Raw genomic sequence first — 46,057 nt, forward strand, 5'->3', positions numbered from 1 at the left:
TGGTGGGGAGCGTCGGCGCGGACTCGGTGATCGGGGTGGTCTCCGGCTCGCCGTACGTCGCCGCCGTGGAGGAGAAGACCAGCTTGCGCACGCCCGTCTCGCGCATGGCGCCGAGCAGGGCCATCGTGCCGCCGACGTTGTTGTCCCAGTACTTCTCGGGCTTCACGACCGACTCGCCGACCTGCGAGAACGCGGCGAAGTGCAGGACCGCGTCGTACGAGGGGTCCAGCCACTTGGCGGCGTCGCGGATGTCGCCCTCGACGAAGGCGGCCCCGGCCGGGACGCCCTCGCGGAAGCCGGTGGAGAGGTTGTCGAGGACGGTCACCTCGTGGCCCGCCTCCAGCAGGTGCCGGGCGACCACGCTTCCCACATAGCCCGCACCGCCGGTGACCAGGTACTTCCCACTCATGAACTCGCTACCTCTCGCAGTCGCTGGGCCGCGGTCTCCGGCGGCACGTCGTTGATGAACACGTTCATGCCGGACTCGGAACCCGCGAGAAACTTCAGCTTGCCGGAAGTGCGGCGGATGGTGAAAAGCTCGAGGTGGAGCGCGAAGTCCTCACGCACCACACCGTCGAACTCCTCCAGCGTGCCGAACGGCGCCTGGTGCCAGGCCGAGATGTACGGCGTCGGAGGCTCACCTTCGCCGAAGATCCGGTCGAAGCGCCTCAACAGTTCCAGATAGACCTGGGGGAACTCTGTGCGCGCGCCCTCGTCCAGGCCCAGCAGATCGGGCACGCGGCGGCGCGGATACAGGTGCACCTCGTAGGGCCAGTGCGCCGAGAACGGCACGAAGGCCACCCAGTGCTCGGTCTCCAGGACGACCCGCTCGTCGGCGAGCTCCCGCTCCAGCACGGCGTCGAAGAGGTTCTCCCCGCCGGTCGCCTCCTTGTGCGCCGCCAGCGAGCGGAGCATCAGGGCCGTGCGAGGGGTCGTGAAGGGGTACGCGTAGATCTGCCCGTGCGGGTGTCCGAGCGTCACGCCGATCTCGGCGCCGCGGTTCTCGAAACAGAACACCTGTTCCACGGCGGGGAGATGGGACAGCTCCGCCGTGCGGTCGGTCCACGCCTCCAGGACCAGGGCCGCCTGCTCCTCGGTCAGGTCGGCGAAGGACGCGTCGTGGTTCGAGGTGAAGCAGACGACCTCGCACCGCCCGGAGTCCCCGGCCAGCGAGGGGAAGCGGTTCTCGAACACCGCGACGTCGTACGACGAGTCCGGGATCTCGCTCAGCCGGTCGCCCTCGGACGGGCACAGCGGGCACTCGTCGGCCGGCGGGTGGTAGATGCGGCCCTGGCGGTGCGAGGCGATGGCCACCGCGTCACCGAGCAGCGGGTCGCGCCGTACCTCCGAAGTGGTGACCGTCCGGTCGAGCGGGCGCCGGTCCACCGCGTCGCGCACGGTGTCGTCGCGCGAGTCGTAGTAGATGAGCTCACGACCGTCGGCCAGCCGGGTCGAGGTCTTCTTCACGCCGGACTCCCCATCCCTAACCCGATCAAACCAATAAACAGAATCAAACACATCAAACCACAAACCCCCACGTAAGTCAGCACCACAACCGAACAAAGAACACCAAGACGAAGTGAGAGCAGGATGCAGACCCCCACATCCCCGGCCACGGGCCCGGTCACAGACCTGGCCCCGCCCCTGGGCCCGGACCTGGCCGCACCCCTGGCCGCGGAGCTGCGGCTCCCGACCAACTGGCTCGACTACACGATCCTGGCGATCTACTTCGTCGTCGTGCTCGGCATCGGCTTCGCCGCCCGCCGCTCGGTGAAGACCAGCCTCGACTTCTTCCTCTCCGGGCGTTCGCTGCCCGCCTGGGTCACCGGACTCGCCTTCGTCGCCGCCAACCTCGGCGCGACCGAGATCCTCGGCATGGCCGCCAACAGCGCCCAGTACGGCGTCTACACCGTGCACTGGTACTGGATCGGCGCCATCCCCGCCATGGTCTTCCTGGGCCTGGTGATGATGCCCTTCTACTACGGCTCGAAGGTCAGGTCCGTCCCTGAGTTCCTGCTGCTGCGCTTCGACCGGGGCGCGCATCTGCTCAGCTCCGTGCTGTTCGCGTTCGCCGCGGTCCTCATCGCGGGCGTCAACCTCTACGCGCTCGCCATCGTCGTCGAGGCGCTGCTCGGCTGGCCGGAGTGGGTGTCGATCGTCGTCGCGGGCGCCTTCGTGCTCGCGTACATCACCCTCGGCGGTCTGTCGTCGGCGATCTACAACGAGGTGCTCCAGTTCTTCGTCATCCTCGCCGCGCTCATCCCGCTCACTCTGCTCGGCCTGAAGAAGGTAGGCGGCTGGGACGGTCTGACCGACTCCCTGACGGCGAGCCACGGCGGTGACTTCACCACCGCGTGGGGCGGCACCGGCATCGGCAGCGACAACCCGCTCGGAGCGAACTGGCTGACCATCGTGCTCGGCCTCGGCTTCGTGCTGTCCTTCGGCTACTGGACGACCAACTTCGCCGAGGTGCAGCGCGCCCTGTCCGCGAAGAACCTGTCCGCGGCCCAGCGGACCCCGCTCATCGCCGCGTTCCCGAAGATCTTCATCGTGTTCCTGGTGATGATCCCCGGGCTCGTCGCGGCCGTGCTCGTACCGAAGATCGGGACGTCCGGTTCCGACCTCCAGTACAACGACGCGATCCCGTACCTGATGGAGGACCTGCTCCCCAACGGCGTCCTCGGTATCGCGGTGACGGGCCTGCTCGCGGCGTTCATGGCGGGCATGGCGGCCAACATCTCGTCCTTCAACACCGTCTTCACGAACGACATCTGGGGCACGTACGTGAAGCGGGACGAGGAGGACGCGTACTACGTGCGCTTCGGCCGTCTCATCACGGCGGTCGGGGTGCTGGCGTCGATCGGCACGGCGTTCCTCGCCTCGTCCTTCTCGAACATCATGAGCTACCTCCAGACGCTGTTCTCCTTCTTCAACGTGCCGATGTTCGTCGTCTTCATCGTCGGCATGTTCTGGAAGCGCGCGTCCATGAAATCCGGCTTCTGGGGGCTGCTGGCCGGTACGACGGCCGCGATGGTCAACTACTTCGTCCTCTACAAGCAGGACATCATCGGCATCCCCTCCGACCAGGGCGCCAACTTCGTCTCCGCGATCGCCGGGTTCGTGGCGGGGGCGGTCGTGATGTTCGCCGTCTCCCTCTTCACCGCGCCGAAGCCGGAGGAGGAGCTGCGGGGGCTCGTGTACGGGACCAGCTCCCCCGGTATGGAGGAGCCGGCCGGGTCGGGCGACGACGCCTGGTACCGCAGGCCGGCGCTGCTCGGCTGGGGGGCCGTCGTCCTGGCCGCCGCCTGCTACATCCCGTTCTCGTTCTGATCACCGTCACCGTCACCGTCACCGAAGGATCGACAGCCCATGAGCGAGCACTCCGAGCGTGACGTCCATCGCGAAGTCACCGAACTGCAGGGAAAGTCGGCCACCGCGGCCCGGCTCTTCGACATCCGCCGCATCATCGGCGGCCTCTTCGTGGTCTACGGGATCATCGTGACGATCGCCGGGATCACCGCGTCCGATGCGGACATCGACAAGGCGGAGGGGGTCAATATCAACCTCTGGACGGGGTTGGGGATGCTGGCCCTGGGCCTGTTCTTCCTGGGCTGGCTGTGGGTGCGGCCTGCGGCTCCGCCTGTGCCGGGCGAATCCTCTGCGGAGGGGCCCTCGAAGGTGTGACGGCCGACGGGCCCGAGCCGACCTCCCCCCTCCGGGAGTTCGTTCACCGCGGGCCGGTGGGGGCTGGTGGCGCAGTTCCCCGCGCCCCCAAAAACGCTCGTCGCCTGCCAGCCGGTGGGGGCTGGGCGCGCCGTTCCCCTGACGGGGCTTGCCCCACCGGGGTCTCAGATGTCCGGGGTCTGGCCCGCTGGTGTGTGGTGGGTCAGTGAGCCCGCTCGGTCCAGTAGGCCCGTGCGGGCCGCCAGGGCTGCGGCTTCCAGGCGGGAGCCCACGCCCAGCTTCATCAGGACCCGCTGTACGTGCGTGCGGGCGGTGCTCGGCGCTATGCCCATGCCGGCCGCGATGAGCCGCGTGTCCTCGCCGTCGGCCACCCGCACCAGCACCTCCACCTCGCGGGGCGTCAGCATCTGGAGCAGCCGCTGCCCCTCGTCGTCGGGCTGCGCGGCCGGGTTGAGCAGCTCGCTGAAGGCGCCCTGGAGGAGCTGCGGCGCCACCGCCGCCTCCCCCGCGCGGGCCTTCATGATGGCGCGTTCGACACCCTCTATGCGCTCGTCGTGCCGTACGTAGCCGGAGGCGCCGGCGGCGAACGCGGCGGCGATGCCGCGCGGGTTGGGCACCGGCCCGAGGACCAGCACCGCGACCTGCGGCCGCTCCCGTTTGATCTTCACCACCGGGTCGAAGATGCCCGGTTCGGCAGGCGTGGCCGTACCGATCAGGCACACCTCGGGCGCCCTGGTGATCACCAGCTCCGCCGCTCCCGCGGCGGGCGCGGCCGCGGCCAGCACACGGTGCCCGCGCAGTTTCAAGGCCGAGGCGAGCGCCTCGGCGAGCAGTCGGTGGTCGTCGACCACCATGAGCCGCACTCCCATCGAGCCCAACCCCCCAGTCCCCCCAGGATCCCTACTGGTACCCCATGGATAGGAGCCCCCCGGCTCTCCATCCCCCGGAAGCTACACGCTTGTTCGACGTTGCGCTTCCCCCAGTGGAGAGAAGTGCCCCGCAATGTCAAGATTCATCTCATTCGCGGAACGGCGCGCGGGAGACAACTTCCCCGCCCCGACACACGGGTATACACCCGGAAGTCTCCTTTGATCATGGGTCTCCGTCGAGCGCAGGGGGGCAACTTGCCACACTCCGCAGCGAACAAGCCTGACCCGGACCACTGTTTGACCACCCTGTATCGCCCTTGGACCATTTCCCGGCCGTCTCGCTGTCTTTCTGCCCCCGTGCCCTCATGCCCCCTGCCACTGCCTCCTGTCCCGCTGTCCTTTCGGCAGTACAGCGCGACGCCCCCGCCGCCCGGGAAACGGGCGGCGGGGGCGTCGCGTGGAGCGCGGGGGCGTCGCACGGGCTACTCGGCGCCGAACCCGATCGCCGTGTAGTCCTTCTCGTCCTTCGAGTACGGGGCGCTGACCAGGTCCTCGGCCATGAAGAGCCGGCCGGCCGTGTACAGCATCTCCGAGGACTTGGGCACCATTCCGCTGATCGCGCTGCGGACCTGGTCGGTGGCCGGGGTCTCCAGGAGCTTGGTCTCCTTGAAGGACTTGCCGTCGATGGAGACGACCTGGGAACCCTTGTCGTAGGGGCCGTTCTTGTACGCGATGATGTCGGTGCCGTCCATCCTGACCGGCCAGATCTCGTAGCCGTCGCCCGCGTCGGCCCGGTCGCTCGTGGACTTGCCGGTGGCCAGCGAGAACGACACGATCTCGTTGACACGGCTGTACTTCTCGTCGCCCTCGTGCTGCTTGGTGGGCACGTACAGCTTGTCGTTGCCGACCGCGATCGCCTTGCAGCTGTGGACCTTGTTCACACCGCAGTCGTGCCCGTACTTGCCGTCCTCCAGCGTGATCTTCGTCCGCAGCTTGCCGCTGTCGTCCAGCGAGAAGATGTCGGTCGCGCCGGACGCGGTGATCTCGCCGGAGTCCACACCGAAGACGACCGGCTTGGTGGAGATGACCTTGGCGTTGTCGATGCCCGAGGGGAGCTTGTAGCTCCACTTGACGGTGCCCGTCTTCGGGTCGAGGCGCTGGACCTCGTACTTCTCGTTGCCGTAGTCACCGCACTTGCGGACCGCGACCAGCTGCTCGCCGCCCGCGTAGCCGACGTCCTCGCACGAGCTGACCTTCGGCTGCCACAGGACCTTGCCGTCGGCGATGTCGAAGGCGGCGCCGCCGTCGAGGCCGGAGCCCGCCGCGACCGTGGTGCCGGTGATGCTGACCTCCTTGAACTTGGCCTTCTCACCGCCGCCCGGGGCCACGGACTTCGTCCAGAGCGCCTTGCCGGTGTTCATGTCGAAGGCCGTGACCTCGGTGCACGACGGGTACGGGTCGGCCTTGGTGCGCGGGGCGTCCTCCGCGACCACCACGGCGACCCCGTCCTTGGTCACCTCGGGCGAGCCGGCGCAGGTCAGGCCCGTCAACGGCAGGGTCCAGGTCTCCTTGCCGGTGTCCGGGTCGTGGCCGACGACCTTGCGTACGCCCGCCTTGGCGTACACCTTGTCCGTCAGCCAGGAACCCTCCACGCTCCAGACCTCCTTCTTGGGGACCTCGGGCGCGGGCAGCTGGAAGAGGACCTTCGCACCGGTGCTGGACGGCACCTTCTCCGAGCCGCCGCCACCGCCGCCCGTGCTGCCGCCATCGTTGTCGCCGTCCTTGCCCTCGGTCCCGCCGGGGCCCGCGGAGGTGTCCTTGTCGTCCTTGCCGGACGAACTCGCGTACCAGACACCGGCGCCGACGATCAGCCCGATCGCCACCACGGCCGCGACGATGATCGCCGCCTGGGCGCCGAACTTCTTCCCGCCCTTGGGGGCCTGCGGCTGCATCGGCATGGTGTGGGGCTGCGGATAGCCGTACTGGGGCTGCTGCCCCGGGTAGCCGTACCCCTGCGGCGGCTGCTGGCCCGGGTAGCCGTAACCGGGCACGGTCGGCGGCTGCGGGGGTCCCTGCGGGTAGCCGTACGGCTGCTGCGGCGGGCCCTGCGGCGCGGCGGGCGGGCCGGCCGGGGGCGGGGTCTGCGGAGGCCCCTGGGGCGGGGGCGCCTGCGGGTAGCCGTAGCCCGGCTGGGGCTGCTGCGGGGGCCCGGCGGGCGGCGTGGGCGGACCGAACCCGCCCGGGGGCGGGTCCTGCGGGGCGCCGAAACCGCCACCCTGGGGCGGCTGGTTCGGCGGCGGGGGCGGCGGCTGGCTCATGACGTGTGTACCTCGGGTGCGAAGGGGACGGAGGGGACGCGGAGGGCGCGGAAGGCGCGTGTGACGCTGGAGACGCGCGTGACGCCGGAGGCGCGGGTGGGGCCGTCGCGCCCGCCGAGGGCGCGAGCGACGGAACCGGCGGAGGCGGAGACCGGCCGGGTCACTTGCCGTAGGCCAGCATCAGCTTCTCCTTCGACTGGTCGTTGCCGGTCAGCCGGGTGGTGGAGAGGTAGAAGCGCCCGTCCACCCAGTCGACGGCCTTCGAGAAGAAACCGTTCTCCACGTCCGCCGCGCCCTGCGGGTTCTGCAGCAGCGTCTTCGGGGTGTGCGCACCGCCGCCGGTCGGGATCGAGACGATCCGGCCGCCCGCGTCGTACGAGGGCCCCACGTACGCGACGAGGTCCGTGCCGTCCATCTTCAGGGGCACCATCGAATCGTCCACCGGGGACTTGGCGCGCCACTTCTCCTTGCCGCTCTCCAGGCTGATCGCGACGATCTCGTTGGCGCCGCTCTTCGCCTCGGTCGGCAGATAGAGGGTGTTGGCGTCGGCCGTCACGCCCTCGCAGCCCTGGAGGTCACGCGAGAGGATCGCCCAGCCGCACTCCGGCGCGAACGATTCGTCGACGTCGACCTGCGAACGGGCCGTGCCGTCGTTCTTCAGCGCGGTGACGTTCCACTGCTTCTTGTCCGCGTTGGTGAGGTAGAGGACGACCGGATCGACGGAGTACGCGCGCTCCACGCGCCAGCCCTTGGGGATCTTCTTGGTCCACTTGGCCTTGCCGGTCGCCGGGTCGAGCTCCTGCACCTCGTCGTGCTCGTCGTCGCCGCCCGCGCCGCAGGAGGAGACGGAGAGCAGCTTGGCGCCACCCGCGAACGCCGACGGGAAGCAGGAGTTGCCGTACTTCTTCTTGTCGAAGAGCTTGTCGCCGCTGCCCGTGTCGTAGCCGACGCCGGACATGGAACGGCCGACCAGCAGCGTGTTCCCGGAGATGTTCAGGCTGAGGCTGAGGGAGCTGTCGAACAGGTCGCCCTTCGGGATCTTCTGGGTCCAGCCCTTCTTGCCCGTGGCGAGGTCGACCTCCACGACCTGGTTGCACTCGGCGGAGGACTTGGTGCCCTCCTTGTACGCCACGAAGACCTTGTCGTCGGACGTCTTCTGGGCGGACGCGGCACAGATCGGCTGCGGGAACGTGATCGCGGGCCAGCTGACCTTGCCGTCACCGACGTCGTAGGCGAAGAGCTGCTTGTACGCGGCCTTCACGGCGACCTTGTCCGTGATCCACATGCCGGGGGCGTCGGCGCCCGAACCGGGGGCGTCGGGCGCCTCCTTGTACCAGAGCACCTTCGCCTCACCGGCCTGGCGGCCCTCGTTGAGGTCCTCGGAACCCGCGTTGCCGTCGCCGTTGCCGTCACCGGGGTTGACGGGCGCGTCGGACCCGGAGGGCTTGGCGTCCTGGCTCTTGTCGGCGAGGGGCTTCTTCTTGCCGTCACCGTCGTCGTCGCCACTGGTGACGACGAGCACGGTGGCGCCGACGACGAGCACGGCGGCCAGCGCCGCCCCGATGATCGCGGCGGGCTTGCCCTTGAAGGGACCGCGGGAGCCGCCGCCGGGCGGGGTGCCGGGCCCGCCCGGGAACTGCGGCTGCGTCGGGTAGCCGTACCCGGGCTGCTGCTGGCCGTAAGGCCCCTGTTGCTGCGGCTGACCGTAGGGACCGGGCTGGCCGTACGGGCCCGGCTGCTGCGGATAGCCGTATGGACCGGGCTGCTGGGGCTGCCCGTACGGGCCGGGCTGCTGCGGGTAGCCGTAACCGGGCGCGGGCGGCGGCGGGGTGCCCGGCGCGCCCTGCGGAGGCGGCGGGGGCGTCTGCGGGGGGCCTTGTGGAGCGCCCTGCGGGGGCGGCGGGGCCGCCGGCGGCTGGGCGGGCGGTGGCGGCGTGGCGCCCCGCGGGTCCTGCGGAGGTCCGAAGCCGCCCTGCGGCGGCTGGTCCTGCGGCGCTCCGAACCCGCCCTGCTGCGACGGCTTTTCAGGCGGCTGAGTCATCAGCGCGTTCCCCCTCTTCACTGATTTTTAGCCATGCCCTGCAGTACGCACCGCAGCAGGCGATGCACTCACAGTGGTTGTCATAGGGCCTGAGAGTGTTCCCAGACGGCTCTTTCTATCACCCTGGAGCGCTCGAACACCGGGCCGGTTCTTCCCTGTTTCCAAGGGAGAACCGGCCCGTGATGCCCTCGTTACGCTTGTTCACGCGCTCTTCACGCGTCGTCGGCGAGCTCCAGCCAGCGCATTTCCAACTCCTCGCGCTCGGTGGCCAGTTCGCGTAGCTCGCCGTCCAGTTTGGCCACCTTCCCGAAGTCCGTGGCGTTATCGGCGATTTGCGTGTGCAGCTTGCTCTCCTTCTCGGAGATCTTGTCCAGCTGCCGCTCGATCTTCTGGAGTTCCTTCTTCGCCGCGCGGTCCTCCTTGGCCGATACCGCGGCGGGGGAAGCACCCTTGTCCGCGGCCGGAGCCGAGGCCGCGGCGGCCTCCTCCATCTTGTGGCGCCGCTCCAGGTACTCGTCGATACCGCGCGGGAGCATCCGCAGGGTCGCGTCGCCGAGGAGCGCGAAGACCCGGTCGGTCGTGCGCTCGATGAAGAACCGGTCGTGGGAGATCACGATCAGGGAGCCGGGCCAGCCGTCGAGGAGGTCCTCCAGCTGGGTGAGGGTCTCGATGTCGAGGTCGTTCGTCGGCTCGTCGAGGAAGAGGACGTTCGGCTCGTCCATCAGCAGCCGCAGGATCTGCAGCCGGCGGCGCTCACCGCCGCTGAGGTCGCCGACGGGCGTCCACTGCTTCTCCTTGTTGAACCCGAAGGTCTCGCAGAGCTGGCCCGCGGTCATCTCACGGCCCTTGCCGAGGTCGACCCGGTCGCGGACCGCCTGGACGGCCTGCAGCACCCGCAGGTTCGGGTCGAGTTCGCCGACCTCCTGGGAGAGGTAGGCGAGCTTGACGGTCCGGCCGGTGACGACCCGGCCCGCGGCGGGCTGCGTCTCGCCGTCGGAACGGGCGGCCTCCGCCATGGCCCGCAGGAGGGACGTCTTGCCCGCGCCGTTCACACCGACCAGACCGATCCGGTCGCCCGGACCGAGCTGCCAGGTCAGATGCTTGAGGAGCACCTTGGGTCCGGCCTGCACGGTGACGTCCTTCAGCTCGAAGACCGTCTTGCCGAGCCGGGACGAGGCGAACTTCATCAGCTCGCTGCTGTCGCGGGGCGGCGGCACGTCCGCGATCAGCTCGTTGGCGGCCTCGACGCGGAAGCGCGGCTTCGACGTACGGGCCGGGGCGCCCCTCCGCAGCCAGGCCAGCTCCTTACGGACCAGGTTCTGCCGCTTGACCTCCTCGGTGGCGGCGATGCGCTCCCGCTCGGCGCGCGCGAAGACGTAGTCGGTGTAACCGCCCTCGTAGTCGTAGACGTCACCCTTCTGCACGTCCCACATGCGGGTGCAGACCTGGTCCAGGAACCACCGGTCGTGGGTGACGCAGACGAGGGCGGACCGGCGCTCGCGCAGATGCTGCGCCAGCCAGGCGATGCCTTCCACGTCGAGGTGGTTGGTGGGCTCGTCGAGGATGATCAGGTCCTGCTCGTCGATGAGCAGTTTGGCCAGCGCGATGCGCCGCCGCTCACCGCCGGAGAGCGGTCCGATCACGGTGTCGAGGCCCTGCGGGAAGCCGGGCAGGTCGAGCCCGCCGAACAGGCCCGTCAGTACGTCCCTGATCTTGGCGTTGCCCGCCCACTCGTGGTCGGCCATGTCCCGGATCACCTCGTGCCGGACGGTGGCCGCGGGGTCCAGGGAGTCGTGCTGGGTGAGCACGCCGACATGCAGGCCGCCCGAGTGCGTGACGCGCCCGGAGTCGGCCTCCTCCAGCTTCGCGAGCATGCGGATCAGCGTGGTCTTGCCATCACCGTTACGGCCGACCACCCCGATCCGGTCCCCTTCGGACACGCCGAGGGAGACTCCGTCGAGCAGCGCACGGGTTCCGTACACCTTGCTGACTGCCTCGACATTGACCAGATTGACGGCCATCGCACTCCTGACAAGGGGGATCGATCGACCTTCCAGGGTAGTCGCCCACAAGGATGATCCTTCCGGGCGCCCAGGAAGGGTGGGCGGGAACGTTCAGGCGCGCGGGGAACGCCGCAGTCTTTTTCGGGGGCGCAGCCCCCAGGGGCGCGGGGAACTGCGCAGTCTTGTCGCTTTTAGGGGCGCGGGGAACTGCGCAATCTTTTGGGCCCGCCCCCACACACCCGCACGCGCAAGCGCCCTCGGCACACAACCGCGCAGGTCACACAAGAACAGCCCCGCTCACCGGCCCCACAGCCACACGCGCGGCACGACAGACCCCCGCCGCCACCAGCGCGTCGACAACCTTCGCACCGGCCTCCGCGTCGGCGACAAGGAACGCCGTCGTGGGCCCGGACCCCGACACGATCGCGGCCGACGCCCCACCGTCGACCCCGACGGCCAGCGTCGAGGCCAGCGACGGCCGCAAGGACAACGCCGCACCCTGGAGGTCATTGGTCACGGCCGAGGCCAGCGCGGAGACGTCCCCCGAGGCCAGCGCATCGAGCAGCACCCCGGAGGCAACCGGCTCGGGCACCGCGACGCCGTCGTTGAGCCGGTCGAACTCCCCGTACACCGCCGGCGTCGACAGCCCCCCGTCGGCGACGGCGAACACCCAGTGGAAGCTCCCCCCGACCGGAAGGACCCGCAGCTTCTCCCCGCGCCCGGTCCCGAGCGCGGCCCCGCCGACCAGGCTGAACGGCACATCGCTGCCGAGTTCGGCGCAGATCTCCAGGAGCTCGTCCCGCGAGGCCCCCGTACCCCAGAGGGCGTCGCAGGCGACCAGCGCGCCCGCGCCGTCGGCGGAGCCGCCCGCCATGCCCCCGGCGACCGGGATGTCCTTCGCGATGTGGATGTGCACATCGGCCCGGCGTCCGTACCGCGCGGCCAGCTTCTCCGCCGCCCGCGCCGCCAGGTTCGTACGGTCCAGGGGTACCTGGGCCGCGTCGGGCCCCTCGCAGGTGATCCGGAGGGTGTCCGCGGGGGTCACCGTCACCTCGTCGTACAGCCCGACGGCGAGGAACACGTTGGCGAGGTCGTGGAACCCGTCGGCCCGGGCCGCGCCCACGGCCAGCTGGACATTGACCTTGGCGGGAACCCGTACCGTCACGCTTCCCGTCGTGCTCTCCGTCACGCCGTCCGCCCCGCTCACTGCTTGTTCTCCGCGATCCGTGCGAACTCCTCCACCGTCAGGGACTCACCGCGCGCCTGCGGCGAGACACCCGCGGCGACCAGCGCGGCCTCGGCGGCCGGCGCCGAACCGGCCCAGCCGGCCAGCGCGGCCCGCAGGGTCTTGCGCCGCTGGGCGAAGGCGGCGTCCACGACGGCGAAGACCTCACGCTTCGTGGCGGTCGTCTTCACCGGCTCCGCGCGGCGGACCAGCGAGACGAGCCCGCTGTCCACGTTCGGGGCGGGCCAGAAGACATTGCGGCCGATCGATCCGGCGCGCTTCACGTCGGCGTGCCAGTTCGCCTTCACGGAGGGCACGCCGTAGACCTTCGAGCCGGGCGGCGCGGCCAGCCGGTCGGCGACCTCCGCCTGCACCATCACGAGCGTGCGCTCGATGGTGGGGAAGGTGTCGAGCATGTGCAGCAGCACGGGCACGGCGACGTTGTACGGGAGGTTCGCGACCAGGGCCGTCGGGGCGGGGCCCGGCAGCTCGGACACCTGCATGGCGTCCTCGTGGACGAGCGAGAACCGCTCGGCGCGGTCCGGCATGCGGGCGGCGATCGTGGCGGGCAGCGCGCCCGCGAGGGCGTCGTCGATCTCGACGGCGACGACCCGGTCGGCCGCCTCCAGGAGGCCCAGGGTCAGCGACCCGAGGCCCGGCCCGACCTCGACGACCACGTCCTCGGGACGGACGCCGGCGGTCCGGACGATGCGCCGCACGGTGTTGGCGTCGATGACGAAGTTCTGACCGCGCTGCTTGGTGGGCCGTACGCCGAGGGCTGCCGCGAGTTCGCGGATGTCGGCGGGGCCCAGGAGGGCGTCGGAGGCGGGGCTGGTCACGCCCCAAGGGTAAGGGTGACCACGGCCGACTCCCGTCCGCGGGGGCTGCGCCCCCACACCCCCATCGCGCTGACGCGCTCGTCCTCAAACGCCGGACAGGCTGAAAGAAGAAAGGCAGGGCGCAGCCCCGCCTTCCAGGGGCGCGAGGAACTGCGCGACAAGCCCCCACCGAACCCGCAGACAAAACCCCACAAGGCCAGGGGCGCAGCCCCGCCCTGAGGGGCGCGGGGAACTGCGCGACCGGCCCCCACCGGGCCCGCGGACGAAACCCCACGAGGCCAGGGGCGCAGCCCCGCCTTTCAGGGGCGCGGGGAACTGCGCGACCGGCCCCCACCGGGCCCGCGGACGAAATCCCACGGGGCCCGGGGCGCAGCCCCGGTGGGACGACCCCTACAACCGCCCCCCACAGTGCGGCCAGGGACTGGCCCCCCGCCGCACATACAACTTCTTCGCCCGGAACGTCTGCTCCGCCGCGGAAGCGTCCTGCGGACGCCCCGCCCCGCCCAGCGCCTGCCAGGTCCGCGTGTCGAACTGGTACAGCCCGCCGTACGTCCCGGACGGATCGACCGCCCCCGGCCGCCCCCCGGACTCACAGTGCGCGAGCCCCTGCCAGTTCAGCCGGTCGGCCCCCTGCACGGATGTGGGAAGCGGCTTCGTCCCCACCTTCACGACCTGCGCCCGAGGCTCCCGCACCACCTCGGACCGCAGCCGCCGCGGCTTCTGCCGGACGCCGTTGACGGTCCGCAGCGCGTAGGTGACGCGCCGCAGCCCGGGCCGCCCCGCCTGCTCGACGACCTCGGTGCCCCGGAACAGCCCGGCGTCCTGGGTCCGGTGCACCTCGAAGGGCAGCGGTTCCTCGCGGACCTCTTTCGTGCCGGTGATCCGCATGATCGTCACCGTCTGCCCGTCGCGCGGGAAGCTGTCGGCCGGCACGGAGGTGGTGTCCTGGCCGTGCAGCGTGATCCCGGCCTCGTCCACGGTCTCGCGGACCGTCGCCGCGTTCGTACGGACCGTGCGCGCCTGGCCGTCCGCCATGACCGTCACGGTCCGCTCGGTACGGACGTCGAGCGCGAGCCCGGCCCGTCCGATCTGCCGGGCGCGCGGCACCGACAGGTACGCGCCCTCCGCGCGCACGCCCAGTTCGCGCAGTGCCTCGTCCACGGTGTGGGCGGTGGTCCACACGTGGCTCGACCGCCCGTCCAGGGTGAGCCGCAGGGGCCGCCCGTACTCCACGGCGATCTCCGCGCCGCTGGTCAGGGCTGCTCCGGGGGCGGGGGTCACCACGTCGTGGGCGCCCACCCGGACCCCTTCGTCGGCGAGCAGTTCGCCGACGTCGTCCGCGAAGGTGTGCAGGGTGCGGGGCTTGCCGTCGACGGTCAGTTCGATCGCCTTGTCGTCGGCGACGAAGGCGGTGGTGCCGCCCGCGAGGAAGGCGACGACCAGCGCCTGCGGGATCAGCTTGCGTACGTCGGGCCGCTCCGCGCTCCTGCGGCGCCGCTTGGCCCGCCGGGCTGCGGCCCGTCCACCGGACCGGGCGGCCGGGCCGTTGAAGAGTTCGGTGGTCAGTTCGGAGGTCGGGGCGAGGGGGACCGCCTGCCGCGGAAGCGTCGGCGCGTCCGGGAACCAGGCTTCGCCGGGGTGCACGTATCCGTGCCCGTACTCGTGTCGGTACGCGGGCTCGTGCTCAAGCCCGTACGCGTACACGGGCCCGTGCCTGTTGCCGTACTCGTGGGCGGGCACGTGCTCGTACGCGGGCCGATACGTGTCCGGATGGCCGTGGCCGTGGCCGTACGGCTCCGGATCGCCGTGACCGCCGTGGTCCGCGTGCCCGTGTGCCGGGCTCGGGTTCACGTTCGGGCCATGGTTCGGGCCATACGTCTCGTACTGCGGACTGCTCACGACGGCACGCTCCAGAAGAACCGGTGGAGAGAGGTACGCCCGCGGGGCTCCTTCGGGTTGAGGGAAGGCGGGTGGGCGGACAGAACCTAGCGGAGCGTTCGTCACTCTCCAAAGCAGCGCGACCACGCAGTGTCGCGAAGCGCCCGGGCCGGGCCCCGGGAGCGCGCTGTCCGTGAGGGGTCAGTAATCGAACGCGCGGGCGGTGTTCGCCGAGAGCGCCGTCGCCAGCACGTCCTCGTCGAGCCCCCGTACGGCGGCCATGGCGCGGACCGTGACCGGAATGAGATAGGGGGCGTTGGGCCGTCCGCGGTACGGGACGGGCGTCAGGAAGGGCGCGTCGGTCTCGACGAGGACGAGTTCGAGCGGCGCCACGGCGAGGGCGTCGCGCAGCGGCTGCGCGTTCTTGAAGGTCATGTTCCCGGCGAACGACATGTAGTAGCCGGCGCGGGCGCAGACCGCGGCCATCTCCGCGTCCCCGGAGTAGCAGTGGAAGACGGTCCGCTCGGGCGCGCCCTCCTCCTTCAGGATGCGCAGCACGTCGGCGTGGGCGTCCCGGTCGTGGATGACGAGCGCCTTGCCGTGCCGCTTGGCGATCTCGATGTGCGCGCGGAAGGACAGCTCCTGGGCGGCGATGCCCTCGGGGCCGGTGCGGAAGTGGTCGAGGCCGGTCTCGCCGACGCCCTTGACCTGGGCGAGCGCGGCGAGCCGGTCGATCTCGGCGAGCGCCTCGTCGAGCGCGCCCGCGCCACCGCCCTCCCTGGCGCCCTGCCGCGACCATCCTCCCCCAGCCCCAGGGGGCTGGGAGGTGCCCCCAGGGTCCCCGTGCACGATCCGGGGCGCCTCGTTCGGGTGGAGGGCGACGGTCGCGTGGACGGCGTCGTACGCGGCGGCCGTCTCGGCCGCCCAGCGCGAGCCCTTGAGGTCGCAGCCCACCTGCACGACCGTCGTCACGCCCACCGACGCGGCCTTGGCGAGGCCCTCCTCGACCGTGCCGGACTGCATGTCGAGATGGGTGTGCGAGTCGGCCACCGGTACCCGCAGGGTGTCCGGCAGGGGCGGTGCTTCGGCGTTGGAAGGCATACCCCGATCCTACGAAGAGGGCCTCGCGGCAGCGGAACGCCGGGTCCCGTCCCGCGGGGAAGCTGTCCGCGGGAGGTGGACCCGGCGCCCTGGGGTGCCCGGGAGTCACCCCGCCTTGCGGTGGTGGAACGGGTGCAGCAGGTCGGACAGATGCCAGTGGTGGACGGGCTTGGCCGCCGTCGCCGTCTCCGGCAGCTGCGCCACCTCGGGCGGCTGCGCCCCCTCCGCCGGCACCACGGTGACCGTGGCCCGCTTCATCGGAGGTACGGACAGCGCGCGGCGCATCGAGTTCTGCGCCGAGGACACCTGGCCGGCCCGCATGATGCGCACGATGTGCCCGTCGCAGTTCACGCAGCTCGGCCGGCTCAGCGGCGACGGCACGATCAGGCCGTCCGCCACGTACGTCACGAACTCGGCTCCTTCGGTGTCGAAGTGGTGCTCGATCTCGTACGACTGCTCCCAGCCGTGCCCGCAGCGCATGCAGGCGAAGGAATACGACTCGTGGACGGTGTCGGCGGCCGTGACGGCGTCGACGCGGTGTGCGGGCCCGCCGGTGATCCGACCGGGCTGCCCTGCGATCTCACTCATGCCAGCTCCTCTTGTCCGCTGGACGAGGACGGGTCTGTCCTTCCTCCAGTGGACGCCTCCGCCGACGCGAATGCACCGCCCCTGTCGAGTGTTGGAGCCGTCTTGGCCGTTCCTTGTCGGAGGGCCCTCGATACCCGGTCGGGGCTTTGCTTTCGACGGCGGTCCTTTGCGAGCGCATGGGCCGGTGCGCTCCCCTGTGAAATCGTGCGCTCCCCTGAGGACCCGCGCGCTCCCCGGGCGGGGTCGGCCGCACTCTCTTTCAGCAGGTCACGTGCTCGTTCACCCGCTCGTCGCGGGGGTCGCTCAGGGGTCTCACGGGGGCCTCGCCGGGGGTTCCTCGGGGGGCGCTCCGAAGATCGTTCAGGGGCCCGCGCGCTCGGCGTTCTTCGCCGCGACGACCGCGTCGAAGACCTCCCGCTTGGGTACGCCCGCGTCCGCGGCGACGGCGGCGATGGCCTCCTTGCGCCGCTCCCCCGCCTCCTCGCGCACCCGCACCCTGCGCACCAGTTCCTCGGGGCCGAGCACCTCGGTCTTCTCGGGGGCGCCCTCGACGACGACGGTGATCTCACCGCGTACGCCCTCCGCGGCCCAGACGGCGAGGTCCCCGAGCGGGCCCCGCTTGACCTCCTCGTACGTCTTGGTCAGCTCGCGGCAGACGGCGGCCCGCCGCTCGGCGCCGAACACCTCGGCCATCGCCGCAAGGGTGTCGTCGAGCCGGTGCGGGGCCTCGAAGAAGACGAGCGTGCGCCGCTCGTCCCCGACCTCGCGCAGCCGCGAGAGCCGTTCGCCGGCCTTGCGCGGCAGGAATCCCTCGAAGCAGAACCGGTCGACGGGCAGCCCGGACAGCGCGAGCGCGGTGAGCACCGCGGACGGGCCGGGCACGGCCGTGACCTTGATGTCCTTCTCGACGGCGGCGGCGACGAGCCGGTAGCCGGGGTCGGACACGGACGGCATCCCGGCGTCGGTCACGAGCAGCACGCGCGCGCCGCCGACCAGCGCCTCGACCAGTTCGGGCGTACGCGCGGACTCGTTGCCCTCGAAGTAGGAGACGACCCGTCCGGTCGGCTGGACGTCGAGGCCCTGGGTCAGCCGCCGCAGCCGCCGGGTGTCCTCGGCGGCGATGACGTCGGCCCCCGCCAGCTCCGCCGCGAGACGGGGCGGTGCGTCCGCGATGTCCCCGATGGGCGTGCCTGCGAGTACGAGGATTCCTGCCGCGGTTCCACCGGTTCCTGTCACGGTTCCATCCTCGCAGGGGCGGCCCGCGGGACTCACACAGACCTGTTCCCTACGATGGCGCGGTGACAAGTACCGCGTCCTCCACGGACACCCGGCAGGGACAGGGCGTCGAAGAGCAGCGGCCGTCGTGGCAGCAGCGGCTGCGCAGGTTCGGCTACGCGGCCGGATCCAGAGACGACGTCCGCGACCGCCTCGTGCCCGCGTACACCGAGCCCGGCCCACGTCTGTGGGCGGCGATCGGGCTCCGCCAGGAGGCCGCCGAACGCATCGTCCGCTGGTCGGCGTGGGGCGGCCCGCTGCTCATCACGCTGCTGGCGGGCCTGATGCGGTTCTGGAACCTGGGCAGCCCGAAGGCGGTGATATTCGACGAGACGTACTACGCCAAGGACGCCTGGGCGCTCATCCACCGCGGATTCGAGGTCAACTGGGCCAAGGACGCCAACGACCTGATCCTGCAGAGCGGCGCGAACGTCAAGATCCCGACGGACGCCGCCTACGTGGTGCACCCGCCGGTCGGCAAGTACGTCATCGGGCTCGGCGAGTGGATGTTCGGGTTCACGCCGTTCGGCTGGCGGTTCATGACGGCCCTGCTCGGCACGCTGTCCGTGCTGATGCTGTGCCGGATCGGCCGCCGCCTGTTCCGTTCGACGTTCCTCGGGTGCCTGGCGGGCGCGCTGATGGCGGTGGACGGCCTGCACTTCGTGATGAGCCGCACCGCGCTGCTCGACCAGGTGCTGATGTTCTTCGTCCTCGCGGCCTTCGGCTGCCTGGTCGTCGACCGCGACAAGACCCGCGAACGCCTGGCCGCCGCGCTTCCGCCGGACGCCGACGGGGTCGTACGCCCGGACTCGCACCTCGCCATGACCACCCGCCTCGGCCGCCGCCCCTGGCGCCTGCTGGCGGGTCTGATGCTCGGCCTGGCCATCGGCACGAAGTGGAACGGCCTCTACATCCTCGTCGCGTTCGGCCTGATGACGGTCCTGTGGGACGTCGGCTCGCGGCGGGTGGCGGGTGCCCGCCGCCCGTACGTGGCGGTCCTCAAGCACGACGTGGGCTGGGCGTTCCTCTCCACGGTCCCGGTGGCGATCGCCACCTACCTCCTCTCCTGGACGGGCTGGATCCTGTCCGCCACCGACGGCAAGGGCGGCTACTACCGCAACTGGGCCACGGCCGACGGCCGCACCAGCGACTGGTCCTGGCTGTTCCCCGACTGGTGGCGCAGCCTGTGGCACTACGAGACGCAGGTGTACGACTTCCATGTCGGCCTGCACTCCCCGCACACGTACCAGTCGAACCCGTGGAGCTGGATCGTCACGGGCCGCCCGGTCTCGTACTTCTACGAGTCGCCGCTGCCCGGCAAGGACGGCTGCCCGACGGACGCGGGCGAGAAGTGCGCCCGCGAGGTCCTGGCCCTCGGCACCCCGCTCCTGTGGTGGGCGGCGGCCTTCGCGATCCTGTACGTCCTGTGGCGCTGGATCTTCCGCCGCGACTGGCGGGCGGGCGCGATCGTCTGCGGCATCGCGGCGGGCTACCTCCCGTGGTTCCTCTACCAGGAACGCACGATCTTCTTCTTCTACGCGGTCGTCTTCCTCCCGTTCCTGTGCCTGGCGGTGGCGATGATGATCGGCGCGATGCTGGGCCCGCCGGGCGCCTCGGAACGCCGCCGGGTCGTCGGCGCGGCGGCCACCGGAGTCCTGGTCCTCCTGATCGCCTGGAACTTCATCTACTTCTGGCCGATCTACACGGGCCAGGCGATCCCGATCGACAACTGGCGGGCCCGCATGTGGCTGGACACCTGGGTCTAGCCCGCCAGTCACCCCCGTCCCCTCACTCCCGTCCCCTTACCTCCGGAGTAATCGACCGCTCTCCCCGCTCCCGGCAGGATCAGGCACCTCGGCGGCAACCGTCGCCGGGGTCCGGTCGCGGTAGCGAGGAGAGCGTCATGACCGTCAGGTCCAGCAGGTCCAGCAGGTCCAACGCAACGGCGGACGTCGTCGGCGAAGCCACCCGTGCCGTCGTGCAGGAGTTCCTCGCCGCCCGGATGGCCGGGGACACCGGGCGGCTCGTCGAGATCTTCGCCGAGCGGGTCGACTGGATGCTCGCCGAGAATCCCGGTGTGCCGTGGATCCGGCCGCGGTCCACCGGCGCCGAGTGCGCCGCCCAGTTCACGGAGCTGACGGAGTACACCGTGCCCGAGGACGCGCGCGCCTCCGTCGGCGTCTTCCTCGTCGACGGCGCCGACGCCGTGCTGACGGGGCGGCTGTCGGGGACCGTGCGGGCGACGGGGAAGTCCTTCGAGGGGCCGTTCGCGCTGCACCTCACCGTCGAGGGCGGCCGGATCACCCGGCACCACCTCTACGAGGACGGCGTCGCGATCGCCGGGGCGTGCGCCTAACGATCGGGGAACAGCACCCCCATCCGTCACTCTCCCCGCATACAGTGCGACGCAGGGACACCGTTCTGAACGTGTTCAGAACGGTGCACGGGGAGGATCGGGGAGGGGACGCGAGATGCGGAGTGGGGTCAAGGTCGGCATCGTCGGCGGAGTGTTCGCCGTGATGGTGGGGGGCGCGGGGTACGGCGCGTACAACATCGTGACCGCCGTCAGCGGGGACGGGGGGTCCGCCGCCGCGGCCGAGAGGACCGGGCCGCCCTCCGGCGACGAGGTGCGGGAGACCTCCGAGAAGTTCTTCACGGCCTGGGAGCAGGGGGATGCCCCCACCGCCGCGGACCTGACCGACAACGCCCTGGCCGCCAAGGAACTGCTCGTTGCCTACGGCGGCCAGGCGCACATCGGGAAGGTGAAGATCACGCCCGGTACGGCGACGGGCGCGACCGTGCCGTTCGAGGTGTCGGCCACCGTCTCGTACGAGGGCAGGAGCAAGCCGCTGACGTACCGGAGCGAGCTGGCCGTCGTGCGGGGGAAGACCTCGGGGCGGGCGCTGGTCGACTGGCAGCCGGCCGTTCTGCACCCGGACCTCAAGAGGGGCGACACGCTGGTCACGGGCGAGGCGGCGAGCCCGCCCATCGAGGCGGTGGACCGCGACGGCGTCGTCCTGGCGAAGGACAAGTACCCCTCCCTCGGGCCCGTGCTCGACACCCTGCGCGAGCGGTACGGCGACAAGGCGGGCGGCACACCCGGTGTCGAGCTCGCGATCCAGCACGAGAGCGAGAGTGCGGGGGACAGCACGCTGGTGACGCTCGCCGAGGGCAAGGCCGGCAAGCTGCGTACGACGATCAGCGCGGGGGCGCAGGCCGCCGCGGAGAAGGCCGTCACGCGGTACGCGGAGTCGTCGGTGGTCGCCGTGAAGCCGAGCACCGGAGAGGTCCTGGCGATCGCGAACCACCGCGGGGACGGGTTCAACGCGGCGTTCCAGGGCAAGGTCGCCCCCGGCTCCACCATGAAGATCGTCACCGCGGCGATGTTCATCGACAACGGCGTGACCGCGATGAACAGCCCGGCACCCTGTCCGGCCACCGCGACCTGGCAGAGCCAGACCTTCAAGAACCTCACGGGCATGCAGCCCGACGAGAAGGCCACGCTCGCCAACAGCTTCATGCGCTCGTGCAACACGGCCTTCGTGAAGCTCATCGACGGCTCCGACGAACGGCCGCTCACGGACGAGTCGCTCACCACCGAGGCGCAGGAGCGGTTCGGGATCGGCAAGGACTGGAAGACGGGCGTCGTCTCCTTCGACGGGAGCGTCCCCGCGTCCGGCGGTCCGAACCGCGCGGCCAACGCCATCGGCCAGGGCGAGGTCCAGATGAACCCGCTGAACATGGCCTCGGTCACCGCGACCGCGATCACGGGCACGTTCCACCAGCCCTACCTCGTGTCGCCGAAGCTCGACGACCGGCAGCTGGCCACCGCCCGCGGTCTGCCGTCCGGCACCGCCGCCCAGCTCAAGCAGATGATGCGGCTCACCGCGACCAGCGGCACCGGCGCGCAGGCCATGTCCGGGCTCGGCGGTGACATCGGTGCCAAGACCGGCTCCGCCGACGTCGACGGCCAGGAGAAGTCCGACAGCTGGTTCACCGGTTTCCGGGGCGACATCGCCGCCGCGGCCATGACGGAGGCGGGCGGTCACGGAGGGGACGCGGCCGGTCCGATTGTCGCAGCTGTGCTACGGACAGGAGGCTGAACTCACCCTCACAGGCCGGGACTCTAGGCTGGTGCTCTCGTTCTGGTGGAGCCGGTGGGGATTCGGGAGCGTGCGGGGACTTCAGAGCCGGCAGAAACTCGTGGAGAGCCGTTGAAGGCGTCGGGGAAGCAGCTAGGGAACGGAAGCCGTGGGGAACAGAAGGCGCGCACCTGAGCGCAGCAGGACGAAGACGAAGCCCGCCGTCATCGGCGGGATGATCGCCGCTGTCGTGGGCGGTGCGGGGTTCGGCGTCTACGCCCTGTACGGCGGCGGAGCGGTGGCCGACGCGGGCCCGTCCTCCGACGCCAAGTCCGTGAAGAGCGGCCCGCTGTCGGCGGCCGAGGTGAAGTCCACGGCCACCGCCTTCCTCACGGCCTGGCAGAGCGGTGACGTCGAGAAGGCCGCCGCGGCGACGAACGACGTCACGGCGGCGCGCACCCTGCTCACGGGCTACGGCAAGGAGGCGTACGTCGAGGACGTGACGCTCACCGCCAAGAAGCGCTCCGGGGACGCCGTGCCGTTCGCCGTCAAGGGCACGGTCACGTACAAGACCCTGACCAAGCCTCTCGCGTACGAGTCCGAGCTGACCGTCGTACGTCGCGAGAAGGACGGGAAACCCCTGGTCGACTGGCATGCGGCGGTCGTGCACCCGGAGCTGGAGGACGGCGACAAGCTGGTCACCGGCGAGGCCGGGACGCCCCCGGTCAAGGCCCTGGACCGGGACGGCGGCGAGCTGACCACCGCCAAGTACCCCTCCCTCGGGACGGTCCTGGACGGTCTGCGGGAGAAGTACGGCAAGAAGGCCGGCGGCAAGGCGGGCGTCGAGCTGCGGGTGGTCCGCGCCGGCTCCGAGGACGCGAAGGGCGGCAAGGGCGCCGGCACCGCGAAGAAGACGGACGCCTCCGACAAGAACCCCGACAAGACGCTGCTGGAGCTGAGCAAGGGCACGCCGGGCACGGTCCGTACGACGCTCAGCCCGGCCCTTCAGGCGACCGCCGAGCAGCAGGTGGCCGCGAAGTCCAAGGCGTCGGCGGTCATGATCAGGCCGTCGACCGGCGAGATCCTGGCCGTCGCGAACTCGGGGCACGGGTTCAACACCGCGTTCCAGGGCTCGCTGGCCCCCGGCTCGACGATGAAGATCGTGACGGCCTCGCTGCTCATCGACAAGGGGCTCGCGTCGGTGAACAAGGAGCACCCCTGCCCCAAGTACTCGACGTACGGCGGCTGGAAGTTCCAGAACGACGACAAGTTCGAGATCAAGGGCGGCACGTTCAAGGCGAGCTTCGCGCGCTCATGCAACACGGCCTTCATCAGCCAGGCGAAGAAGCTGAGCGACGACGACCTGACCAAGCAGGCGCAGCAGGTGTTCGGCCTCGGCATGGACAACTGGGCGATCGGGGTGCCGACCTTCGACGGTTCGGTGCCGGTGCAGTCGCAGGCCCAGAAGGCGGCCTCGCTGATCGGGCAGGGCGGGGTGCGGATGAACCCGCTGAACATGGCGTCGGTCGTCGCCACGGCCAAGACGGGCACGTTCCGGCAGCCCTATCTGGTGTCTCCGACCGTCGACGACCGGACGCTCGCGAAGGGGTCCCGCTCGCTGTCGGCCGACACGCAGGCCCAGCTCAAGGAGCTCCTGCAGTACACGGCCGCGGCCGGTACGGCGGCCGAGGCGATGGCCGGGCTCGGCCCGGACTTCGGGGCCAAGACCGGTTCCGCGGAGGTCGACAACCAGAAGAAGCCCAACGGCTGGTTCACGGCCTGGAAGGGCGATCTGGCCGCCGCGGGCGTCGTCCAGCAGGGCGGCCACGGCGGCGAGACGGCCGGACCGATCGTGGCGGCGCTGCTGAAGGCGGGCAGCTGACCGACGTAGGGCCTCTGCCGAGCGGCGCGCGGCCCCTGCCGGCCGGCACACGGCCGCCGCCGACCTGCGTGCGGCCCCTCCGGGGCGGCTGAACCGGTCGGGGGCGGCCGGTTCAGTTCGACGACACGGGGGTGGCCGTGTACGTCCGGCGCAGGAAGCGGATCAGCGTCTTCGCCTCGAACTGCACGACCGCCACTCCCTTCGCCGAGTGGAACTCCATGACGGCCTGGACCCGGCCGCAGGGCCAGATGCGTACGTCACCGGCGGCGGCCGGCGCCCGCAGCCCCTGTTCGAGCAGGTCGCGGGCGAAGACCCACTCGTGGTGGCCGGGCAGCATGATGTGCACCCGTCGGGGGTCGGTCTCCGGGTCGTATCGAAGGGCCACCGGCACGGCGGGCGGATCCTGCGCCTCGTCCGTCACGATGTGGGCGCGCGCGTACTGCTCAACGGCGGACATCGATCGCTCCCTCTTTGAACTGATCCATATCTAATGTCGCATATTTTCCGATATGCGCCCCCAGATGAGTCGTAGTCGTATGCGAGGTCGCCTCGCTCTTGCAAGCTGTTCGCATTAAGCCACTATCATCGAACGGTTACCGACTGTCGGCCTGCCCCCGGAAGCGGAGCCCTCCATGCACGTGCCCGACGGATTCATCAACGCGCCCGTCTCCGTCGCCGCCGGAGCCGTGGCCGCCACGGCGGTCGCGGTGAGCCTGCGCGGCGCCCGCCGTGAGCTGGACGAACGCACGGCCCCGCTCGCGGGCCTGGTCGCCGCGTTCATCTTCGCCGTGCAGATGCTGAACTTCCCGGTCGCGGCCGGCACCAGCGGACATCTGCTCGGAGGCGCACTCGCCGCGATACTCGTGGGCCCCTTCACCGGGGTCCTCTGCGTCTCCGTCGTGCTCCTCATGCAGGGCATCCTCTTCGCGGACGGCGGCCTCACCGCGCTGGGCGTGAACATCACGAACATGGCGGTCGTCACCACGGTCGTGGCCTACGCCGTCTTCCGCGGCCTCGTAAAACTCCTGCCCAGGAAGCGTCGGTCCATTACCGTCTCGGCGTTCGCCGCCGCTGTGATCTCCGTCCCTGCCGCCGCCGCGGCCTTCACCCTGATCTACGCGATCGGGGGCACCACGGACGTTCCGATCGGGCAGGTCTTCACCGCCATGGTCGGCGTCCACGTCCTCATCGGCATCGGCGAGGCCGCGATCACCGCCCTCACGGTCGGCGCCGTCATCGCCGTACGACCGGACCTCGTGTACGGGGCCCGCGGCCTGACCGCGCCCCTGAAGCTGCGGGTCAACGGCGAACTGGTCGACACTCCCGCCGCCGAACCCGTCCCCGTCGCCGCCCGGTCCCACCGCAAGGTGTGGCTGGCGGGGCTCGCGACCTCCCTCGTCCTCGCCGGATTCGTCAGCTTCTACGCCTCGGCGAACCCCGACGGCCTGGAGAAGGTCGCCTCCGACAAGGGAATCGACGCCAAGGCCGAGGACCACGCAACCGCCGACTCGCCGCTCGCCGACTACGGCGTCGAAGGCCTCACGAACAGCCGGATCTCCGGCGGCCTCGCGGGCGTGATCGGCGTGGGCGTCACGATCGTCGCGGGCACGGGCGTCTTCTGGACCGTCCGCAGGCGCCGTACGCCCGAGAACCAGAGCGGGCCCTCCCAGGTCGGCGAGTCCGTCTGACATGGGAGCCTGATATGGGAGCAGGCCACGCGCACCGGCTCTACCGGCACGGGCACTCGCCCGTGCACGCCCTGCCGCCGCACACCAAGCTCGCCGCCGTCTTCGCCTTCGTGCTGGTCGTCGTCTCCACCCCGCGCGAGGCGATGTGGGCCTTCGGGCTGTACGCGCTGCTGCTGGCGGGCGTGGCGTACGCGGCCCGCGTCCCCGCCGGCTTCGTACTGAAGCGGCTGCTCATCGAGGTGCCGTTCGTGGCCTTCGCCGTGCTGATGCCGTTCGTGGCGCAGGGCGAGCGGGTCGACGTGCTCGGTCTCTCCCTGAGCGTGAACGGCCTGTGGGGCGCCTGGAACGTCCTCGCCAAGGGCACCCTCGGCGTCGCCGCGTCCGTGCTGCTCGCCTCGACGACCGAGCTGCGCGAACTCCTCCTGGGCCTCCAGCGGCTGAGGCTGCCACCCCTGCTCGTACAGATCGCGTCCTTCATGATCCGGTACGGGGACGTCATCGCGGACGAGATGCGGCGGATGCGGATCGCGCGGGAGTCGCGCGGCTTCGAGGCCCGCGGCGTCCGCTCCTGGGGCGTCCTCGCCAAGTCCGCGGGCGCCCTGTTCATCCGCTCCTACGAACGCGGGGAACGGGTGCACCTGGCCATGGTGAGCCGGGGCTACACCGGTTCGATGCCGGTCATCGACGAGGTGACCGCGTCGCGCGCGCAGTGGTCGTACGCCTTCGCCCTGCCGTGCGCCGCACTCGTCGTATGTCTGCTGGGATGGACCTTGTGAACTCATCTCCCCCGCCCTCCTCCCCCGCGCCCTCGCTCGATGTGGCCGGGCTGGCGTTCGCCTACCCCGACGGGCATCAGGCCCTCTTCGGCGTGGACTTCACGGTCGGCCGGGGCGAGCGCGTGGCCCTGCTCGGCCCGAACGGCGCCGGCAAGACGACCCTCGTGCTCCATCTCAACGGCATCCTGACCGGCGGCGCCGGGACGGTGACGGTCGCCGGGCTGCCCGTCGGCAAGAAGCACATGGCGGAGATCCGGCGGAAGGTCGGCATCGTCTTCCAGGACCCGGACGACCAGCTCTTCATGCCGAGCGTGCGCGAGGACGTGGCCTTCGGACCCGCCTCCGCCGGACTGAAGGGGCCCGAGCTGGAGGCGCGGGTGCGCACGGCGCTCGAACAGGTCGGCATGGAGGCCTTCGCCGACCGTCCGCCGCACCACCTCTCCTTCGGGCAGCGGCGCCGGGTGGCCGTCGCGACCGTGCTGGCGATGGAGCCGGAGATCCTCGTCCTCGACGAGCCGTCGTCCAACCTCGACCCCGCCTCACGGCGCGAACTCGCCGACATCCTGCGCGCGTTGGACGTGACCGTGCTCATGGTCACGCACGACCTGCCGTACGCCCTCGAACTGTGCCCCCGTGCCCTGATCCTCAGCGACGGCGTGATCGCGGCGGACGGCCGCACCGGCGAACTGCTCTCCGACCAGGAGCTGATGCGGGAGCACCGCCTGGAGCTGCCGTTCGGCTTCGATCCGCGCTCGGTGACAATGGGCGCGTGACGCTCGCGCGGCGAAGGGTACGGACGTGGTGGATGTGAACGGCTCAGTGGCGGAGGGCTTCGAGCCGGTCGAGGCGGCGTTCGTACGGAACTTCGAGACGCTCGGGGACCGGGGCGCGGCGGTCGCGGTGTACCGCGACGGCCACAAGGTCGTGGACCTGTGGGCCGGCACGAAGCACATCGACGACAGTGAGCCCTGGCAGCACGGCACGGCGCAGATCGTGCGCTCGGCGACGAAGGGCGTCGCGGCGGCGGCCCTTCTCCTCCTCCACCAGCGGGGTCTGCTCGACCTGGACGCGCCGGTGGGCGAGTACTGGCCCGGGTTCAAGGCGGCGGGCAAGGAGCGGGTGCTGGTCCGGCACGTGCTCTCGCACCGGGCCGGACTGCCGGTCCTGGACCACCCGCTCACCCCCGAGGAGTCGCTGGACCCGCTGCGGGGCGCCGAGGCGGTCGCCCGGCAGGCCCCGGTGTGGGAGCCCGGCACGGACCACGGCTACCACGCGCTGACGTACGGCTGGCTGACCGGCGAGCTGCTGCGGCGCGTCACCGGCGACGGCATCGGTGACTGGATCGCGCGGGAGATCGCGGGCCCGGTGGGCGCGGACCTGTGGGTCGGGCTGCCGGAGCGGGAGGCGGCCCGGGTCGGCAGGGTGGGCCGCATAGAGACTCCGGCCGGCGACGGGGGCCTGCGGGCCCGCCCGAAACAGTCGGTGGTGGAGGCCTACGAGGACCCCGACTCCCTCACCCGGCGGGCCTTCGCCGCGATCACCCCGTTCCCGGACCAGAACGACCCCGCGTACCGGGCGGCGGCGCTCCCCGCGACGAACGGCATCGCGACGGCGGACGGGCTGGCCCGCTTCTACGCGTCCCTGATCGGCGAAGTGGACGGCGGCACACGCCTGTTCACCCCATCGACCCTGGCCGCGGCCCGCACCCAGGAGTCGGCGGGCCCGGACCGCGTCCTGGTGATCAACACGAGCTTCGGCCTCGGCTACATGCTGCACGGCTCGGCGTCCCCGTTCCTGGCCCCCGGTTCCTTCGGCCACCCGGGCCGAGGCGGCTCCCTGGGCTTCGCCGACCCCGACTCGGCCACGGCATTCGCCTACGTCACGAACGGCTTCCGCAAGACGGTCACGGCGGACCCGCGAGCACAGGCGCTGGTACGGGCGGTGCGGGGGGTGTTGCGGGCGTAGGCGGGTCGAGTTTCAGGGCTTCGACGAACGGGGTGAAGGCACCCAAGGGAAACGTGAGGGTTCCATGGGCCGGGGCCTTCGAGTCACGGACGGCTATGTGGGCCCCACGGTCCGATATCTCCACGCAGGAGTCGCCGTCACCAGGGCCTGAGTAGGACGACTTCCGCCAGCCCGTCATGGGACCTACGGTTCCCTACGGTGCTCGGGCGCGCCCGGGTTCTTCAAGGACTCGACGAAAGCGACGAAAGCTTCGGCCGGGAAGGCGAGAGCGGCCCTGGCTGGGGCCTTCGAGTCACGGACGGCTAGATAGGTCCTGCGGTGAGCCACCTCGACGCACGCGTCACCCTGCCCGCCTCCGGAGAAGGGTGACTTCTTCCAGATGCCGGAGGTGATCATCGCGAGGTCGTCGCCGGAGCAAAGTCCGGCTTCAAGGCTTCGATGAACGACGTGAAGGCGCCGGTCGGGAAGTTGAGGACGGATTCGGCAGGGGCCTTCGAGTCGCGGATGGATATTCGCGTGGGTGAGGTGGCGACCTCGACGCAGTCGTTTCCCTCGCCTCCGCCGGAGTGGGACGACTTCTTCCAGTGGCTGGGGGTGGCCATGCTGTCCTCAGACTTCCTTGGTCAACTGGTGGATGAGATCGCGCGATTGCTCAGGAGATAGCGCTGCTCTTCTCACCGTACGGAAGAGCGTTCGAAAGTGTTCCAGTTGCGCTTCGGAGTCAAGGAAGGCTGTGCCGTGCGGAGCATCACGGATCACGGTGTCCAGACGCGGAAGCGATGCGCCCAGGTGCACCAAAGTACTTCCCGCGCCGGCGAAATCGTCCAGTGCGAAGGGGATGACGCGGACGGTGACATGCTCCGCCTCGGACAGTTCCACGATGCGGGCAAGCTGGCCCCGGAAGGCGGCCCTCCCGGCGACCTTGATCCGTAGTGCCGCCTCGTGGATCACGGTCTCGTACGGGATCGGTGACGCCCCCTCGATGACGACCCTTCGCTTCATCCGGTGAGCCACCCGAAGATCCACCTCGCTGTCGGGGAACTCCGGGTTCATGTAGGCGAAGAGAGCCCGGGCGTAGTCCTCGGTCTGGAACAGCCCCGGGACATGAGTGACTGCCACGTCATGGCGGAAAGTGGCGTGGTGATCCAGTTCGGCGAGGTCCAAGTACGCGGAAGGCAGGACGCCCCGGTACTCCTCCCACCATCCGTGAGTCCGGTCGGCCGCCATGGCCACCAGGGCGTCGATCAAGTGGTCGTCCGAGCAGGTGTAGTTGGCCGCGAGTCGGCGTAGTCGCTTTCCGCTCACACCCGTCAGCCCTGCTTCGATCTGGCTGATCTGAGCGGAACTCACTCCGAGCAGTGCGGCCGCTTCCCGAGAAGTGAGTCCCGCCGCCTCACGGAGCCGGCGGAGTTCGGACGCCAGGCGCCCCTGACGTGCCGTTGGCGCACGCCTCAAAACCATCGGCTGATCCTCCCGGCACGCCGTGACGCTCCCTGTACGGGTGACAGTTTACGTGACGGGCTTGCTGAACTTAAAAAGTTAGGTCTACCGTCAGTGACGCGACGCACACCCTGCGGCACACCGGGACCCCGGAAGCGCACCACTCCGTCCTGCCGTGACGGCTGAGGCATGCCCACCGCCCGCGACCCTCCGCAGTCCCCCGAAACCCCACCACCGAACCGGAGTTGACGCATGCCCGAAATCGAGATCCACGCGCCCTGGGAGTACTCGCTCCACATCCCCAACGACCTCCGGGCCGTCACCGTCAGCCGCCGTACCCTCCGGCTGATCCTGACCGTCCACGGGCTCATCCGCCTCGTCGACGTCGCCGAACTGCTCGCGGCCGAGCTGGTCTCCAATGCCGTACGGCACACGGAGGGACCCGCCGCGCTGCGGGTTCTCTGGGCGGCGGGCGTGCTGCGGATCGGGGCCTGGGACGCGGACCCGGAGCCGCCCGGCCCACCGCAATCCCTCTGCCAGGTCGAGGACTTGATCGACGGCCTGCTTGAGGGAGGCAGAGGGCTCGCACTGGTCAGGGCCTGTTCCGACGAGTGGGGCTGGCAGCCGCTCGCCGGCGACGGCGGGAGTGGGAAGTACGTGTGGTGCGAGCTGGCCGCCGCCGTCTGACCCGTGTCGCGTATCCCGTACGCCGCCTGCCGTCCGCCTCAGCGGGCCTCGCCCTCGAACCGGTCGGCTGTCGGGTCGGTGGGGGCCGGTCGCGCAGTTCCCCGCGCCCCTGGGGGCTAGCCCGCGTGCAGCATCAGGCCTATGCCCACCACCAGCAGGCCAGCCGCCGCGATGCGTGGTGCTCCGAAGCGTTCCTTGAAGAAGACCGCTCCTATGGCCGCGCCGACGATGATCGACGATTCGCGCAACGCCGCGACCGGGGCCAGTTCCGCTCGGGTCTGGGCCCAGAGGACCAGGGCGTATGCGGCGACGGACAGGGCTGCGCCCAGGAGGCCCACCCCGGCGAACGGGCGGAGTACGGCGAGGAGTTCGCCGCGCCAGCGGTGGAGGGCGTATGCCGGTACCGCCACGCCCTCCACCGCCATCAGCCAGGCGATGTAGGCGAGGGAGGAGCCCGAGGCGCGTACGCCCAGGCCGTCCACGACCGTGTACGCCGCGATGGTCAGGCCGGTCGCGAGGGCCGCGACGATCGCCGCCCAGTTCGGCCGCTTCCCGCGCAGGCCCCACAGCGCGACCCCGGTCAGTCCCGCGCACGACACGGCGATGCCCGCGGCGGCCCAGCCGTCGGGCACCTCGTGGGCGAAGAGCGCGGCGAGCAGCGTGACCACCAGGGGCGCGGTGCCGCGCGCGATGGGGTACGCCTGGCCGAAGTCGCCCAGCCGGAAGGAGCGCATGAGGAGGACGTAGTACGCGACGTGGATGACCGCCGAGACGATCAGGTACGGCCAGGCCTCCGCGGCGGGGAACGGGACGAACGGCACCAGGGCCAGCCCGATGAGCGCTCCCCCGCCCGCTATCAGCGTGAACCCGACCAGTTTGTCGGTGATCCGGTGGGCTATCGCGTTCCAGCCTGCGTGCGTGACCGCCGCGACCAGGACGGCCGCGGTGACCAGCGGGGTCACGCGGACTGCTCGCGGACATCCACGAGGGTGCCGCCGGCGTGGTCGATCAGGGTCCTCGGGGCCATCGGGAACACGGAGTACGGGGTGCCCGCGGCGGCCCACACGATGTCGTGGTCCAGCAGTGAACGGTCCGCCAGGACACGGGTCTTGCTGCGGTGTCCGAAGGGGGGTACGCCACCGATCGCGTACCCGGTCGTCTCGCGTACGAGGTCCGCCCTGGCCCGGGTCACCTTCTCGGCGCCCAGTGCGTGCTGTACGAGGTCGAGGTCCACGCGGCACGAGCCGTCCATGAGGACGAGGACCGGGACGCCGTCCGCGGCGAAGATCAACGACTTGCAGATCTCGCTGAGTTCGCAGCCCAGCGCCGTGGCGGCCTCGGCGGCGGTGCGGGTCGCCTCCGGGAAGCGGCGGATCTGCGGGAGCAGGTCGTCGAGACCCAACTTCCGCACGGCTTCGGCGAAACGGGGGTGGGCTGCGTTCTGTTCTTCTTCGGCGGCGGTCATGAAGAGCACGCTAGTCGGTGGGGCGGTGGTGGGCTGGGTGGGGCGGGGCCGTGCCGGTACACCACGGTCCGCCGCCCCCGGGCATACGGAACTCTGCTGCCACGGCGAGCTGTGTTCGGAAGGGCTACGCGGCGGACCACGGCGTACCGGCACGGCCCCTCGCGTGTGTCCGCCCCGCTCCCGTCCGGGTGGGCGGGCGGGCGCAGACGGAAGCCGGTGAGGGGCTCCCGTCCCCACGGGCCCCTCACCGGCTGGTCATGGCCGACCTCGTCGTCGGCTGGTCATGGTGGAGTGGATACGTATGCGTGGCCGCCTGTCAGGCGCGCACCAGTTCCCGGTCCTCGTCCTGCGTGGTCGTCGGGCGGGTGGTGTCGAGCGCCTTCAGGCCCTCGCCCTCGACGTCGACGTTCGGCAGCGCGCGGTCCAGCCACTTCGGGAGCCACCAGGCCTTCTTGCCGAGCAGGGCCAGTACCGCGGGGACGATCGCCATGCGGACCACGAACGCGTCGAAGAAGACGGCGATCGCGAGGCCGAAGCCGATCATCTTGATCATCGAGTCGCTCGCGCCGATGAAGCCGCCGAAGACCGCCATCATGATGATCGCCGCCGCGACCACGACACGGGCGCTGTGCCGGAAGCCGGTGACGACCGCCTGGCTCGGGGACTCCCCGTGCACGTACGCCTCCCGCATGCGGGTCACGAGGAAGACCTCGTAGTCCATCGCCAGGCCGAAGACCACACCGACCATGAAGATCGGCATCATCGACATGATGGGGCCGGTCTCCTCGACGCCGATCAGTCCGGCCAGCCAACCCCACTGGAAGACCGCGACCACCGCGCCGAGCGCGGCGAGCACGCTCAGCAGGAAGCCGAGCGCCGCCTTGAGCGGGACCAGGATCGAGCGGAAGACCACGATCAGGAGGAGGAAGGCCAGGCCCACCACCAGGGCGAGGTACGGGACCAGCGCGTCGTTGAGCTTCTGCGAGAAGTCGATGTTCATCGCCGTGGTGCCGGTGACCAGCACCTCCGCGTCCGTGTCCGCCTTGATGTCGGCGCTCTGGCCGCGGATGGCGTGGACCAGGTCCTCGGTCTGCGTCGAGGACGGCTTGGAGTCCGGGATCACCGTGATCGTCGCGGTGTCGCCCGCCTTGTTGGGGGTCGCCGGGGTGACCGTCACGACGTCCTTGAGGCCCTTGATGCCGTCCGTCACGGCGGTGAAGGCGGCCGTCGGGTCGGCGGCTTCCTTGGCGTCGACCACGATCATCAGGGGACCGTTGAAGCCGGGGCCGAAGCCCTCCGACAGCAGGTCGTACGCCCGGCGCTGCGTCGTGGACGTCGGCTGCGAGCCGTCGTCGGGCAGGCCCAGTTCCAGTTGGGTGGCCGGTACGGCGATCACGCCGAGGCCGACCACGCCGAGCAGCAGCACGGCTGCCGGGCGGCGGATGACGAAGCTCGCCCAGCGGGTGCCCATGTTGGGCCTGGCCGGCTTCCCCGAAGTACCGGTGCCGGTGCCCTTGACCTTGTTCGTGTTCTTGCGCTTCTCGTTCGCCGGGCGGATCTTGCCGCCCGCGTAACCGAGCATCGCGGGGATCATGGTCAGCGCGATGAGGACGGCGACCACGACCGTGCCCGCCGCGGCGAGGCCCATCTTGGTGAGCATCGGGACGTTGACGACCGCGAGGCCCGCCAGGGCGATGACCACCGTGAGCCCCGCGAAGACGACCGCCGAGCCGGCGGTACCGGTGGCGCGGCCCGCCGCCTCCTCGCGGTCGCGGCCCTCGGCCAGTTCCGCCCGGTAGCGGGAGACGATGAACAGCGCGTAGTCGATACCGACCGCGAGGCCGATCATCAGCGCGAGCGTCGAGGTGGTGTCGCCGAGGTCGAGCGCGTTGGCGAGCGCGGTGATGGTGGAGACACCGATGCCGACGCCGATGATCGCCGTCAGCAACGGCAGTCCGGCCGCGACCAGCGAACCCAGGGTGACGACGAGGACGACCGCGGCGAGCGCGAGGCCGATGATCTCGCCGGTCGCGCCCATCTCCGCCCCGGCCTCCAGCGCGTCGCCGCCGACGTCGACGGTCAGACCGGTGTCCCGGGCCGACTCCCCGGCCGCCTCAAGGGCGTCCCTGGTCGAGTCCGCGAGTTCCATCCCGGGGGCGTCGTAGCGCACCGAGGTGTAGGCGACCGTCCCGTCCTTGCTCACGGCGTTCGTCGTGAACGGGTCGGTGACGGAGACGACCTCGGAGCCGTCGCCCAGCGCCTTGACGGTCTTCGCGACGGTCGCCTTGTTGTCGGCGTCCGTCATCTTCTGTCCCTCGGGCGCCTTGAAGACGATGCGCCCGGTCGCTCCGTCGGCGCTGGCGCCGGGGAAACGCTGCTCCAGCAGGTCGAAGGCCTTCTGAGCCTCGGTGCCGGGGATGGAGAAGGAGGTCGTGCCCGCGGCGGGCGCGGAGGCCGCTCCGACACCCGCGAGCGTCAGCAGGGCCACCCATATGAGGACGACGAAGTGCCGTCGCCTGAAGGCGAGCCGGCCGAGTTTGTAGAGGAACGTTGCCACGGGGGCGTACTCCCGATCAGGTCGGTGATGCAGGTCGGTGATGCGGCTCGGTGATGCGCCGCGGCGCGGAGGGTGATGGCTGGCATCGGCGCCGGCATCAGGGCAGGGATCATCGGCCCGACGACGTGAGCGGTCGCGTCAGGTGCATGAGGAGAAGGAGAGGGGAGGGAAGGAAAGGGTGGGGTAGGGCGGGGTGGTGCGGTGCCGGTTCTCCGAGGTCCTCGGAGTTCTCGGAGGAGGTGGGGTCAGGCGACGAGGGCGGGGATGACCACTGCGTCGATGTACGAGGAGAGGAAACTCTGCGTCGGTGGCTCGTTGTCGATGATCGTCCGGGCCGCGAAGGAGCCGATGATCATGTGCAGCAGGAAGTCGATCGCGGGGTTGTCCGCGCGGACCTCGCCGCGGTCGACGGCTCGCTGCACCACCTGGCGCATCTCGTCCAGTTCCGGCTCGACCAGCCACTCCCGCAGGGCGGCCAGCAGATCGGGGTTCGAGTGGACCGCCGTCCCCAGGGCGCGCATGAGGGAGGAGTTCTGTTCCATCTCGCAGTCGTCCTGGCGGGTGATCATCGCGTGGAGGTCGCCCCGCAGGGAACCGGTGTCCACGCTGGCGATGCCGACCGGTTTGTGGTGCCGGACCGACCTGGCCACCAGTTCGGCCTTGCCGCCCCACTGGCGGTAGAGGGTGGCCTTGCTGGACCGGGTGCGGGTCGCCACGGCGTCCATGGTCAGGGAGTCGTAACCGACCTCCCGGAGCAGTTCGAGGACGGCCTCGTACAGCTCGGCCTCGCGCTCGGGCGTGAGCCGGCTGCGACGCGTCGTTGCTGTCTCAGCCATCCCATTCACCGCTTCCGCTCGAACGAAACTGTCTCGTACTCCTCTGAAGATACCCTGCGCGTCAACGAAACGAAACCGTTTCGTACGTGTGGTGGGTCACGCGTCCGTCGGGAACCACGAGTTGCCGGGCCCCGCCCACCGGAAAAGCATGGGTGGGTGAGCGACGAGAGCGAGAACGGGACCGGGACCGGGGACGAGCACGGATACAGGCACGGGGACGGGAACGGGAACAGGTACGGGTACGGGTACGGGGTTGAGGACGCGGCCGGGGCGAGGGCCGGAGCAGGGGCGGGGGCCGGAGCCGGGGAAGGCAGCGGCTCCTCCTCCCCCTCCTATCTGCGGTTCCCGCATCTCAGCGGGGACCAGCTCTGCTTCGTCGCCGAGGACGATCTCTGGGTGGCCCCCCTCGACGGGCCCGGCCGTGCCTGGCGCGTGACCGTCGACCGGACCAAGGTGAGCCACCCGCGCTTCTCCCCCGACGGGCGGCACCTCGCGTACACGACCTGGCGCAGTCTCGTGCCGGAGATCCAGCTGGCCCCGGTCGACGGCGGCCCGGCCCGGCGGCTCACCTACTGGGGCAACGCCGACACCCAGGTCTGCGGCTGGTCGCCCCCCGACGCCGAGGGCACCTGCGAGATCCTCGCCGTCGCCTCGCACGGCGAGCCCTTCTCCTACTTCACGTGGGCCTACAGCGTGCCGGTCGACGGCGGCCCCGGCCGCAAACTCCCGTGGGGCCCGGTCTCCGACATCGCGGTCGCGGACATCGACGGCGAGCGCAGGACACTGCTCCTCACCGGTACGCCCCCGCACGAGCCCGCCGCCTGGAAGCGCTACCGCGGCGGCGCCACCGGCCGGCTCTGGCTGCACGGGCAGCGCCTCCTCGCCGACCTCGACGGACATCTGGACTCGCCGATGTTCGTCGGCGACCGGATCGCCTTCCTCTCCGACCACGAGGGCGTCGGCAATCTGTACTCGTGCCTGCACGACGGCTCCGGCCTGCGGCGCCACACCGACCACGACGCCTTCTACGCCCGGCACGCGTCCAGCGACGGCACCCGGGTCGTCTACCAGTGCGCGGGCGAGGTGTGGATCGTCGACGACCTGGCCGCGGACGCCCGGCCCCGCCGCCTCGACGTCCGGCTCGGCGGGCCCCGCGCGGGCCGCCGCCCCTACCAGGTGCCGGCCGCCCAGCACGTCGACGGGATCTCCGTGGACGAGACGGGCCGGGCCGGCGCGGTCGTCGTCCGCGGCAGCCTGTACTGGCTCACGCACCGCGACGGCCCGGCCCGCACCATCGCCGACACCCCCGGCGTCCGCGTCCGGCTGCCGGAGATGCTCGGTTCCGGCGGGCAGGTGGCGTACGTGACCGACGCGGAGGGCGAGGACGCCGTCGAGATCGCGTATCTGCCCCGCGCGACGGGCGCACGCGAACCCCGACGGCTGGCCGCCGGGAAACTGGGCCGCGTCCTGGAACTCGTCTCCGACCCGAAGGGCGAACGGCTCGCGATCGCCTCGCACGACGGGCGGCTGCTGCTGCTCACCGTGAACGAGGGAGACGAGGCGGGTGCAGGAGACGAGGGGGGCGAGGGGGTGGTCCTGGAGCTCGTCCGGTCCGTCAACGGGCCCGTGCGCGACCTCGCCTTCTCCCCCGACGGGACCTGGCTGACCTGGTCGCACCCAGGTATCGGCCGCACGCTCCGCCAGATCAAACTGGCGCGGATCGACGGGCCCGGCGCCCGCACGGTCGTCGACGTCACCAACGGCCGCTTCGAGGACGAGAACCCGGTCTTCACCCGCGACGGCCGCTTCCTCGCCTTCCTCTCCTGGCGCGGCTTCGACCCGGTGTACGACGTCCACACCGGCGACCTCTCCTTCCCGCTGGGCTGCCGCCCGTACCTCGTACCGCTGTCCTCGGCGACCCCGTCCCCGTTCGCGCTGACCCCCGAGGGCCGCCCGGCGGCCGGCGGTCTGGACGAGGAGGAGGGTGGGGACGGGAGCGCGGGGGCCGGCACGGTGACCGTCGAGACCGAGGGGCTGGAGAGCCGGGTGACACCGTTCCCGGTCACGGCCTCCAAGTACTCGGCGCTGTACCCGGTCGCGGGCGGCGGACTCGTCTGGCTGCGCTGGCCGATCTCGGGGGCGCTCGGCGAGACGTTCGCGAACCCGGACGACACCAGCGGCCGGCCGACCCTGGAGCACTTCAACCTCTCCAAGGCGAAGAAGTCCGAACTCGTCGACCATCTCGACTGGTTCGCGCCCAGCGGTGACGGCAGCCGGCTCGTCGTGGTCGACGAGGGAGAACTGCGGGCCGTCCCGTCCACCGAGCCGGGCGACGGCGACTCGACCGTCTGGATCGATCTGCGCCGCATCCTGCACGAGGCCGACCCTGCCGCGGAGTGGCGCCAGGCGTACGCCGAGGCGGGCCGCCTCATCCACGCGTACTTCTGGGAACCCGGCATGTGCGGCATCGACTGGCCGGGCGTGCTGGACCAGTACCGCCCGCTGGTCGAACGGGTCGCGTCACCCGACGAGTTCGCGGACCTGCTCCGCGAGGTACTGGGCGAACTGGGCACCTCGCACGCGTACGTGGTCGCCGCGCGCCGCAACGAGGGGCCGCCGCACTATCAGCGACCCCAGGGCCTGCTGGGCGCCAACTTTGCTTGCAGGGACGGCAATTGGGTGCTGAAACGCATCCTGCCCGGCGACTCCTCCGACTCCAAGGCGCGTTCCCCGCTGGCCGGTACGGGCATCCGCGAGGGGGCGCGGCTGACGCATGTGGACGGGCGGCCGGTGGACCCGGTCACCGGTCCGTTCCCGCTGCTCGCGGGGGCGGGCGGTACGACGGTGGAGCTGACGTTCGCTCCGGCGGAGGGCTCTGGGGGCGCGGGAGGTACGGAGGGTACGGGGGTTGTGGGGTGTTCGCGTCGGGTGGCGGTGGTCCCCCTCGTCGACGAGCGGCCCCTGCGCTACCAGGACTGGGTGGCCAAACGGCGTGCCGTGGTACGGGAGTTGAGCGGCGGCCGGTGCGGCTACCTGCACATCCCCGACATGGGCGGCTCGGGCTGGGCCCAGTTCAACCGCGATCTGCGCATGGAGGTGTCGCGGCCCGCGCTCATCGTCGACGTACGCGGCAACGCGGGCGGCCACATCAGCGAGCTGGTCATCGAGAAGCTCACCCGTACGATCATGGGCTGGGACCTGACCCGTAACGCGCAGCCGGTGTCGTACACGTCCAACGCCCCGCGCGGGCCCGTGGTCGCCCTCGCCGACGAGATGACCTCCTCGGACGGGGACATGATCACGGCGGCCTTCAAACTGCTGAAACTGGGGCCGGTGGTGGGGCTGCGCACGTGGGGCGGGGTGGTCGGGATGACCGGGCGCCACGAGCTGGGGGACGGGTCGGTCATCACGGTTCCGATGAACGCGGCGTGGTTCGACGCGTACGGGTGGGCCGTGGAGAACCACGGGGTCTGTCCTGATCTGGAGGTGCTGCGTACGCCGCTGGACTGGGCGGAGGGGCGGCATGCGCAGCTGGATGACGCGGTCCGGCTGTCCCTGGACCTCCTGGCCCTGCACCCGGCGTCCACACCACCCCCGTACACGACCCTCCCCGACCGGTCCCGCCCCCGGCTACCGCCCCGGCCCTGACCCCCGGCGGGGACGCTGCCCGATCCGCTTCAACCTGCGGGTGGGTGGGGGCGCGCCGCGCATTCCCCCGCGCCCCTTACGGGGCCCGGTGGGAACTGGCCGATTCGCTGCGGTCTGCGGGTGCGTCGTGGCTGGCCGCGCCGTTCCCCGCGCCCCTGACGGGGCGCCTGCACCTCGGCCCCCTCAGGGGCGCGGGGAACGGCGCAGTCCTTTCGCCTTTGGGGGCGCGGGGAACTGCGCGGTCAGGCCCCACCCGGCCGCGGGCGACGAAAAACGTGGGGCGCCCCAGAGAAGAGGGCACCCCACGTCAATTCCGGCCAAGGCCGAAGGCTGAGCGTTCAGCCGAGTCGGACGTCTCAGACGTCGAACTCGTCGCGCCGCTCCCGCGCACCTTCGGGCGCACGCCGCTCCGGACGCTCACGGTCCGGACGCTCACGCTCGGCGGGCCGCTCACGCTCGGGCATCTGCTGCCCACGCTCGCCGGCCTGGTCACGACGCTCGCCGAGCTTCTGCTTCGCGTTGCGCTGAAGTTCTTCGGCCTTGTCCTGGAACTGGTCCTTCATGGCCATGAGGTTCACTCCCGTTTTGGGTGAGGGGGTTGGGCCTCGACCAGAGTGACACGCACGGACATCACACGCATTTCGGTCAGTCACGGTCGGTGACGCACCGTGTTCCGACCTGTCTCGTCCGCCTCCCCGCCCGCACCGACGAGCCCCGTCCCGACACTCCCCAGCCGTGGTGCGAACCGCCGCATCTCCCGCTGCCCTACCGTTCCGATGAGCGCCGGGAGGTATCCCCGTACCCCCTGCATCCCGCGCAGCCACCACTGCCCGTACACGTGGCTGGACCTTCGCTCGATCCCGGCCACGATCCGGTCGACGGCCGGCCCCAGCGGGTACGTCTTGTTGGCGGGCCACGGCAGCCGCTGGCGCAACTCCCGCATGACGTCGTCCTGGTCGGCCCCGCGCACCATGTCGGTGTCGGTCCAGGAGAGGTATCCGACCCCGACGCGTACGCCCTGGTAGCCGACTTCGGCCCGCAGGCTGTGTGCGAACGCCTCGACGCCCGACTTGGACGCCGTGTACGCGGTCATCATCGGCGCGGGCGTGATCGCGGCGAGCGAGGCGATCTGGAGCAGGTAGCCGCGGCTCTCCTGGAGGACGGGCAGGAAGGCGCGGGCGGTGACGGCCGACCCGATGAGGTTCACCTCGATGACCCGCCGCCAGGCGACCGGGTCGGAGTCGACGAACGGGCCGCCGTTGGCGACCCCGGCGTTGGCGACGACGATGTCGACCTTCCCGAACCGCGCCTTCACCTCGCGCGCGACCTCGGCCATGGCCTCGTGGTCGGTGACGTCGGCGTGCCAGTACCCGCTCTCGCCGTGCAGCCGCTCGGAGACGCCCTTCAGTTCCTCGGGTTCGAGGCCGACGAGCGCGACGGTGGCGCCGCGGGCGGAGAGCTTGCGGGCGAGGAGTTCCCCGACACCCCGCGCGGCCCCCGTGACGACGGCGACCTGTCCTTGAAGACCGACCCTGCTCATGCGCCCTCCTTGATCACTGCGTATGTGGCGACGAGTGCCCGGATCCGGGTGGTGACCAGGTCGGGTGCCTCGATGGGAGTCATGTGCCCGATGCCGGGCAGTTCGGTGGAGCCGACGCAGTGCGGCAGCGCGGCGACCAGGGAGCGGGCGTGCACGGCGGGCGTCAGCCGGTCCGCCGTACCCACGACGACCTCGGTGGGGACGTGCAACTCCCGTACCGCGTGGTCGAGATCGAGCAGGTCGAGCACCTTCGACCAGGAGTGGCGCACCTGCCGGGGACACGCGTGCACGATCCGTGCGCACGCGTCGACCATGGCCGGCGCCGAACCGGGGCCCATGGTCCCGTACTTGAGGATCCGCCGGGCGAGCGGCGTGACCGGTCCGAGCGGCGCCCGCGATCCGAGGATCTGCTTGGTCAGCCAGGTACGCGACCGTCCGGCCCGCATCGGCAGCACCAGCGACTCGGCGACGAGCCGTGAACTGCCCGTGCTGCACAGGAGTACGGCGGCGGCGTGCTCCCGGAACCCGGCCCGTTCGGACGCGGCGATGAGCGTCATCCCGCCCATGGAGTGCCCGACGAGAACGGCCTTCTCGCCCGGCGCGAGGGTGGCCGCGAGCACCGCCTCCAGGTCGTCGGCGAGCCCGTCCGTGCTGCAGGCGGGGCTGGCGGGACTGCGCCCGTGCCCGCGCTGGTCGTAGACGATCACCCGGTGGTCGGCGGCGAGTTCCTGTATCTGCGCCGCCCAGAAGGCGGTCGAGCACGTCCAGCCGTGGGCGAGCACCACCGCGGGGGCGGCCGGGTCGTCGACGGCTCCGTGCACCTCGACGTGCAGCCGTGCCCCGTCGGCGGAGACCGCCGTCAGTTCGCGCGCGGGGACGGGCGGCGCGTAGGGGCCGGAGGCCTCGCGCGTCAGTCGGCTCATGCTTCTGCCTCGGCCTTCTTCTTGGTACGGGCGGCCGGTGTCGCGGACTGCGCGGCCGATGCCGGTACACATTCGGGTTCGGGTGTGGGCGCCGGTGGGCGGATCAGGTCGTACTCCGCCAGGTCCACACGCCTGGTCGCCCCGCGGAACTCCGTGGTCGTGCCCGGCCAGACGGTCGTGTTGACGCCGTTCTCGTCGAGGTACCAGCTGTTGCAGCCGCCGGTGGACCAGACCGTACGTTCCATGCGTCGCTGGACGCGGTCGTTCCAGGCGTCGACCGCGCCGGGGCGTGCGTCGAGGGCGGCCCGGCCGCCGAGCACGTCCAACTGCCGTACGTAGTCGGCCATGTAGTTCAGCTGGGACTCGATCATCAGGATCATGCTGGAGTTCCCGAGGCCCGTGTTGGGGCCGATGATCGTCATCCAGTTGGGGAACCCGGCGGCGGTCGCGCCCCGCAGCGACCTCATGCCGGACGCCGACCACGCCTCGGCGAGCGTCCTGCCCTCCGCGCCGACGACCCGGTCGGCGATGGGCATGTCGGTGACATGGAATCCTGTACCGAAGACGATCGCGTCGACCTCGGCCTCGCTGCCGTCGGCGGCGACGACGGTGGAGCCGCGGACCTCGCGCAGTCCGCTCGCGACGACGTCCACATTGGGCTTCGCGAGGGCCGGGTAGTACGTGCTGGACAGCAGGATGCGCTTGCAGCCGATGCGGTACGACGGGGTCAGCTTGGCTCGCAGTCCCGGGTCCTTGACGGCCCGGAACATGTTCCGCCTGGCGATCTGCTCGACCAGTCCCAGCTCGTTCGGACGCTTCGTGAACGCCTGGACCTGCAACTCCCGGATGCCCCACAGGAGTCCGCGCCGCAGCCGGGCCGTGACGGGCAGCGTCCGGTGCAGCAGCCGCTCGGCGCCGGTGACGGCCCGGTCCATGCGGGGCATCACCCAGGGCGGGGTGCGCTGGAAGAGGGTGAGTCTCGCGACCTCGGGCTGGATCGCCGGCACGATCTGGATGGCCGAGGCCCCGGTGCCGACCATCGCGACCCGCTTGCCGCGCAGGTCGTAGTCGTGGTCCCAGCGGGCCGAGTGGAAGACCTTGCCGGGGAAGGTGTCGAGCCCCGGGACGTCCGGCGTCTTCGGGTCGGAGAGCGGCCCGGTGGCGGACACGACGAGGTCGGCGGTGAGGGTTCCGCTGCTGGTCTCGATCACCCAGCGCAGCCGCTCGATGTCCCAGGTCATGAGCTTGACCTCGGAGTTCAGGCGCAGATGCGGCCGCAGTCCGAAGGTGTCGGTGACGTGTTCCAGATAGGCGCGGATGTGCTCCTGCCCGGAGAAGGTGCGCGGCCAGTCGGGGTTGGGCGCGAAGGAGAACGAGTAGAGGTGGGACGGTACGTCGCAGGCGCAGCCGGGGTAGCTGTTGTCGCGCCAGGTACCGCCCACGCTGCCGGCCCGTTCGAGGACGACGAAGTCGGTGACGCCCTCGCGGCGCAACCGTACGGCGGCTCCCAGCCCGCCGAAACCGGAGCCGATCACCGCCACCCGTACATGTTCGTGCTCGGTCATCCCGATGCCTCCATGCCGCGTCCTTGCCCCGTACGACCGCGCCAGTGAACACTGGCGCAATGGGGAGACTAGAGCAGCTCCGTACTCATGGGTAGGGGTTGCACGCAGGACGTTGACATCAGTGGCTCCGCCGCGGGTACCGGCGGTACGACATAGGGTGCCGATGTGGTGGACAAGCGGGAGTACCGAATGGAGGAGCTGGCCCAGCAGGCCGGCATCACCGTGCGCACCCTGCGCTTCTACCGTGAGCGGAAGCTGATCCCGCCACCGCGCCGCGAGGGCCGCATCGCCTGGTACGACGAGGACCACCTCGCCCGGCTGCGTACGATCGCCGCCCTCCTGGAGCGCGGCCACACCCTCAACGGCATCGCGGAACTGGCCGAGGCGTTCGACCACGGCCGTGACGTGGGCGAACTGCTGGGGCTCGGCGTACCCACCGAGGAGACCCCGGTCCGCCTCTCCCCCGAGGAACTGGCCGACGTCTTCGCGGGCCAGGCCACCTCGGAGAACCTCGCCGCGTCCCTGGACCTCGGCTACCTCGCCACCGACGGCACGGACATCGTCCACATCAGCCGCCGGCTGCTGGACACCTCGGCGGCGCTCGTCCGCGAGGGCATCCCGCTCGCGGACATCCTCGCGGCCGCCCGCCGCGTACGCGAACACGCCGACGCCCTGGCGGAGTTGTTCACCGACCTGGTCCTCACCGAGGACCGCACCCCGGAGGACCTCCAGCGCCTGCGCCCGCTGGCGAAGAGCGTGGTGGAGGCGGAACTGTCGATGGCACTGGACCGGCGCCTGCAGAAGCGGCCGTGAACCCTGGGAACGGGTCCGGCCAGTCACCGACCACGAACGAGGGTCAGCGGCCGGGGACGACGGTCACCGGCCGCGGATCACTGTCATCGCTCATAGACGACGGTCACCGGCGCGTGGTCGGACCAGCGCTCCTCATGGGTGGCCGCCCGCTCCACGAAGGCCTTGACGGCCCGGGCCGCGAGTCCGGGCGTGGAGACCTGGTAGTCGATCCGCCATCCCGAGTCGTTGTCGAAGGCCCGCCCGCGGTAGGACCACCACGAGTACGGCCCGTCGACGTCCGGGTGCAGCGCGCGGACGACATCCACGTACCCGGCCCCGTCACCGCCACTGTCGCCGCCGCCGTCCCCACCCTCGGCCTTCGCCTCGCCCTCCGCCTCGGCGAAGACCTTGCCCAGCCACTCCCGCTCCTCCGGCAGGAAGCCGGAGTTCTTCTGGTTGGCCCGCCAGTTCTTGAGGTCGGCCGGCCGGTGGGCGATGTTCCAGTCGCCGCACACGACGACCTCGCGCCCCTCGGCGGCGGCCCGCACGCGCAGCCCCTTCAGATGGGCGAGGAACTCGTCCATGAACCGGATCTTCTCGTCCTGCCGCTCGGTCCCGACCTCACCGGAGGGCAGGTACAGGCTGGCGACGGTGACGCCGGGCAGGTCGGCCTCGACATAGCGCCCGCTGCCGTCGAACTCGTCCGATCCGAAGCCGACCTGGACGCGGTCGGGCTCGCGGCGCGTGTAGAGGGAGACGCCGGCCCGCCCCTTCGCGGCGGCGGGCGCGTGCACGACGTGCCAGCCGTCGGGCTGCCGTACGCCCTCGGGGAGCTGCTCGGGCTCGGCCCGTACCTCCTGGAGGCACAGCACGTCGGCGGAGGTCTCCGCCAGCCACTCCACGAAGCCCTTCTTGGCGGCGGCCCGGAGCCCGTTCACATTCACAGAGGTCACAGTGAGCACCCCGGCACGATACCGGCACACTGGACGAGCACAGCGCACCCCACCACTCCCCCCTACTGCATAGAAGTACGATACTCAGCATGGATATACGCCGGGTCTCCTTCGACCACCCCGACGCCGTCAAGCTCAACGACGAGGTGCAGGCCGAGTACGCCGTGCGCTACGGGGACGAGGGCGATGCCACCCCGCTCGACCCGTCGATGTTCGAGCCGCCGCTCGGCCTCTATCTGATCGCGTACGACGCCGGGGACCGGCCCGTGGCCACCGGCGGCTGGCGCACCCAGGACGAGAACGACGAGGGCTACTCGGACGGCGACGCCGAGCTGAAGCGCATGTTCGTGATCGGGGAGGCCCGCGGCAACGGCCTCGCCCGCCGCATCCTCGGCGCCCTGGAGGCGGACGCGCGGGCGGCGGGCCGCACCCGCATGGTCCTGGAGACCGGCAACAAGCAGCCCGAGGCCATCGCCCTGTACGCGTCCAGCGGCTACGAGCCCTGCGTCAAGTTCGGCCACTACCGCTTCCACGAGGACAGCCGCTGCTACGCGAAGCGACTGTGAGGAGCCGTATGTCGCAGGTGACGGGCGAGCGCACCGCCGACCCGTGCCCCCGATGCTCCGTGGAGGCGGTCCGCCGGGGCAGCCCCACGTCCGCCGGGGGACGCGAGGTGGTCGGCTACACCTGCGACCGCTGCGCGCACACGTGGTCCCGCCCGGTGGAGACCGACGTGGACGTCTACGACATCGTCAGAGTGGACCTCCCGGACGTCACGCTCTACGGCACGGTCTGCCAGGTCCGAACGGACCGCATCCAGGTCCGCGGCACGAGCGGCACGGGCGGCGCGTGGCTGCGCTGGGTGGAGCGCTGGAGGGTCATCATCTACTGACCCCACCCGACCCGAGCCATCCCCCGCCCCCGGGACCGCCGCGCACCCCCGACCCACCACGGAACACCAAAGAACCCCCGCCGGATCTCCCCGGCGGGGGTTCTGAGCTGCGGTAGGGTGTTCACGAGTAGGGGTGGCCTGCGGCATCCAGGCCTTGTGGAGATCGCTTCCCAACTCGAAGGTGATCGTTTCCCACCTGTCACGCCTGCGGACACGTCCGTCCAGCCTTGAGCGTGCAGTCAGACGATTCGCCTGGTTCTACAGGTCGGCTACGAGAAGCCGGTGGCCGACATCGAGTGGTTCGCGGTCGAGCAGGTCGGCATGGCGCTGGTGCCACCGGCCGGAGGACAGGTCGTCGGACAGTCGGGTCAAGCCGGGCCGGACGGTAGCACTCAGCTGACCTGCGATGCCATCATTTTCGGCCAAGATTCGGTGCTTACCCCGGGCTTACTAGCCTCGCGCTTTCACGAGGTGGGACGTCCGAGGCTTGATCAAATAAGCGGAGAGTGCTCCTGACCTGCAACGATGGGACTTGTCTAGGGTCC

41 protein-coding genes (1 of these 41 running past the window's edge) are annotated in these 46,057 nt (G+C 70.9%); 15 read left to right on the top strand and 26 right to left on the bottom strand.

Annotated elements, in window-relative coordinates; genetic code table 11:
- Both galE and galT read right to left on the bottom strand, forming a co-directional pair.
- Positions 1-409, bottom strand: the 5' portion of a protein-coding gene (gene galE, locus ACZ60E_RS40670) for a UDP-glucose 4-epimerase GalE (RefSeq protein WP_469447184.1). Its footprint begins 566 nt before the window's first position; the window shows 409 of its 975 coding nt (coding positions 1-409); it begins with the start codon at positions 407-409; its stop codon lies beyond the left edge, outside the window.
- On the bottom strand, positions 406-1,467 hold the full coding sequence (galT, locus tag ACZ60E_RS40675) for a galactose-1-phosphate uridylyltransferase (protein ID WP_385835116.1): 1,062 nt from the start codon (positions 1,465-1,467) through the stop codon (positions 406-408). Before galT ends, galE begins: the two co-directional genes overlap by 4 nt.
- Before the next feature lie 123 nt (positions 1,468-1,590).
- On the opposite strand from galT, the gene ACZ60E_RS40680 reads away from it, so the two are divergent.
- Entirely contained in the window at positions 1,591-3,330 is a 1,740-nt protein-coding gene (locus ACZ60E_RS40680) for a sodium:solute symporter family protein (protein ID WP_469447186.1), read from the top strand.
- Between the two features lie 39 nt (positions 3,331-3,369).
- On the top strand, positions 3,370-3,684 hold the full coding sequence (locus ACZ60E_RS40685; protein WP_469447188.1) for a hypothetical protein: 315 nt from the start codon (positions 3,370-3,372) through the stop codon (positions 3,682-3,684).
- Between the two features lie 164 nt (positions 3,685-3,848).
- Here the strand turns inward: ACZ60E_RS40685 and ACZ60E_RS40690 are convergent, their stop codons facing one another.
- From ACZ60E_RS40690 to rsmI, 10 genes are all read right to left on the bottom strand, one after another.
- The gene (locus ACZ60E_RS40690; RefSeq protein WP_469447190.1) at positions 3,849-4,553 is read right to left on the bottom strand and encodes a helix-turn-helix transcriptional regulator; all 705 of its coding nucleotides are present in this window, start codon (positions 4,551-4,553) and stop codon (positions 3,849-3,851) included.
- A 482-nt stretch (positions 4,554-5,035) separates the two neighbouring features.
- Positions 5,036-6,871 (bottom strand): outer membrane protein assembly factor BamB family protein, encoded by a 1,836-nt coding sequence (locus ACZ60E_RS40695; protein WP_469447191.1) that lies wholly within the window; start codon positions 6,869-6,871, stop codon positions 5,036-5,038.
- Between the two features lie 160 nt (positions 6,872-7,031).
- On the bottom strand, positions 7,032-8,912 hold the full coding sequence (locus tag ACZ60E_RS40700) for an outer membrane protein assembly factor BamB family protein (RefSeq protein WP_469447192.1): 1,881 nt from the start codon (positions 8,910-8,912) through the stop codon (positions 7,032-7,034).
- 212 nt (positions 8,913-9,124) lie between these two features.
- On the bottom strand, positions 9,125-10,933 hold the full coding sequence (locus ACZ60E_RS40705) for an ABC-F family ATP-binding cassette domain-containing protein (protein WP_384811080.1): 1,809 nt from the start codon (positions 10,931-10,933) through the stop codon (positions 9,125-9,127).
- Positions 10,934-11,192: 259 nt separating this feature from the next.
- Positions 11,193-12,104, bottom strand: coding sequence for a 4-(cytidine 5'-diphospho)-2-C-methyl-D-erythritol kinase (locus tag ACZ60E_RS40710; RefSeq protein ID WP_469447195.1), 912 nt, complete (start codon positions 12,102-12,104; stop codon positions 11,193-11,195).
- A 14-nt stretch (positions 12,105-12,118) separates the two neighbouring features.
- Positions 12,119-12,979 (bottom strand): 16S rRNA (adenine(1518)-N(6)/adenine(1519)-N(6))-dimethyltransferase RsmA, encoded by an 861-nt coding sequence (gene rsmA, locus ACZ60E_RS40715; protein ID WP_384811074.1) that lies wholly within the window; start codon positions 12,977-12,979, stop codon positions 12,119-12,121.
- Positions 12,980-13,369: 390 nt separating this feature from the next.
- Positions 13,370-14,878, bottom strand: a complete 1,509-nt coding sequence (locus ACZ60E_RS40720) for a ubiquitin-like domain-containing protein (RefSeq protein WP_469447196.1) — start codon at positions 14,876-14,878, stop codon at positions 13,370-13,372.
- Positions 14,879-15,058: 180 nt separating this feature from the next.
- Positions 15,059-15,958, bottom strand: coding sequence for a TatD family hydrolase (locus tag ACZ60E_RS40725; RefSeq protein WP_469447197.1), 900 nt, complete (start codon positions 15,956-15,958; stop codon positions 15,059-15,061).
- A 105-nt stretch (positions 15,959-16,063) separates the two neighbouring features.
- Complete coding sequence (locus ACZ60E_RS40730; RefSeq protein WP_469447199.1) at positions 16,064-16,546, bottom strand: hypothetical protein; 483 nt, start codon at positions 16,544-16,546, stop codon at positions 16,064-16,066.
- A 360-nt stretch (positions 16,547-16,906) separates the two neighbouring features.
- Complete coding sequence (gene rsmI, locus ACZ60E_RS40735) at positions 16,907-17,782, bottom strand: 16S rRNA (cytidine(1402)-2'-O)-methyltransferase (protein WP_384811063.1); 876 nt, start codon at positions 17,780-17,782, stop codon at positions 16,907-16,909.
- A gap of 62 nt (positions 17,783-17,844) precedes the next feature.
- Between rsmI and ACZ60E_RS40740 the strand changes: the two genes are divergently transcribed.
- The 4 genes from ACZ60E_RS40740 to ACZ60E_RS40755 all read left to right on the top strand — a co-directional run bounded on the left by ACZ60E_RS40740 (position 17,845) and on the right by ACZ60E_RS40755 (position 23,785).
- Positions 17,845-19,587 (top strand): dolichyl-phosphate-mannose--protein mannosyltransferase, encoded by a 1,743-nt coding sequence (locus tag ACZ60E_RS40740; protein WP_469447200.1) that lies wholly within the window; start codon positions 17,845-17,847, stop codon positions 19,585-19,587.
- A 137-nt stretch (positions 19,588-19,724) separates the two neighbouring features.
- Entirely contained in the window at positions 19,725-20,177 is a 453-nt protein-coding gene (locus ACZ60E_RS40745) for a nuclear transport factor 2 family protein (protein ID WP_469447201.1), read from the top strand.
- Positions 20,178-20,292: 115 nt separating this feature from the next.
- Positions 20,293-21,924 carry a penicillin-binding transpeptidase domain-containing protein gene (locus tag ACZ60E_RS40750; RefSeq protein ID WP_469447202.1) on the top strand — a complete coding sequence of 544 codons (1,632 nt, stop codon included), beginning with the start codon at positions 20,293-20,295 and terminating at the stop codon, positions 21,922-21,924.
- A gap of 148 nt (positions 21,925-22,072) precedes the next feature.
- Entirely contained in the window at positions 22,073-23,785 is a 1,713-nt protein-coding gene (locus ACZ60E_RS40755; protein ID WP_469447203.1) for a penicillin-binding transpeptidase domain-containing protein, read from the top strand.
- A 112-nt stretch (positions 23,786-23,897) separates the two neighbouring features.
- On the opposite strand, the gene ACZ60E_RS40760 is transcribed toward ACZ60E_RS40755, so the two are convergent.
- Entirely contained in the window at positions 23,898-24,242 is a 345-nt protein-coding gene (locus tag ACZ60E_RS40760; RefSeq protein ID WP_469447205.1) for an SsgA family sporulation/cell division regulator, read from the bottom strand.
- 175 nt (positions 24,243-24,417) lie between these two features.
- On the opposite strand from ACZ60E_RS40760, the gene ACZ60E_RS40765 reads away from it, so the two are divergent.
- From ACZ60E_RS40765 to ACZ60E_RS40780, 4 genes are read left to right on the top strand one after another with little or no spacing between them, the layout of a single operon-like run.
- The gene (locus ACZ60E_RS40765; protein WP_384811046.1) at positions 24,418-25,473 is read left to right on the top strand and encodes an energy-coupling factor ABC transporter permease; all 1,056 of its coding nucleotides are present in this window, start codon (positions 24,418-24,420) and stop codon (positions 25,471-25,473) included.
- A 14-nt stretch (positions 25,474-25,487) separates the two neighbouring features.
- Positions 25,488-26,249 (top strand): cobalt ECF transporter T component CbiQ, encoded by a 762-nt coding sequence (cbiQ, locus tag ACZ60E_RS40770; RefSeq protein WP_384811043.1) that lies wholly within the window; start codon positions 25,488-25,490, stop codon positions 26,247-26,249.
- Positions 26,237-27,022, top strand: a complete 786-nt coding sequence (locus ACZ60E_RS40775; protein ID WP_469447207.1) for an energy-coupling factor ABC transporter ATP-binding protein — start codon at positions 26,237-26,239, stop codon at positions 27,020-27,022. The genes cbiQ and ACZ60E_RS40775 overlap by 13 nt, the downstream gene beginning before the upstream one ends.
- A 28-nt stretch (positions 27,023-27,050) precedes the next feature.
- Positions 27,051-28,214 carry a serine hydrolase domain-containing protein gene (locus ACZ60E_RS40780; RefSeq protein ID WP_469447231.1) on the top strand — a complete coding sequence of 388 codons (1,164 nt, stop codon included), beginning with the start codon at positions 27,051-27,053 and terminating at the stop codon, positions 28,212-28,214.
- Here the strand turns inward: ACZ60E_RS40780 and ACZ60E_RS40785 are convergent.
- Genes ACZ60E_RS40785 through ACZ60E_RS40800 form a run of 4 tightly spaced genes read right to left on the bottom strand, consistent with a single transcriptional unit; the run spans position 28,153 to position 29,675 of the window.
- Positions 28,153-28,392 carry a DUF397 domain-containing protein gene (locus tag ACZ60E_RS40785; RefSeq protein WP_469447208.1) on the bottom strand — a complete coding sequence of 80 codons (240 nt, stop codon included), beginning with the start codon at positions 28,390-28,392 and terminating at the stop codon, positions 28,153-28,155. The genes ACZ60E_RS40780 and ACZ60E_RS40785 overlap by 62 nt on opposite strands.
- A gap of 5 nt (positions 28,393-28,397) precedes the next feature.
- Positions 28,398-28,610 (bottom strand): DUF397 domain-containing protein, encoded by a 213-nt coding sequence (locus ACZ60E_RS40790; protein WP_469447210.1) that lies wholly within the window; start codon positions 28,608-28,610, stop codon positions 28,398-28,400.
- Positions 28,607-28,816, bottom strand: coding sequence for a DUF397 domain-containing protein (locus ACZ60E_RS40795; RefSeq protein ID WP_469447211.1), 210 nt, complete (start codon positions 28,814-28,816; stop codon positions 28,607-28,609). The genes ACZ60E_RS40790 and ACZ60E_RS40795 overlap by 4 nt, the downstream gene beginning before the upstream one ends.
- A 7-nt stretch (positions 28,817-28,823) precedes the next feature.
- Positions 28,824-29,675 (bottom strand): helix-turn-helix domain-containing protein, encoded by an 852-nt coding sequence (locus ACZ60E_RS40800; protein WP_469447213.1) that lies wholly within the window; start codon positions 29,673-29,675, stop codon positions 28,824-28,826.
- A gap of 231 nt (positions 29,676-29,906) precedes the next feature.
- Here ACZ60E_RS40800 and ACZ60E_RS40805 point away from each other — a divergent pair, with 231 nt between their 5' ends.
- Positions 29,907-30,341, top strand: coding sequence for an ATP-binding protein (locus ACZ60E_RS40805; RefSeq protein WP_469447214.1), 435 nt, complete (start codon positions 29,907-29,909; stop codon positions 30,339-30,341).
- Positions 30,342-30,457: 116 nt separating this feature from the next.
- Here ACZ60E_RS40805 and ACZ60E_RS40810 read toward each other — a convergent pair whose 3' ends face one another.
- From ACZ60E_RS40810 to ACZ60E_RS40825, 4 genes are all read right to left on the bottom strand, one after another.
- The gene (locus tag ACZ60E_RS40810) at positions 30,458-31,303 is read right to left on the bottom strand and encodes an EamA family transporter (RefSeq protein ID WP_385835096.1); all 846 of its coding nucleotides are present in this window, start codon (positions 31,301-31,303) and stop codon (positions 30,458-30,460) included.
- Positions 31,300-31,806 (bottom strand): YbaK/EbsC family protein, encoded by a 507-nt coding sequence (locus ACZ60E_RS40815; protein ID WP_469447216.1) that lies wholly within the window; start codon positions 31,804-31,806, stop codon positions 31,300-31,302. The genes ACZ60E_RS40810 and ACZ60E_RS40815 overlap by 4 nt, the downstream gene beginning before the upstream one ends.
- Positions 31,807-32,122: 316 nt before the next feature.
- Positions 32,123-34,363 (bottom strand): MMPL family transporter, encoded by a 2,241-nt coding sequence (locus ACZ60E_RS40820; RefSeq protein WP_469447218.1) that lies wholly within the window; start codon positions 34,361-34,363, stop codon positions 32,123-32,125.
- A 245-nt stretch (positions 34,364-34,608) separates the two neighbouring features.
- Positions 34,609-35,199 (bottom strand): TetR/AcrR family transcriptional regulator, encoded by a 591-nt coding sequence (locus ACZ60E_RS40825; RefSeq protein ID WP_384811016.1) that lies wholly within the window; start codon positions 35,197-35,199, stop codon positions 34,609-34,611.
- A 336-nt stretch (positions 35,200-35,535) separates the two neighbouring features.
- Here ACZ60E_RS40825 and ACZ60E_RS40830 point away from each other — a divergent pair, with 336 nt between their 5' ends.
- Positions 35,536-38,847, top strand: coding sequence for a S41 family peptidase (locus tag ACZ60E_RS40830; RefSeq protein ID WP_469447233.1), 3,312 nt, complete (start codon positions 35,536-35,538; stop codon positions 38,845-38,847).
- Positions 38,848-39,203: 356 nt separating this feature from the next.
- Here the strand turns inward: ACZ60E_RS40830 and ACZ60E_RS40835 are convergent, their stop codons facing one another.
- The 4 genes from ACZ60E_RS40835 to ACZ60E_RS40850 all read right to left on the bottom strand — a co-directional run bounded on the left by ACZ60E_RS40835 (position 39,204) and on the right by ACZ60E_RS40850 (position 42,875).
- Positions 39,204-39,416 carry a hypothetical protein gene (locus ACZ60E_RS40835; protein WP_384811013.1) on the bottom strand — a complete coding sequence of 71 codons (213 nt, stop codon included), beginning with the start codon at positions 39,414-39,416 and terminating at the stop codon, positions 39,204-39,206.
- A gap of 80 nt (positions 39,417-39,496) precedes the next feature.
- Positions 39,497-40,387, bottom strand: coding sequence for an SDR family oxidoreductase (locus ACZ60E_RS40840; RefSeq protein WP_384811010.1), 891 nt, complete (start codon positions 40,385-40,387; stop codon positions 39,497-39,499).
- Positions 40,384-41,310, bottom strand: coding sequence for an alpha/beta fold hydrolase (locus tag ACZ60E_RS40845; protein ID WP_469447219.1), 927 nt, complete (start codon positions 41,308-41,310; stop codon positions 40,384-40,386). The genes ACZ60E_RS40840 and ACZ60E_RS40845 overlap by 4 nt, the downstream gene beginning before the upstream one ends.
- Entirely contained in the window at positions 41,307-42,875 is a 1,569-nt protein-coding gene (locus ACZ60E_RS40850; RefSeq protein WP_469447221.1) for a flavin-containing monooxygenase, read from the bottom strand. Before ACZ60E_RS40850 ends, ACZ60E_RS40845 begins: the two co-directional genes overlap by 4 nt.
- Positions 42,876-43,064: 189 nt before the next feature.
- On the opposite strand from ACZ60E_RS40850, the gene ACZ60E_RS40855 reads away from it, so the two are divergent.
- Entirely contained in the window at positions 43,065-43,688 is a 624-nt protein-coding gene (locus tag ACZ60E_RS40855) for a MerR family transcriptional regulator (protein ID WP_384811110.1), read from the top strand.
- An 83-nt stretch (positions 43,689-43,771) separates the two neighbouring features.
- Here the strand turns inward: ACZ60E_RS40855 and ACZ60E_RS40860 are convergent, their stop codons facing one another.
- Positions 43,772-44,650, bottom strand: a complete 879-nt coding sequence (locus ACZ60E_RS40860) for an exodeoxyribonuclease III (protein WP_469447223.1) — start codon at positions 44,648-44,650, stop codon at positions 43,772-43,774.
- Between the two features lie 59 nt (positions 44,651-44,709).
- Between ACZ60E_RS40860 and ACZ60E_RS40865 the strand changes: the two genes are divergently transcribed.
- On the top strand, positions 44,710-45,186 hold the full coding sequence (locus ACZ60E_RS40865) for a GNAT family N-acetyltransferase (protein WP_469447224.1): 477 nt from the start codon (positions 44,710-44,712) through the stop codon (positions 45,184-45,186).
- 8 nt (positions 45,187-45,194) lie between these two features.
- Positions 45,195-45,512 (top strand): hypothetical protein, encoded by a 318-nt coding sequence (locus tag ACZ60E_RS40870; protein ID WP_469447226.1) that lies wholly within the window; start codon positions 45,195-45,197, stop codon positions 45,510-45,512.
- Positions 45,513-46,057: the final 545 nt, after the last annotated feature.

The sequence above is a fragment of the Streptomyces sp. NPDC102514 genome, assembly GCF_055584525.1.

Excerpts from the sequence above, each read along its gene's own strand:
- ACZ60E_RS40680 (WP_469447186.1), top strand. The coding sequence starts at position 1,591 with ATGCAGACCCCCACATCCCCGGCCACGGGCCCGGTCACAGACCTGGCC.
- ACZ60E_RS40685 (WP_469447188.1), top strand. The coding sequence starts at position 3,370 with ATGAGCGAGCACTCCGAGCGTGACGTCCATCGCGAAGTCACCGAACTG.
- ACZ60E_RS40690 (WP_469447190.1), bottom strand. The coding sequence starts at position 4,553 with ATGGGAGTGCGGCTCATGGTGGTCGACGACCACCGACTGCTCGCCGAG.
- ACZ60E_RS40695 (WP_469447191.1), bottom strand. The coding sequence starts at position 6,871 with ATGAGCCAGCCGCCGCCCCCGCCGCCGAACCAGCCGCCCCAGGGTGGC.
- ACZ60E_RS40700 (WP_469447192.1), bottom strand. The coding sequence starts at position 8,912 with ATGACTCAGCCGCCTGAAAAGCCGTCGCAGCAGGGCGGGTTCGGAGCG.
- ACZ60E_RS40705 (WP_384811080.1), bottom strand. The coding sequence starts at position 10,933 with ATGGCCGTCAATCTGGTCAATGTCGAGGCAGTCAGCAAGGTGTACGGA.
- ACZ60E_RS40725 (WP_469447197.1), bottom strand. The coding sequence starts at position 15,958 with ATGCCTTCCAACGCCGAAGCACCGCCCCTGCCGGACACCCTGCGGGTA.
- ACZ60E_RS40730 (WP_469447199.1), bottom strand. The coding sequence starts at position 16,546 with ATGAGTGAGATCGCAGGGCAGCCCGGTCGGATCACCGGCGGGCCCGCA.
- ACZ60E_RS40745 (WP_469447201.1), top strand. The coding sequence starts at position 19,725 with ATGACCGTCAGGTCCAGCAGGTCCAGCAGGTCCAACGCAACGGCGGAC.
- ACZ60E_RS40750 (WP_469447202.1), top strand. The coding sequence starts at position 20,293 with ATGCGGAGTGGGGTCAAGGTCGGCATCGTCGGCGGAGTGTTCGCCGTG.
- ACZ60E_RS40760 (WP_469447205.1), bottom strand. The coding sequence starts at position 24,242 with ATGTCCGCCGTTGAGCAGTACGCGCGCGCCCACATCGTGACGGACGAG.
- ACZ60E_RS40765 (WP_384811046.1), top strand. The coding sequence starts at position 24,418 with ATGCACGTGCCCGACGGATTCATCAACGCGCCCGTCTCCGTCGCCGCC.
- cbiQ (WP_384811043.1), top strand. The coding sequence starts at position 25,488 with ATGGGAGCAGGCCACGCGCACCGGCTCTACCGGCACGGGCACTCGCCC.
- ACZ60E_RS40775 (WP_469447207.1), top strand. The coding sequence starts at position 26,237 with ATGGACCTTGTGAACTCATCTCCCCCGCCCTCCTCCCCCGCGCCCTCG.
- ACZ60E_RS40785 (WP_469447208.1), bottom strand. The coding sequence starts at position 28,392 with ATGACGGGCTGGCGGAAGTCGTCCTACTCAGGCCCTGGTGACGGCGAC.
- ACZ60E_RS40790 (WP_469447210.1), bottom strand. The coding sequence starts at position 28,610 with ATGATCACCTCCGGCATCTGGAAGAAGTCACCCTTCTCCGGAGGCGGG.
- ACZ60E_RS40795 (WP_469447211.1), bottom strand. The coding sequence starts at position 28,816 with ATGGCCACCCCCAGCCACTGGAAGAAGTCGTCCCACTCCGGCGGAGGC.
- ACZ60E_RS40800 (WP_469447213.1), bottom strand. The coding sequence starts at position 29,675 with ATGGTTTTGAGGCGTGCGCCAACGGCACGTCAGGGGCGCCTGGCGTCC.
- ACZ60E_RS40805 (WP_469447214.1), top strand. The coding sequence starts at position 29,907 with ATGCCCGAAATCGAGATCCACGCGCCCTGGGAGTACTCGCTCCACATC.
- ACZ60E_RS40815 (WP_469447216.1), bottom strand. The coding sequence starts at position 31,806 with ATGACCGCCGCCGAAGAAGAACAGAACGCAGCCCACCCCCGTTTCGCC.
- ACZ60E_RS40825 (WP_384811016.1), bottom strand. The coding sequence starts at position 35,199 with ATGGCTGAGACAGCAACGACGCGTCGCAGCCGGCTCACGCCCGAGCGC.
- ACZ60E_RS40835 (WP_384811013.1), bottom strand. The coding sequence starts at position 39,416 with ATGGCCATGAAGGACCAGTTCCAGGACAAGGCCGAAGAACTTCAGCGC.
- ACZ60E_RS40840 (WP_384811010.1), bottom strand. The coding sequence starts at position 40,387 with ATGAGCAGGGTCGGTCTTCAAGGACAGGTCGCCGTCGTCACGGGGGCC.
- ACZ60E_RS40845 (WP_469447219.1), bottom strand. The coding sequence starts at position 41,310 with ATGAGCCGACTGACGCGCGAGGCCTCCGGCCCCTACGCGCCGCCCGTC.
- ACZ60E_RS40850 (WP_469447221.1), bottom strand. The coding sequence starts at position 42,875 with ATGACCGAGCACGAACATGTACGGGTGGCGGTGATCGGCTCCGGTTTC.
- ACZ60E_RS40855 (WP_384811110.1), top strand. The coding sequence starts at position 43,065 with ATGGAGGAGCTGGCCCAGCAGGCCGGCATCACCGTGCGCACCCTGCGC.
- ACZ60E_RS40865 (WP_469447224.1), top strand. The coding sequence starts at position 44,710 with ATGGATATACGCCGGGTCTCCTTCGACCACCCCGACGCCGTCAAGCTC.
- ACZ60E_RS40870 (WP_469447226.1), top strand. The coding sequence starts at position 45,195 with ATGTCGCAGGTGACGGGCGAGCGCACCGCCGACCCGTGCCCCCGATGC.